The 51,533-nt window shown below is 63.7% G+C and carries 47 protein-coding genes (1 of these 47 cut by a window edge); 37 read left to right on the top strand and 10 right to left on the bottom strand.

The genetic code is table 11. The annotated features are described in order from the left end of the window. The first annotated feature begins 204 nt into the window (after window positions 1–204). On the top strand, window positions 205–1,338 hold the full coding sequence (locus H7C18_RS14115; protein ID WP_185129710.1) for a transglutaminase domain-containing protein: 1,134 nt from the start codon (window positions 205–207) through the stop codon (window positions 1,336–1,338). A 285-nt stretch (window positions 1,339–1,623) separates the two neighbouring features. On the opposite strand, the gene H7C18_RS14110 is transcribed toward H7C18_RS14115, so the two are convergent. The 7 genes from H7C18_RS14110 to H7C18_RS14080 form a co-directional block, all read right to left on the bottom strand. Next, window positions 1,624–2,409 carry an ABC transporter permease gene (locus H7C18_RS14110; protein ID WP_185129709.1) on the bottom strand — a complete coding sequence of 262 codons (786 nt, stop codon included), beginning with the start codon at window positions 2,407–2,409 and terminating at the stop codon, window positions 1,624–1,626. After that, the gene (locus H7C18_RS14105; protein WP_185129708.1) at window positions 2,402–3,343 is read right to left on the bottom strand and encodes an ABC transporter ATP-binding protein; all 942 of its coding nucleotides are present in this window, start codon (window positions 3,341–3,343) and stop codon (window positions 2,402–2,404) included. The genes H7C18_RS14110 and H7C18_RS14105 overlap by 8 nt, the downstream gene beginning before the upstream one ends. 71 nt (window positions 3,344–3,414) lie before the next feature. Continuing rightward, window positions 3,415–4,395 (bottom strand): HAMP domain-containing sensor histidine kinase, encoded by a 981-nt coding sequence (locus tag H7C18_RS14100; protein ID WP_185129707.1) that lies wholly within the window; start codon window positions 4,393–4,395, stop codon window positions 3,415–3,417. Beyond that, entirely contained in the window at window positions 4,392–5,069 is a 678-nt protein-coding gene (locus H7C18_RS14095; protein WP_185129706.1) for a response regulator transcription factor, read from the bottom strand. Before H7C18_RS14095 ends, H7C18_RS14100 begins: the two co-directional genes overlap by 4 nt. A 147-nt stretch (window positions 5,070–5,216) precedes the next feature. Beyond that, a complete protein-coding gene (locus H7C18_RS14090) occupies window positions 5,217–5,759 on the bottom strand; it encodes a chromate efflux transporter ChrA (protein ID WP_185129705.1) in 543 nt (180 codons plus the stop codon). Further along, window positions 5,759–6,385 carry a chromate efflux transporter ChrB gene (locus H7C18_RS14085; RefSeq protein ID WP_238357683.1) on the bottom strand — a complete coding sequence of 209 codons (627 nt, stop codon included), beginning with the start codon at window positions 6,383–6,385 and terminating at the stop codon, window positions 5,759–5,761. The genes H7C18_RS14090 and H7C18_RS14085 overlap by 1 nt, the downstream gene beginning before the upstream one ends. Next, the gene (locus tag H7C18_RS14080; RefSeq protein WP_238357691.1) at window positions 6,373–6,831 is read right to left on the bottom strand and encodes a chromate efflux transcriptional regulator ChrS; all 459 of its coding nucleotides are present in this window, start codon (window positions 6,829–6,831) and stop codon (window positions 6,373–6,375) included. Before H7C18_RS14080 ends, H7C18_RS14085 begins: the two co-directional genes overlap by 13 nt. Before the next feature lie 230 nt (window positions 6,832–7,061). Here H7C18_RS14080 and ggt point away from each other — a divergent pair, with 230 nt between their 5' ends. After that, window positions 7,062–8,648, top strand: a complete 1,587-nt coding sequence (gene ggt, locus H7C18_RS14075; protein ID WP_185129703.1) for a gamma-glutamyltransferase — start codon at window positions 7,062–7,064, stop codon at window positions 8,646–8,648. A 1-nt stretch (window position 8,649) separates the two neighbouring features. Here the strand turns inward: ggt and H7C18_RS14070 are convergent, their stop codons facing one another. After that, window positions 8,650–10,245 carry a PucR family transcriptional regulator gene (locus H7C18_RS14070; protein ID WP_185129702.1) on the bottom strand — a complete coding sequence of 532 codons (1,596 nt, stop codon included), beginning with the start codon at window positions 10,243–10,245 and terminating at the stop codon, window positions 8,650–8,652. A gap of 439 nt (window positions 10,246–10,684) precedes the next feature. On the opposite strand from H7C18_RS14070, the gene H7C18_RS14065 reads away from it, so the two are divergent. From H7C18_RS14065 to H7C18_RS13920, 31 genes are all read left to right on the top strand, one after another. Continuing rightward, entirely contained in the window at window positions 10,685–12,388 is a 1,704-nt protein-coding gene (locus tag H7C18_RS14065) for a CocE/NonD family hydrolase (RefSeq protein WP_185129701.1), read from the top strand. Window positions 12,389–12,444: 56 nt separating this feature from the next. After that, window positions 12,445–13,809, top strand: a complete 1,365-nt coding sequence (locus H7C18_RS14060; RefSeq protein ID WP_185129700.1) for an amidohydrolase family protein — start codon at window positions 12,445–12,447, stop codon at window positions 13,807–13,809. Between the two features lie 7 nt (window positions 13,810–13,816). Next, window positions 13,817–14,518 carry an NAD(P)H:quinone oxidoreductase type IV gene (gene wrbA, locus H7C18_RS14055; RefSeq protein WP_185129699.1) on the top strand — a complete coding sequence of 234 codons (702 nt, stop codon included), beginning with the start codon at window positions 13,817–13,819 and terminating at the stop codon, window positions 14,516–14,518. Window positions 14,519–15,479: 961 nt separating this feature from the next. Next, complete coding sequence (locus tag H7C18_RS14050) at window positions 15,480–16,217, top strand: ABC transporter ATP-binding protein (protein WP_238357690.1); 738 nt, start codon at window positions 15,480–15,482, stop codon at window positions 16,215–16,217. 59 nt (window positions 16,218–16,276) lie between these two features. Beyond that, window positions 16,277–17,188: an ABC transporter permease gene (locus tag H7C18_RS14045; RefSeq protein WP_420481859.1), complete on the top strand. Its 912-nt coding sequence runs from the start codon at window positions 16,277–16,279 to the stop codon at window positions 17,186–17,188. A gap of 30 nt (window positions 17,189–17,218) precedes the next feature. Continuing rightward, the gene (locus H7C18_RS14040; RefSeq protein ID WP_238357682.1) at window positions 17,219–18,286 is read left to right on the top strand and encodes an ABC transporter substrate-binding protein; all 1,068 of its coding nucleotides are present in this window, start codon (window positions 17,219–17,221) and stop codon (window positions 18,284–18,286) included. A gap of 34 nt (window positions 18,287–18,320) precedes the next feature. Then, the gene (locus H7C18_RS14035) at window positions 18,321–19,103 is read left to right on the top strand and encodes a cysteine hydrolase family protein (RefSeq protein WP_185129697.1); all 783 of its coding nucleotides are present in this window, start codon (window positions 18,321–18,323) and stop codon (window positions 19,101–19,103) included. Beyond that, window positions 19,100–19,543, top strand: a complete 444-nt coding sequence (locus tag H7C18_RS14030) for a cupin domain-containing protein (protein WP_185129696.1) — start codon at window positions 19,100–19,102, stop codon at window positions 19,541–19,543. Before H7C18_RS14035 ends, H7C18_RS14030 begins: the two co-directional genes overlap by 4 nt. An 86-nt stretch (window positions 19,544–19,629) precedes the next feature. Then, the gene (locus H7C18_RS14025) at window positions 19,630–20,835 is read left to right on the top strand and encodes an amidase (RefSeq protein WP_202887063.1); all 1,206 of its coding nucleotides are present in this window, start codon (window positions 19,630–19,632) and stop codon (window positions 20,833–20,835) included. Window positions 20,836–20,915: 80 nt separating this feature from the next. Further along, window positions 20,916–21,740 carry a creatininase family protein gene (locus tag H7C18_RS14020; RefSeq protein ID WP_185129695.1) on the top strand — a complete coding sequence of 275 codons (825 nt, stop codon included), beginning with the start codon at window positions 20,916–20,918 and terminating at the stop codon, window positions 21,738–21,740. Then, window positions 21,737–22,642, top strand: coding sequence for a fumarylacetoacetate hydrolase family protein (locus H7C18_RS14015; RefSeq protein ID WP_185129694.1), 906 nt, complete (start codon window positions 21,737–21,739; stop codon window positions 22,640–22,642). Before H7C18_RS14020 ends, H7C18_RS14015 begins: the two co-directional genes overlap by 4 nt. A 15-nt stretch (window positions 22,643–22,657) precedes the next feature. After that, complete coding sequence (locus tag H7C18_RS14010; RefSeq protein WP_185129693.1) at window positions 22,658–23,983, top strand: FAD-binding oxidoreductase; 1,326 nt, start codon at window positions 22,658–22,660, stop codon at window positions 23,981–23,983. A gap of 77 nt (window positions 23,984–24,060) precedes the next feature. After that, window positions 24,061–25,476, top strand: a complete 1,416-nt coding sequence (locus H7C18_RS14005; RefSeq protein WP_185129692.1) for an 8-oxoguanine deaminase — start codon at window positions 24,061–24,063, stop codon at window positions 25,474–25,476. A 133-nt stretch (window positions 25,477–25,609) separates the two neighbouring features. Then, entirely contained in the window at window positions 25,610–26,620 is a 1,011-nt protein-coding gene (locus H7C18_RS14000) for an XdhC family protein (protein ID WP_185129720.1), read from the top strand. Further along, window positions 26,617–27,315 (top strand): nucleotidyltransferase family protein, encoded by a 699-nt coding sequence (locus H7C18_RS13995; RefSeq protein ID WP_185129691.1) that lies wholly within the window; start codon window positions 26,617–26,619, stop codon window positions 27,313–27,315. Before H7C18_RS14000 ends, H7C18_RS13995 begins: the two co-directional genes overlap by 4 nt. Before the next feature lie 158 nt (window positions 27,316–27,473). Then, window positions 27,474–28,448, top strand: a complete 975-nt coding sequence (locus H7C18_RS13990; protein ID WP_185129690.1) for an FAD binding domain-containing protein — start codon at window positions 27,474–27,476, stop codon at window positions 28,446–28,448. Then, window positions 28,387–30,786: a xanthine dehydrogenase subunit D gene (gene pucD, locus H7C18_RS13985; RefSeq protein ID WP_185129689.1), complete on the top strand. Its 2,400-nt coding sequence runs from the start codon at window positions 28,387–28,389 to the stop codon at window positions 30,784–30,786. Before H7C18_RS13990 ends, pucD begins: the two co-directional genes overlap by 62 nt. Then, complete coding sequence (locus H7C18_RS13980) at window positions 30,779–31,288, top strand: (2Fe-2S)-binding protein (RefSeq protein ID WP_185129688.1); 510 nt, start codon at window positions 30,779–30,781, stop codon at window positions 31,286–31,288. Before pucD ends, H7C18_RS13980 begins: the two co-directional genes overlap by 8 nt. Continuing rightward, the gene (locus H7C18_RS13975) at window positions 31,285–31,770 is read left to right on the top strand and encodes a nucleoside deaminase (protein WP_185129687.1); all 486 of its coding nucleotides are present in this window, start codon (window positions 31,285–31,287) and stop codon (window positions 31,768–31,770) included. Before H7C18_RS13980 ends, H7C18_RS13975 begins: the two co-directional genes overlap by 4 nt. Next, window positions 31,767–32,273, top strand: coding sequence for a 2-oxo-4-hydroxy-4-carboxy-5-ureidoimidazoline decarboxylase (uraD, locus tag H7C18_RS35100; RefSeq protein WP_238357681.1), 507 nt, complete (start codon window positions 31,767–31,769; stop codon window positions 32,271–32,273). Before H7C18_RS13975 ends, uraD begins: the two co-directional genes overlap by 4 nt. Window positions 32,274–32,297: 24 nt before the next feature. Further along, the gene (gene pucL, locus H7C18_RS35095) at window positions 32,298–33,260 is read left to right on the top strand and encodes a factor-independent urate hydroxylase (protein WP_238357680.1); all 963 of its coding nucleotides are present in this window, start codon (window positions 32,298–32,300) and stop codon (window positions 33,258–33,260) included. Beyond that, complete coding sequence (gene uraH, locus H7C18_RS13965) at window positions 33,257–33,607, top strand: hydroxyisourate hydrolase (RefSeq protein WP_185129686.1); 351 nt, start codon at window positions 33,257–33,259, stop codon at window positions 33,605–33,607. The genes pucL and uraH overlap by 4 nt, the downstream gene beginning before the upstream one ends. Before the next feature lie 5 nt (window positions 33,608–33,612). Continuing rightward, window positions 33,613–35,013 carry an allantoinase gene (locus H7C18_RS13960; RefSeq protein ID WP_238357679.1) on the top strand — a complete coding sequence of 467 codons (1,401 nt, stop codon included), beginning with the start codon at window positions 33,613–33,615 and terminating at the stop codon, window positions 35,011–35,013. A gap of 95 nt (window positions 35,014–35,108) precedes the next feature. Then, window positions 35,109–36,365, top strand: a complete 1,257-nt coding sequence (locus tag H7C18_RS13955; protein WP_185129685.1) for a Zn-dependent hydrolase — start codon at window positions 35,109–35,111, stop codon at window positions 36,363–36,365. Between the two features lie 56 nt (window positions 36,366–36,421). Beyond that, complete coding sequence (locus H7C18_RS13950; RefSeq protein WP_185129718.1) at window positions 36,422–37,648, top strand: pyridoxal-phosphate-dependent aminotransferase family protein; 1,227 nt, start codon at window positions 36,422–36,424, stop codon at window positions 37,646–37,648. Between the two features lie 102 nt (window positions 37,649–37,750). Then, window positions 37,751–39,136, top strand: coding sequence for an amidohydrolase family protein (locus tag H7C18_RS13945; protein WP_185129684.1), 1,386 nt, complete (start codon window positions 37,751–37,753; stop codon window positions 39,134–39,136). A gap of 37 nt (window positions 39,137–39,173) precedes the next feature. Next, on the top strand, window positions 39,174–40,163 hold the full coding sequence (locus H7C18_RS13940; protein ID WP_185129683.1) for an aromatic ring-hydroxylating dioxygenase subunit alpha: 990 nt from the start codon (window positions 39,174–39,176) through the stop codon (window positions 40,161–40,163). 219 nt (window positions 40,164–40,382) lie between these two features. Next, a complete protein-coding gene (locus tag H7C18_RS13935; protein ID WP_185129682.1) occupies window positions 40,383–41,507 on the top strand; it encodes an ABC transporter substrate-binding protein in 1,125 nt (374 codons plus the stop codon). Window positions 41,508–41,615: 108 nt separating this feature from the next. Beyond that, on the top strand, window positions 41,616–42,581 hold the full coding sequence (locus H7C18_RS13930) for an aromatic ring-hydroxylating dioxygenase subunit alpha (protein ID WP_185129681.1): 966 nt from the start codon (window positions 41,616–41,618) through the stop codon (window positions 42,579–42,581). A gap of 34 nt (window positions 42,582–42,615) precedes the next feature. Continuing rightward, a complete protein-coding gene (locus tag H7C18_RS13925) occupies window positions 42,616–43,674 on the top strand; it encodes an aromatic ring-hydroxylating dioxygenase subunit alpha (protein ID WP_185129680.1) in 1,059 nt (352 codons plus the stop codon). A gap of 109 nt (window positions 43,675–43,783) precedes the next feature. Next, on the top strand, window positions 43,784–44,473 hold the full coding sequence (locus H7C18_RS13920; protein ID WP_185129679.1) for a TVP38/TMEM64 family protein: 690 nt from the start codon (window positions 43,784–43,786) through the stop codon (window positions 44,471–44,473). Window positions 44,474–44,561: 88 nt separating this feature from the next. Here the strand turns inward: H7C18_RS13920 and H7C18_RS13915 are convergent, their stop codons facing one another. Further along, window positions 44,562–45,314: a hypothetical protein gene (locus tag H7C18_RS13915; RefSeq protein ID WP_185129678.1), complete on the bottom strand. Its 753-nt coding sequence runs from the start codon at window positions 45,312–45,314 to the stop codon at window positions 44,562–44,564. 329 nt (window positions 45,315–45,643) lie between these two features. Beyond that, entirely contained in the window at window positions 45,644–46,162 is a 519-nt protein-coding gene (locus H7C18_RS13910) for a DinB family protein (RefSeq protein WP_185129677.1), read from the bottom strand. A 127-nt stretch (window positions 46,163–46,289) separates the two neighbouring features. Between H7C18_RS13910 and H7C18_RS13905 the strand changes: the two genes are divergently transcribed. The 4 genes from H7C18_RS13905 to H7C18_RS13890 all read left to right on the top strand — a co-directional run. Continuing rightward, window positions 46,290–47,237 carry a helix-turn-helix transcriptional regulator gene (locus H7C18_RS13905; RefSeq protein ID WP_238357689.1) on the top strand — a complete coding sequence of 316 codons (948 nt, stop codon included), beginning with the start codon at window positions 46,290–46,292 and terminating at the stop codon, window positions 47,235–47,237. A 186-nt stretch (window positions 47,238–47,423) separates the two neighbouring features. Further along, window positions 47,424–48,434 (top strand): LacI family DNA-binding transcriptional regulator, encoded by a 1,011-nt coding sequence (locus tag H7C18_RS13900; protein WP_185129675.1) that lies wholly within the window; start codon window positions 47,424–47,426, stop codon window positions 48,432–48,434. Window positions 48,435–48,495: 61 nt separating this feature from the next. Then, window positions 48,496–50,289, top strand: coding sequence for an L-fucose isomerase (locus H7C18_RS13895; protein WP_185129674.1), 1,794 nt, complete (start codon window positions 48,496–48,498; stop codon window positions 50,287–50,289). Window positions 50,290–50,307: 18 nt separating this feature from the next. After that, window positions 50,308–51,533, top strand: partial view of a ribulokinase gene (locus tag H7C18_RS13890; protein ID WP_185129673.1) — the 5' portion only. The gene runs 445 nt beyond the window's last position; only the first 1,226 of its 1,671 coding nucleotides appear in the window; it begins with the start codon at window positions 50,308–50,310; its stop codon lies beyond the right edge, outside the window.

The raw sequence follows: 51,533 nt of genomic DNA, 5'->3' as shown, positions 1-51,533 counted from the left end.
ACATTAGCTGGTTTTTTCTTTTGAGGCGGCCTCCGACGAATTCGGAGGTCATCTGAACCCGTCCGTCATCCGGATGACCGTTCGCTCTCCCGGCGAGCGGGAGAAAGGCTTCCGGAATCGTGCGGCCGTTTTTCGGTTGCGAGAATACCGGCGGGCATGTTTCAATATGCTGGAGAGGACAACACCGACGGAAGGAAACTGCTTATGGGGAAAAATCGAGGATACCGGGCCGGCATGGCCGGGGTGCTGTTGTCCGCCGTCCTGATCGGGAGCGAGGCGGCTCCGTTCCCGTTCGCTGCGAGCGCCGCCGCGGAGACCGCGGCCGCATCGGCCGGCCAGTTCAGTTCCGCCATCTTCCAGAAGCTGCAGCAGCGCAGCGAGAGCTTTACGCTTCAAGTGCCGGGCAGCGCCTCCGCTTCGCTGAAGACGGCGGAACAGGCGTTCGAGACGGCCATGAAGCAGGACGATTACGTAAACTACGCCATCAAATCGTACCGATACGCTTCCCAGTCCGACGGCAAAAGGGCGAAGGTTACGATCCAAGTTACTTATTGGGAGAACGCTTCTCAATATGCGTACGTGGAAAGCAAGACGAAGCAGATCGCGGCGTCGATTTTTAAGACGGGCATGAACGACCATCAGAAGGTGAAGGCCGTTCACGACTGGGTGCTACTCCACGTCGCTTACGACCGGACGCTGCGCAAGCATTCCGCGTACGATGCGCTGGCGACGGGGCAGACGGTGTGCCAAGGGTACGCTTCGCTGACCTATCTGCTGTTGAAGAAGGGGGGAGTGACCGTCCGGATCGCCGAAGGAACGGTGCCGACCGGCTCCCATGCCTGGAACCTGGTAAAGCTGGACGGCAAGTGGTACCACCTGGACACGACGTTCGACGACCCGGTCCCGGATGTGAAGGGGCGCACCGAATACGGCTACTATCTGCTCACCGACGCGCAAATTCGCGCCGACCACAAGTGGACCTTGACGTATCCGGCGGCCACGACTTCGTATCGAACGGCGCTGAGCGGCCTGCTGAAAACCGATCCGAAGCGCAAATCGTTCTATAACGGACTCAGCCAGACGCTCGGCTATCCGTACCTTCAGCCCGAGAACACGGCGAAGTCGACGTCGGACATCGCCTCACGGCTGAAGGCGGCCGTCAAGGCGGGAAAATCCGCGCTCACCGTCCGCTACGTGAATGGCTCCAGCGCGAAGGTCGACCTGCAGGCGCTGCTCGACGCCGTCTCGGCGGTCACGTCGATCCGCAGTTCGGCTGCCCGGTTCCCGGCCGGCGGCGCGAACGATGTGCTGCTGACGCTGACCTTCCAAACGGACTGAAAAACTGCGGAGACCCGCCCCCCGAGGGGCATAGCGGCACGCCGTGCCGCAATCGTCGCCGGCGGCCCGCCCCTCAAGGGGCATAGCGGCACGCCGTGCCCCTCGGGCATTCTTCTTTTGAGGCTTCGCGTCGCTTTTTGGGGATTATTCTCGGAGGCTCCCCAATTATCCGAAAGGATTCGGCATGAGCACGAGCAGCAGCGCGGCCGCAACCACGACGGCGCCGATGGCGATCCAGATCCGCCTTTTCATCTTTCCGCCTCTTTTCCGCGGCTCCCGCCGCCGTTATTGGATTTCCTTCTTCCGGAATACGGATATACCCAGCAGCGTAAACACGGCCAGTGCCGCCAGCGGCGCAATCACGCACGTCAGCCATTCGCCGCCGTTCAGATGGAATTCGGCGGTTTGCGCGAGCAGCCTGAACGGCGAGAGGTCGTACAGCTTCTCGAAGATCGCGTACCTCTGCGCGAGCGCCATCAGCACCTGGTCGATGAACAGGAAGAAGAGGAGCGCGATCCCGATCGTTTTGCCGCTGTCGGCCAACGCCACGGCGATGAAGGCGGCGACGGAAGCGAGCGCGGCCGCGAACAGGACGGTGAAGCCGAGCGTCCGCAGCAGGTAAGCAGCGACCGGAACGCTCCCGGGGTGCCCGAATCCGTTCAGCAGGCCGGACGCGGACATGACTCCTCCGGCGGCCGCGGCGATCAGCGGGGCGATGAGGGACGCCAGCACGATCCCGAGCGAGAACATGCCGAGCTTGGACAGGTAAATCTGTCTTCGGTCCCGCCCGACGGATACGGACCGCTTCAGTACGCCGGATGCGTATTCCGCGGAGATGAAGAAGCCGGCCAGAATGCCGAGATGCAGCTTCATCAGGAACGAGTTCAAGGTCAGCGAGTTGACGTACAGCTCGATGGCTGAATGCCCGATCCGGTATCCTTCGATCTTCGGAGAGCTTAAATAGGATACCGTCACAAAAAGAACGGTCATGATCGCAATGCAGCTGCAAATGAGGTTGAAGGCTCCATTTTTCCGCAGCTTGTACCATTCGGCGCTCAGCAGGTTACTCATTGGGGGCAGCACCCCCGATCCGCCGGACGAAATAGCTTTCCAGCGATTCTCCCATCGGACCGAACTGCTCGATACCGAGCCCGGAGGCGGCCAGCGCGGACGAAACCCGGATCGGCTCTTCCGTATACCGGAACAACCGGATGGAACCGTCTTCGGCCGTTTCGAATTCGGTCGTCCCCAGCTCCCGCGCGAGCACTTCCGCCGCCCGCGCCGGGTCGTCCACTTTGATGTGCAGATGCTGCCGGCATTTGTCGCCGAGCTCCTGGGCCGTCAGCTGCTCCAGCAGGCGGCCGCGGTGAATGATGCCGTAATGAGTGGCGAGCAAGTGAAGCTCGCTCAGAATGTGGCTCGAGATGAGAACGGTCATCCCCGACTCTCCGTTCAATCGTCGGAGCAGGTCTCTCATCTCGACCACGCTCATCGGATCGAGCCCGTTCGTCGGCTCGTCGAGAATAAGAAACTCCGGCTCTCCGAGCAGGGCGATCGCCAGATCCAGGCGCTGCCTCATGCCCAGAGAAAATTCTCTGGCCGGCTTCCGGCCGGTGTCTTGAAGGCCGACGATCGCCAGCGTTCGATCGATCGCTGTCCGGTCGCGGATCCCCTTCTGCCGACGCTGCACCTCCATGTTCTCGTAAGCGGTCAGATACGGGAACAAGGCCGGGCTCTCGATCGTCATGCCGATGCGGGCTCTCGCCCGAACGACATCCTCGTCGCCGCTCTTCCCGAACAGCTCGACCGTGCCTGACGTCGGCGAGGCCAAGCCGGCGACGATCTTCATGAGCGTGGATTTTCCCGCCCCGTTCTGTCCGATGAAGCCGTAAATGCTTCCTTTGCGAATCGACAAATCGACATCCCGCAAGGCGGTCTGTTCCTTGTACTGCTTGGTCAACCCTATCGTTCGCAAGACGAACTCCGGCTCGTCCGATTTGTCCATGCCCATCACCCCCGGCAACCATCATAGCTTGCCGAGGGTAACAATCCGTTAGCGCTTCGTTTAAATTTCGTTTACTTTCGAATCTCGACCCGCGTTCCGTCCTCGCCGGAGACGACTTCCCATCGAAGCTTCATTTCCCGGGCCATATACGCGGCGATCTCCAGGCCGATCCCGGCCCCTTTCCCGTCCGAGTCGCCGGTAAGCCCCGGCCCGCGGTCGCGGATCTCGATCCGGTCCGGCTTCACGGCAACGGCGATATACTTGCCCGACCGGGCGTGGCGGTTCACGTTCTGGTAGCAGTTGTCCAGCATCCGCTCAAGCCAGGAGGGATCGACTTCCCAATGCAACGGCGTTTCCGGCAGGTCCAGCTCGATTTGGAACCCCATGCTCTCGAACACCGGATACCAGTCGACGAACGAACGCCGGACCAGACGAGCGATCTCCGTCCGCTCCGGACGATAAGGGTATTTTCCCGACGTCAGCAGCGAGTAAGAGAGAAGATTGTCGACCAGTTGGCCGAGGAAGCTGATTTTATGATCGATCGAAGCGGCCGAATCCCGCGCCGCGGGGGTGAGCGGCTCCTTGTTCAGGCGGCTCGCATGGCCTCGAATGGCGGTCAGCGGCGTTCGCAAATCGTGAGAGAGGCTCGCGATCAACTGCCTGCGCAGCCGTTCTTCCTCCCGTTCCCGCTGCCGGCTCTCCGCCAGTTCCCGGACCATTCGGTTGAACGATTCTTCGAGCTGCCCGATCTCGTCCCGTCTTCCGGTGCGAATCGGAAGCGGAAGGCCGTCGTCGGACGGGCTGGCCATCGTCTCCTGCAGGCTCCGCAGCCTTTTGCGAATCCTGCCGAAAAAGATCCAGGAAATCGCCACGAAGAGGACGAGCACGAAGACGAGCAGGCTTAAAGCATCAGGAGAGGAACCGGAGGATTCCGAAGGAACGCGGGACGGGAAAACGCCGACGGTCGCGAGCAAGAAGCATACGGGAAGAAGCGTAGCGGCCAGGAAGTGAAGGAGCAGGTATTGGTTCAACAAGGATTTTCTCGTCTTCATTGCTTGACCCTGTAGCCGAGTCCGCGAACGGTCTCGATGATTTCCGGGACGGCCGGCTCCTTCTCGATTTTCTCCCTCAACCGGCGAATGTGGACCATGAGCGTTTTGTCGCCTTCGAGGTACGGTTCTCCCCAGACCGCCTCGTAGATCTGCTCTTTCATCAGAATCTGATTGGGGTGGCGCAGGAAATACAAGAGGATCGCATGCTGCTTGCCGGTGAGCGGCACTTCCTCGCCGGTGCGCCCGTCGACGACGGTGTTATCGGTGAAGTTGACGACGATATGGCCCAGTTCGACCGAGTGTCCGCCTCGCCGCCCCCTTCGGAGCAGCACTTCCACCCGCGCGGCCAATTCGTCGGCGTGAAACGGTTTGGTAACGTAATCGTCCGCGAACTTCAGCCCGGTCAGCTTGTCGTCCACGTCCGTTCGGGCGGACAGCATCAGGATGGGAATGTGAGGCGCCGCCCGCTTGAGCCTTTGTCCGACCGTGAAGCCGTCCAAGCCGGGCAGCATGACGTCGAGGATGGCGAGATCGCAGCGGGGCAGCTCCTTGTCCGCTCCTTCTCCGCTTCGAAGCCAGTTCACCTCGTAGCCTCGCTGCCGGAGGTCGTCCGACACCCAGCTTCCGATCTCCGGGTCGTCCTCGATATACAAGATTCGGCGGTTCAACGGCATCACCTTCGTTCCCGGTATTGGCGGCCGGCAAGGTCCGGCAGGGAGCTTGGCCCGGGTCCGCTCGCTATCATCTTACCATCGGAACGGTTCGGGATAGAAGAGCCGTCTTCTTTTGAACGGTCGATCCGGGAAAAGAGGGCGCCGGCGTCACGCGATCGTATGCGACAGCACCAGCCCGCCGTAAGCGAACGCGGCGACGATGACCAAGGCGGGATGCCACTTCTTTACGGCCATCGCCCAGAAGGCGACCGCGGCGATGCCGAGCGTCTGCCAGATGCCGATGGCGCGAAGGGATTCGGCTCCCATCTGCCAAGCGAGGACGAGCATCATGACGGCGATGACCGGCTGGACGAGCAGCGTCATGCCTTTGACCGCTTTCGAGCCGCGGTACTTGTGCAGCAGGCTGATCAGGCCGATCAGCGCGACAGCCGACGGGACGGCGGTGGCGGCGAGGGCGATCAGAAGACCGATCGTGCCGGTAACGTGAAAGCCGACGTAGGCGGCGATCTTGGTGGCGATCGGGCCGGGCAGCGTATTGCCGAGCGCGAGCATATTGGAAAATTGCAGGTCGTTCAGCCAGCCGTAATGGGTGACGATCTCCCGGTACATGAGCGGAATCGACGCGGGGCCCCCGCCGTAGCCAAGCGCATTGGCGAGGAAAAAGCCGAGCAGCAGCTTCCACCACTCCATCAGACATCGCCCTCCTTGCGGCGCTTGCTTCGATCGAGCCGGGCGCGCAGCCGTTCGGCCATCCGGAAATGAACGGCGCCGTAAGCGAGAAACAGCGCGATGACGATCGCCGGATGGATCGGCACGACCTCCAGCAGCAGGAACGTCAGCGCGAACGCGGCCAGCCCCGCCGCCCAGCCCAGTCCCTTGACGGCTTTCTGGCCGAATTCGTAGGCCATCATGCCGATCATGACGGCGATCACCGGCACGACGGCGGCGATCATGCCGGCCACGGCCGCCGATCGGCTCAACCGCTGAACGATCGACATCAGCGCCAGCATGGCGGCCGAGGAGGGCAGAATGTGGGCGATCATCGCCACGGCCGCGCCGGTCCAGCCTTTCTCCCGGTACCCGAGATAAGCGGCGATCTTCGTGGCGATCGGGCCGGGCAGCGCGTTGGCGACGGCCAGCACCTCGCCGAACTCCTCGTCCTTCAGCCAGCCGTAGCGGGAGACGGCTTCATAGCGGATCAGCGGGATGACGGAGGGGCCGCCGCCGTAGCCGAGAACGCCGGTTCGCACCATGGCCGCGACAAGCTGAACGTAGCGGTTGCTTAAGAAAGCGGAGCCCATCGCTACAGCCTCCATCCCATGCGGCTCTTGTAGCGGGTGATGAGCACCTGGCAGTCGACGCTCATGATGCCGGGCAGCGGGTACAGCTTCTCCTTGAGGAACGTCTCCATCGCCGGATTGTCGACGAACAGGCCGTGCATGTGCAGCTTGCTCGGGCCGGTCATATGGTAAAGGCTCGTGACGGAAGGCTCCTCCGCCAGCCGGTCGGCGATCTCCTGCAGGAACTTCGGTTCAACCTCGACGTTGAAAAAGGCGGAGACGCCGATCCCGAGCTTGACCGGATTGACGACGGCCGTGAACCGCTCGATGACGCCTTCCTCGATCATGGCGTTGATGCGGGTTTGCACGGCGACTCGGGACAGGCCGATCTCTTTGGCGAGATCGGTATAAGAGATGCGCGCGTTCGCGAGCAGGGCGGCGATGATTTTGCGGTCGGTTTCGTCGATATGGGCGTCGGGCATTTCGTTTTTCGGTTTGTTTTGCACGGGAATGCCTCCTAGCATGGGGGAATCGCGATGGAACCAGCGTACAGCAATCTTTCGTCCGCTTGCATTGTGTAATAATATATCTGTTTAAAAATACGAATTCAACTAAAAAATTTATTCAGGATTACGAAATAGTCGTTCATGGGATTGATTGCTTTCGTTTCGTCGTGCTATGTTGAGGGTGAAAAGGGACGGGAGGGAACGGGATGGAAGCGAATCGGCCTGCGATAGGGACGGAGACGATGGTGGTCAGCCCGCATCATTTGGCTTCCTTGGCGGGGGCTCGCATTCTCGAGCGGGGCGGCAACGCCTTCGATGCGGCCGTCGCCGTCAGCGCTTGCCTGGCGGTCGTCTATCCCCACATGACGGGGCTCGGGGGCGACTCCTTTTGGCTGACGTATCAAGCGCGGGAAGGGCGGGTGCGGGGCTACAACGGCAGCGGCCGCTCCGGAGCCGGGGCGACCGCGGAGGCGTTCGCGGGGCTCGCGGCGATTCCGACCCGCGGGATTCGCAGCGCGGTAACGGTACCGGGGATGGCCGACGCTTGGGCAGCCGTGCACGAAGCGTATGGCCGGCTCGAATTCGGCGAGACGCTGGAGCCGGCGATCGGTTATGCGGAACGGGGTTTTCCGCTGTCGCCGGACCAGTACGCCAATGCGCGAGAACATGCGGCCATGCTGGCCGCGACAGCGGAGACGGCAGCGATCTACCTGCCGGGAGGGCAAGTTCCCGCCGCGGGTACAAGGTTCGTTCAGGCGCAGACGGCGAGGACGCTTCGAACGCTTGCCGCAGGCGGGCGCGACGCTTTCTATAAGGGGGAGATTGCGGCCGGGATGGCCGGCTTCCTTCAAAAGCGGGGCGGCTTGTTGACGAGGGAGGATTTCGCCGAGCATCGCGGCGATTGGGTCGAACCGCTCGCAACCGGGTACCGGGGCTACGACGTCTACCAGATGCCGCCGAATTCGCAAGGCTTCGTCGGGCTGATGGCGCTGAACGTCCTGGAGACGTTCGATCTCGCTGCCGTCCGGCACGGTTCCGCCGACTATTACCACCTGCTGATCGAAGCGCTGAAGCTAAGTTTTCGAGACCGCGACGAGGTGCTGACCGACCCGGCGTTCCATGACATTCCGCTGGATCGGCTGCTGAGCAAAGAATACGGCGCGGAGCTGGCGTCCGCCATTCGCGCGGACCGTGCCGCGGAGGTCGACGCGAGGCCGATGGGAAGCGACACGGCGTTCGCCGCCGTCGTCGACAAGGAGGGGAACGCCGTCTCCTTCATCCAGAGCCTGTACTTCGAGTTCGGCTCCGGCGTCGTCGCCGGAGACACGGGCATCCTGCTGCAAAACCGCGGCTCTTTCTTCTCGCTCGAACCCGGCCACGTCAACAGTCTGCGGCCCCGCAAGCGGACCTTCCATACGCTGATGCCCGCCATGGCGCTGCAGGGCGGCCGTCCGCGCTTCCTGTACGGCACGCAAGGCGGCGAAGGCCAGCCGCAGACGCAGACGGCGATCTTCACGCGCATGGTCGATTACGGGATGGACCCTCAGCGGGCGGTAAGCGAGCCTCGCTGGGTATGGGGGCGAACGTGGGGAGAACCGACGCGGGAGCTGAAGCTGGAAGCGCGGATCGACCCGGCGGCGGCCGCCGCTCTCGCCGCGGCCGGGCACCAGGTGCGGATCGTCGGCGCCTTCGACGCCGTCATGGGTCACGCGCATGCGATCAAGATCGACGAAGCGGGCTTCCTGCAAGGCGGCGCCGATCCCCGGAGCGACGGAGCCGCCGTCGGCTGGTAAGCTATTGCCGCTGCTGCTTCAGCATGTGCTTGAACAGCAGCACGAGCTTCAGCTTGAGCAGGTCGGAATACGATTTGAACTCGACCTGCAGCAGCTCGCCGATCTTGTCGAGGCGGTAAGCGGCGGTGTTGCGGTGGATGTAGAGCTGCTTCGCCGTCTCGTTGATCTGGCCGTTATTCTCGATGTAGAGCTCCAGCGTGCGAAGCAGGTCCTGCGCGGAATCGGGCGCTTTGTCGATGATCGGTGAGAGCGTCATATCGAGAAAACGGCGCATTTTCTCCTCCGGCACCGATTGGAAGATGTAAGCCATCTCCACCGTCTCGTATTCCGTCACGAGCGAGTCGATTCCAAGCCGATCGGCCGTATCCCGGGCGTCCGCGCATTCGCGGTACGCCTGATCGAGCTGCTCCGGCTTATGCTTCGTATGGCTGAGCGAGATGCGCAGGCTGCTTCCCGACTCGGCGGCGACGTCGGCGAAAATATTGTTCAGCAGATGGGCCAGCTTCCCTTTGCCGGAAGCGGCCGCCGCCGGCAAAATCGACAGAATCGAGTCCTCGGCCGGAAAATGAAGCGGGCTTAAATCCTTGAGCAGCGGATTGTATTGAAGCTCCTGGCGGATGGTCCGAAGGAGCCGCTCCTTCTTGGGCTCGCTGATCGCCGAGACGTGGAATACCGCGCAGCGATAGGGCTCGCCGCCGAACGGGATGCCGAGCCTCGCGGCGCATTCCAGCAGCGTGTCGATGGAGATGTGGCTTTTCAAATAATTGCGGAGCAGGGAGGCGAATTCGTTCTGCGTCGACTGTTCCATATAATGCCGTTCGACGGCGTTCAGATGGTGCGAGATCATCTCCGCGGCTTGATGATACAGCCCTTCTTCCTCTTTGGGCGACAGGCCGCGCGGGATTTGGAAGACGACGCTTCCGACGACGTCCTGCCCGGCGTCCGTGCTCCTCAGCGGCAGCCGCATCAAGTTCCATCGCTCGGTACGAATCAACTGCACGGCCGGCTTCTGGGGGTGCTTTTTCAGCAGCTCGAGGTCGGAAGGGGCCAGACTCGTATAAAGCACTTGCCCGCGCAGCCCGACGACCGCCAGCGGGACGCCGAGAATGCAGCCGATCGTCTGAAAGATTTCGCCGGCCCCTTTGGGCGCGAGGGCGAAGCGCATCAGCTCCTTCTGCTTGTCGAGCACCCCGTGCAGCAGCTTGGTGCTTCGCTGCAGCTCGGCATTGAACAAGCCTTTCATCTGGTCGGAGAAGGTGAACGGGAACGGCAGCTCGATCAGGGGGAACCCGAGCCGGTCCGCTTCGGCGAGCATGTCGTCGGGCACGTTGGCCCAGAAGCGTCCCAGCTTGATGCCGATCCCGGCCGCGCCTTTTCGAGCGAGCTTCCGAAGCAGCTGAACTCCTTCGGAAGGGGCGTCCTTCATCAGGTAGGCGGTCGTAAACAGGATGTCTCCTTCCCGCACCCAATCGGATATATCCGGCGCGTCCATCACGTTGACGGACTTGACGATGCGGCTCACTCCGCTCTGCCCGGCCGTAAGCTTTCCCTCGGACAGCGGATATATTTTCAGTGCGTCTTCCACGGTCAGATACATGGCGGAACCATCCTCCTTTGCGGAAATCCTGAAGCATTCATACATCGTCGTTGAAGCGGCTGCGGCATGACCGGTGGATGCGGATGCGTTGAACGGGTCAACCAGTCGAAAAATTCGGACGGTAAAACGGTGCTGCGGGAGATAAGGTGACGCGGAGAGGGGGCGAGCTGCCCTTAACGGTTGAACGAAAGGTTTTGACTCCATATTAAGCCCGTTTGCTCCGGATGGCAACAGATCAGGCGTGAATTATCGCAAATTACCTTCCGAAAACATGACATAAATGTTACCTTTTCGAACTTTAGACAACAAATTAATTACAAAAAGACTGCATTCCCTTTGTGCGGAGTTACAAAAAGGCGGGCGATCGCCTTGTGGATTTGGAGGTTTGCGTTATAAAATCTAACGCAAAAGATTCCGCCAACCGCAAAGGAGAATCGATATGGAATTCGGCAACGTGGCGATTCGCCGGAAAGTCCCTTGCGTTCTCCGCGACGGGGTAACGCTCTATGCCGATATTTACGGGCCGCCGCCGGGCGGCGGAGATTGCCCGGTGCTGCTCATGAGACAGCCTTACGGAAGGATGATCGCCTCCACGGTCAGCCATGCCCACCCGGTGTGGTACGCTTCGCGCGGCTATATGGTCGTCGTTCAGGATGTGCGCGGCAGAGGGGATTCCGAAGGAGAGTTCGTGCCGTTCGCGCATGAGGCGGAGGACGGCTTCGATGCGGTGGAGTGGGCCGCCGGGCTGCCGGGTTCGAACGGACGGGTCGGCATGTACGGCTTTTCCTATCAGGGAGCGACGCAGTGGGCGGCGGCTTCCTTGCGCCCTGCGCCCTTGAGGGCAATCGCTCCCAGCATGACGGCCGCGGATCTGTATCATGGCTGGATGTATCCGTACGGAAGCTTCGATGTTCAGGGCTGCCTGCCTTGGGCGTACCAGCTCGCAAGGGACGGCGCCCGCCGGGCCGGGGATGCGGAGGCGGAAGCGATCTGTTCGCGCGCGATGGCGGATCCCGGCGGCATCCTGCGCCGGCTGCCTTACGACAGAGGGCATCCGCTGCTGGAGAAATATTTGCCCGCATTCTTCGATTGGGCGGGACGTCCCGAATACGACGAATATTGGGCGCGGCTGAACTGGCTTGAGCCGTTCCGAAAGCGGCCGATTCCCGCGCTCCATATCGGCGGGTGGTACGACTTTCTGCTACCTGGCACGATTCAATCGTATGCGGCGCTTCAGGGGGACGCGGAGCGGTCGCGCGATCTGTTCCACCGGCTGGAGATCGGGCCGTGGACGCACATTCCGTGGGGGCGCAAAGCCGGCGGCATCGATCATGGGCCAGGCGCGGACGGCGGCGTCCATCTCCTTCAGGTCCGCTGGTTCGATTATTGGCTGAAGGGCGAGCGCGAGAACGGTCTGTTCGAGGAGCCGCCGGTTCGCTACTTCGAGCCGACGGCCCGCAAGTGGGAGGAGGCGGAGAATTACCCCCAAGGCGAAGGGGGCGGACGGCGGGTTTATTTGTCCGGTTCGGAGCTGCCGGCGAACGGGGCGCTTGGCGGCGGCCGGTTGAAGGAACGGCGGGAGTCGGTGGACGGCGCCGCCGCGCCGGACGTGTTCGTCTACGACGCGCGGCTGCCGATGCCGCTCGCTTCCGCGCTGCCTGCGGATCAGAGCGCCCGGCAGGATCGCTATGAAATTCTCGTCTATACCGGCGAGCCGCTGGAAAAGGAACTGCCTTTGTTCGGTTCCCCGAAGCTGAGCGTGCGCTGCCAGGTCATGGACGGCCCGACCGACCTGGTCGCGACGCTGACGCTTATGCTGCCTGGCGGCGAGGCGAGGCTGCTGTCCGTAGGGCGGGCCGAGATCGGCGCCGCGCCGCCGGAAGATGGGGTCTGCGGCTGGGAGACGGCCGAGATCGCGCTGCGGCCGCTCGCGATTCGCTGTCCGGCCGGCTCCGCGCTGCGGCTGGAGTTGACCGGCAGCGGATTTCCGCTGCTGCTGCGCCATCCGAACGGCCGGCCGATCTCGACCGCCATGCAGGCCGGGCCCGGCGACCTCAAGATTGCGGCCGTCGCGGTAGCCAGCCGGCCGGAGCTCGCTTCCTGGCTGGAATTGCCGGTCGTCGATCGAATGGCGACGGAGTAAAAGGGCGGGACGCCGGTTTGCGCGGCCCGATCATCAGGAATGAGGAGAGTGCGACCATGCCTACCGTTCTCAAAATCGTCAATGCCGCGCTGCCGCTTCGGGACGAGTCGCGGCTGTATTCGTTGACTGCCGAGGATGGCGTCTGGACGTCCGTCGAACCGCAAGAGGTCGAAGCTCCGCAGGTTCCGGGGCGGGTGCCGATCGACCGATGGAACGGAGAAGAGGCGGAGCCGGGCCGTGCGCTCTGCCTTGATGCCCGAGGCCAAGTTGCGCTTCCCGGTCTGGCGGATGCCCATATGCATCTGGATAAAGCTTTCTCGCTGCCCCAGGTCGGGAACGTCTCGGGGACGCTGGAGGAGGCGGTGAACAATTACGCCTCGGCCGCCCCTGCTTTTACCAAGGAAGAGCTGAGGGCGAGGATCATGCGCTCGGCGCTGCAGGCCGTCTCCTGCGGCACGACGGCCATCCGGACCCATCTGGATTTCCACGTCCGGCACGGCCGGGAGGTGGCGCTTCGTACTGTCGAGGCGGCGCTGGAAGTGAAGGAGGAGCTTGCGCCCTACGTATCCATTCAACTGTTCCCGATGCTGCCTTGCTACGATTTGACCGAAGAGGCGGTGGAGACGGCGGCGGAAGCGCTGCGGATGGGCGCGACGGGCGTGGGCGGAGCTCCCCATATCTCGCCTCGGCCGGAGCCGGAGATCGACCGGCTGTTCGCGCTGGCGGAACGGATGGCTTGTCCCGTCGACCTTCATGCGGACGAGAGCGACAATCCGAACGTTCGTACCGTCGCCCACATTGCCCGGAGGACGATCGAATACGGCTGGACGGGAAAGGTGACGGTCGGGCATCTTTGCTCGCTTGCGGCGATGACGGATAAGGATGCGGGCGAGCTGATCGGCCTGATCGCGAAAGCGGGGCTCGGCGCCGTGACGCTTCCGGGCGCGAACCTGTACCTGCAGGGCCGCCGGGATCGCTTTCCGGTCCGTCGCGGCGTGACGCGCGTCCGCGAGCTGCTGGACGCGGGAGTGACGCTCGCGACGGCGTCGGACAACATACACGACCCGTTTCATCCGTTCGGCAAAGGGGATTTGCTGCAGATCGGCTTGATTACCGCCTACGCCGCGCATATGGGCAGCCCGGCCGACATGAGGACGGTGCTGCGGATGATGACCGAGCATCCGGCTGCGGTCATGGGGCTGCCGGACCGGGGGATCGAGCCGGGCAATGACGCCGATTTTGTCCTGTTCGACGCTTCCTCGCCGGAAGAGCTGTTCGCGATGGTGCCGGAGCGGCGTTGGGTGTGGCGGAAGGGGCGCTGCCTGAAAGCGGCGGGCGGCCGGGCGGAGTGGAAGGTGCCTGCGTTGTCGCAACGATGGGAAGACGCCTGCGAAAGAATCTCGTTCCGAAAAAGGGGGTAAGGCGGCGATGGGCAACCTTCTCGTTGTCTATTACAGCGCCTATGGCCACGTGTTCGACATGGCCCGGGCGGCGGCCGACGGAGCGTCTGCGTTCGGGAGCGAGGTCAGGCTGCGGCGCATCGCGGAGATGGAGGCCGAGGCGAACCGGACGCCGTACCAGGACAAGTTCAAGAAGCGGGAGTCGGAGTCCGGGCTGGCCAAGCATTTCAAGACGGTCGGCCGGTTCGAGAAGTATGAGCGCTCGCTGGAGCGGCAGAAGGACATTCCGTTCGCGAGTCATGACGATCTGCGTTGGGCCGACGGAATCGTCTGGGGCTTCCCAACCTATTTCGGCTTTATGCCGGCGCAGGTGAAGCTGTTCCTGGAGTTCGCCTCCGACCTTTGCGCGGACGGCAGTCTGGAGGGCAAGCCGGCGGGGCTGATCACGAGTTCGGGATCCATCCACACCGGCCAGGAAGCGACGATTCTCACCTCCATGGTCCCGCTGTTTCACTTCGGCATGATCATGGTCGGCTTGCCGTATTCGGAAAATCCGGAATACTTGACCGCGGACGCCATCGGCTGCTCGCCTTACGGGGCGTCTACCGTCGCCGGCCCGGACAGCTCGCGCTCGCCGGACGATCGGGAGCTGCTCATGGCCGGGCGGCTCGGCAAACGCGTGGCCGCCGTCGCTTCCGCGCTCCGCAGCTCCGGGTTTTTGGCTCGCTAGGTTTTGGCGAAGCCGCAACAGCCCGCCGCTTGTTCCGCCTAACAGGGCGGGGCGGCGGGCTGTCGCCCGTTCCCCCGCCCCACGCTAACGAAACTACGCGTTCTTATTCGGCGAAAAAGCGGAACTTCGCATTTCTAACGAATCTGAGCGATCTTATTTGCCTTGATTGGTTCGCCTGAAGATGATTTTCCGTCAAATAACGTTTCTCAGTTTCGTTACATTTTGGAAACCGTTGATTCTGCACGAATAACGTCGCTCAGATTCGTTAAAGCAATACGGACATTCGTTGCCCCACCCCAAATGTCGCTTGTCGCGTAATTGGTGACTCCGACTAGTCGGGGCTCTTTCGCTGAATCCGCCGAAGTTGCGCCCATGTGAGTAATCTGATGACTCTCTTCCGCTGAATTCTCCTAAAACTCGCCAGTGTAAGTGATCTGATGACTCTCTTCCGCTGGATTCTCCTAAATCTCGCCCGTGTGAGTAATCGGCTTGCCCTCTTTCGCCGGATTCTCCAAAGTTCCACCCATGTAAGTAACCTGGTTACTCACTTCCGCCGGATTCGCCGAAGTCTCGCCAAAGTGAGCAAGCTGGTTGCTCTCTTTCGCTCGGTCCGCCGAAGTCGCGCGCATGTGAGTGGCTGGCTTAACTCTGCCGCAACCTTAATGTCAAATAAAATAACATAAAAATTCCACTTAGATCGTAAGATCAACCAATCCGAGAACCTTTTCATTGTAAATCCGCACATATCTCTATCCGAATCGTTGAACATTCAGATTTTCGCGTAATATAATGTGACACAAATAGGCGCCTGCATTCCGGGCGGCCGTTGAGGCACCGCCTGACGAGAGCGGAACGCCGATGCCATATCCAATCGGGAGGGATCAAGATGAGCTCATCTTTGGCGGCGATACCGAGCGCGGGAGAGGAGGCCGGCAGCGGCGCTTCCGGACTGCTGGTCGGCATGGAGCAGATCGGGAAAATTTATCCGAACGGCACGGTGGCGGTTCAGAACGTGAATCTGCGGGTGGGAGAAGGCGAATTCCTCTGTTTCGTCGGGCCGTCGGGGTGCGGCAAATCGACCATTTTCAATATGATCGCGGGATTGACGGGCCATACGTCCGGGCGCTTGTCCGTGCTGGGCACGACGCCGAAGGAAGCGCGCAAGATGAACGAGATCGCGTTCGTGTTCCAGGAGCATACGCTGCTGCCTTGGTCGAAGCTGATCGACAACGTGACGATGCCGCTGACGCTGCGGGGCGTTCCCAAGAAGGAGCGGATCCGGGAAGGGGAGCGGGTACTGGAGCTGGTCGGCCTGAAGGATTACCTGAAGGTGCTTCCCCGCCAGCTCTCGGGCGGGATGAAAATGAGGGTGTCGATCGCGAGGGCGCTCATCTCCCGGCCGAAGCTGCTGCTCATGGACGAACCGTTCGGCGCGTTGGACGAAATTACCCGCCAATCGCTTCAAGACGAGCTGCTGAACATCTGGCGGCAGGACCGGAAGATGACGGTACTGTTCATTACCCATAACGTTTTCGAAGCGGCGTTCCTATCCACCCGGGTTGTCGTCATGACGCCGCGCCCTGGAAAGATCGCCGACATTCTCGAGATTCCGACGCCGTTCCCGAGGTCGGACGACTACCGGTCTTCGCCGGAGTTCGGGCGGCACGTCCATGCGGTATCGGAAACTCTCAAGCACTAGAGATCGCGGTCCGGACGATCGGCAAGCCGGACAATCTCGCATCCGAAAGGAGAAGGAGCATGGAAAAGTTGGTTGCAAGCGTCAACGTGTTGCCGGAGCAAGAGAGCGGCGCGTCGCCTTCCGTGCCGGCCGCCGCCTCGGTGCCGGACGGGAGAATGGGGCGGAAAAACGCTTCGTCCTCCGGTTCGCTGTCCCGGAAGATCGTCTCGCTCGCGGTGCCTCCCCTTGTCGTCTTCGTCTTGTTCGTCGCCCTTTGGGAGATCGTGATCCGAATGTCCGGAGTTCAGCCGTACTTGTTCCCGAAGCCTTCCGATATCGTGACCGCCGCTTCGGAGAACTGGCATAACCTGCTCGTCTCCGTCCGAACGACGATCGCGGAAGCGGTGCTCGGCTTCGCGCTCAGCGTCGTGCTCGGCGTCGCGTTCGCGGTCTTGCTGGCCCTTTCCAAAACGGTGGAGCGAAGCGTCTACCCGTACGCGATCATCCTGCAGACGATCCCGATCGTCGCCGTGGCCCCGATCATCGTCATCTGGTTCGGCGCCGGGATGAACGCCATCGTCATCATCGCTTTTCTGATCGCCTTCTTCCCCATCCTCTCCAACACGCTCATCGGCCTCAATTCCACCGAGATGAATATGAAAAATCTGTTCTACCTGTACAACGCGACCAAGTGGCAGACGATCTGGAGGCTGCGCATCCCGGCGGCTCTGCCGTACATTCTGGCCGGGATGAAAATCTCCTGCTCCCTGTCGGTCGTAGGCGCCATCGTCGGCGAATATATCGCGGGCATCGGCGGACTGCAGGGCGGCCTCGGCTATGCGATCACGGTGGCGTCGACGCGTCTCCAGACCGCCTACCTGTTCGCATGCGGCCTGACCGCCGCCGTCATGGGGATCGTTTTCTTCCTGCTGATCAACGCTTTGTCGAATCGCTTGCTCCGTTCCTGGCACGATTCCGCCATCAACAGTTAAATCCGCAACCGGCAGAAAGAAGGGGTTCGCATGAATCGAAATCGCAAAAGAAGCTTATCCGTCATCATGGCCGCGTCGCTCGTCGCGGCGGCGGGCTGTTCCTCGGCAGGCGGCGATTCCGCTCCTTCCGCTTCCCCGAGCGATACCGGAACGTCTACGGCTCCTTCCGCGAGCCCTGCCTCCGCCGCCGCGTCGTCCGAACCGCAGGAACTGCAAAAAGCGCGCCTGATCGAGGGGTGGTACGCCAAAGGAGAGGACGGGGGCTATTTCGCGGCCCTTCAGCAGGGCTATTACAAGGACGCCGGCGTCGACATGACGATACAGCCCGGCGGACCGCAAATTTCCGGTCTTCAGCTCGTCGCTTCGGGCAAGGCCGACTTCGGAATCTCCTACGCCGACGATATTTTACGGGCGCGGGAGCAGGGCATTCCGGTCGTCGGACTGCTGGCCGGCTTCCAGTATACGCCGCAGGTGCTGATCTATCACAAGGACGACGACGTGAAAGGGTTCGAGGATTTGAAAGGGCGAACCGTCTTTATTCAGCCGGGCGTGCTGTATTGGGAGTATATCAAGTACAAGTACAAGCTGACCGACGTGAACGAGCTCAATTACACCGGGCAGCTCGTCAACTTCATCAAGACCAAAGGTTCGCTCAATCAGGGCTATATCACGAACGAGCCGTACGCCCTCGGCCAGCAAGGCATCGATGTGAACGTGCTGAAGATCGCCGATTCCGGCTATGCGAACTATTGCGACGTTCTGTTTACGACCGAAGACTATTTGCGCAAGCATCCGGATATTGTCCAGGCGGTCGTTCAGGCAAGCCAGAAAGGCTGGTCGTACTATCTCGACAATTACAAAAGCGTCAATCCGTTTATCCAGACGTTCAACAAAGATATGACGGTAGAGGCGATGAACTACGAGGCGGAGCAGGAGACGCCGTTCATTCTGAACGATGAGACGAAAGCCAACGGCATCGGCTACATGACGTTGGACCGCTGGAAAACCGTTCAGCAGCAGCTGCTGCAAATCGGCGGATTGAAGGCGGAGCAGGACGTCTCCAAGGCGTTCACGACGGAATACCTGACCAAACCGTAAAGCCCGTAAAGCGGATCGCGAAAGGAGGGCGGCCATGCGGCGATTGGGCAATGAGAGAAACTATTGGCTGGTGGATCGGGAACGGGTCGACATGCGCAGGGGCGCGCACCCGCCGATCCCGGTCTCGTTCGCGGCGCAGCCGCAGCGGTTGACGCTCGATCTGGCCCGCAGCGCGATCGTCGTCGTCGATATGCAGAACGATTTTTGCGCGCCGGGAGGATGGCTGTCCTCCATCGGAGTCGACACGTCTCCGCTGCTCGCTCCGGTGGAGCCCCTCGGACGGCTGCTTCCCGCGCTGAGGCGGACCGGCGTCCCGGTGATCTGGCTGAACTGGGGCAACCGGGAGGATCGGATGAACCTCAGTCCGTCCGTGCTTCATGTATACGACCCGGACGGCGAAGGTCGCGGCATCGGCAGCCCGTTGCCGGCGAGCGGCTCCCGCGTGTTGGAGAAGGGGAGCTGGGGCGCGGCGCTGGCGAGCGGGCTCGTCCCCGGGGCGGAGGACATTCAGGTGGACAAATACCGGATGAGCGGATTCTGGGATACGCCGTTGGACAGCATCCTGCGCAATCTCGGCGCGATGACGCTTCTATTCGCGGGCGTCAATCTGGACCAATGCGTCATGCACACCCTGCAGGACGCGGTCTGCCTCGGCTACGACGCGGTGCTGCTCGAAGATTGCTGCGCCACCAGCTCGCCTTCGTTCTGCGCGGATGCGGCTCTCTACAATATCAAACAATGCTACGGCTTCGTCGCCGGTTCCGGGGATCTGCTCGGAGCGATGACGGACGCGGCGGGAAAGGAAGAGGCAAAATGACGATGCCGACCTTGGTGCTGGGCAGCTTCGAAACGTGCCCGGTTCGCCAAATCTCCGCGGGAGATTCGAACAAGTTCGTCCTGTTATGCGACGGGACGCAAGTCCCTTTCGTTTCCGTCGTCGAAATTTTCGACGCAGGCGGGCAGACGCCTCCGAACGAGCATGCGGAAGCTTACGAATATTTCTATGTGCTGGATGGGGAGGGGGTAGCCGTCGTCGGCGAATCGGAAGCGCCGATCGGCACGGGTTCTTTCTTCGTCGTTCCTCCCGGGAACAATCACCAAGTTCGCAATACCGGCCTGGGGCGCTTATACGTACTGACGACGATGGTGCCGGACGAGAAGTTTTCCGATTTGATCAAGTCGGGTCCCGAAGCGACTCTGGACGAAGAGGATTTGCGCGTGTTGAAGGGCATTCGTTCCGCGGGGGCCGGCGTCTGATGCCGGCCGCGCACGGAAGCCGCAAGGCGCTGCCGCTTGATTAGCTCCGGCTCGCCGCCGAACTTACGGAGAAAGAGGGAGGAAGGATGATACGGAGCGGATGGAACGCTTATATCAAGGAGGATTTGACCGTCGAGCCGACGGGCGGCGGAGGGTTGGACCGGCTGGAATTCGCGGTCAAGGACGTGTTCGCGATCGCCGGCCATACGAATTCGGCCGGCAACCCGGACTGGCTGGATAGCCACGGACCCGCCGAGGAGCATGCCGAGGCCGTGAGCCGGCTGCTCGGGAACGGCGCCCGCTTGAGAGGAGCGGCCGTGACCGACGAGCTGATGTTCAGCCTGAACGGAGAAAACCATTACTACGGAACGCCGGTCAATCCGCGCGCTCCCGGCTGCATTCCGGGCGGTTCCTCCAGCGGTTCGGCCGTTGCGGCGGCGGCGGGTCTCGCCGATTTCGCCCTCGGCACCGACACCGGCGGCTCGGTGCGGGTCCCTTCCTCGTATTGCGGCCTGTACGGCATTCGGCCGACGCACGGGCTCGTGCCGCTGGACGGCGTCATTCCGCTGGCCCCCAGCTTCGATACGGTCGGCTGGATGGCGCGGGACTGGGAGACGCTGCTGCGAGTCGGGCAAGCGCTGATCGGCGGCCAAGAGGCGACTTCCGACGGCGCCGAATTCCGGCGCCTGATCGTGGCCGGCGACGCCTGGGAGACGGCCGATCGCGACTGCCGGCAATCGCTGGCCGGCCCGTTGGCCGTTCTGGAAGCGATGATGGATAGCCGGCGCACGACTTTGGCGCCGCAGGGGCTGGCGGCCTGGGCCGCCACGTTCCGGACGCTGCAGGGGTATGAGATCGGACTGGCGCACGGCGAGTGGATCGCCGGCCGCCAGCCGCGGTTCGGACCCGGAATCGCGGAGCGATTCGCTTGGGCGGGCACGCTTCGGCTGGAGGATCGCGACCGCGCCCTGCCCGCCCGCGAGCGGATCCGGGAGGAGCTGATCGCGCTGCTCGGCGACGACGGCTTGCTCGTCATCCCGACGGCTCCGTGCACGGCGCCGCGCATCGGGCTCGCGGGCGCGGAGATCGAACGGACGCGCGCCAAAGTGATGCAGCTGAGCTGCATCGCCGGACTCGGAGGCCTGCCGCAGGTCACGATGCCGTTCCGCAGCCAAGACGGCTTGCCCGTCGGCCTCTCGTTCATCGCCGGCCCCCGCCGGGACCTGCGGCTGCTTCGCTGGGTCGGCGACGTAGCGGTACGCGCGCTTCAAGGGCAATCGGTCACCGGCTGAGCGTTCGGGAGAAGGCGTCTCGGCGGGGCTCCCGCCCGTCGCCGGCCCGGGCGGCAGAACACACGGAAAGGAACGTGCCTATGTTCATTCGATATGAAGGAGCCGCCTGGGAGGAACGCTTCCTGCCCAGGCTGACCAGCAAACAGATCCGGGAACTGCCCAAGGACAACGCGCTCGTCATTCTGCCCATCGGCGCCGTCGAACAGCACGGCCCGCACCTGCCTGTTATGACCGACGCCCTGATCGGCGAAGCGACGCTGACAAGGGCGATGGAACTGCTGTCTCCCGAAGCGCAGGCGTGGCTGCTCCCGCCGATTGCCTACGGCAAGAGCAACGAACATCTCGGTCTTCCGGGGACGGTATCGATCTCCGCGGCCACGCTGCAAGGGCTCGTGATGGACATCGCGGCGAGCCTGAAGCTGAGCGGCTTCGGCAAGCTGCTGCTGTTCAACACGCACGGCGGCAATGTCGACCTGCTGAACGTCGTCTCTCGCGAGATTCGGATCGTCCACGGCATGACCGTGTTCTACCTGTCGCCTTCGAGCCTGGGCGGGGCGGAAGGCGTTATCGATCCGGAAGAGATGGAGTACGGGATTCACGGCGGCGATTACGAGACGTCGATCGTCATGGCGATCAAGCCCGGCTGGGTGCAGAGCGATTGTCTCGTATCCGAGGTGCCGGCGATGGGCGACAAGCGCTTCCTGACGCTGGAGGGCCGCATCCGCTTCGCCTGGCGAATGGCGGACATATCGGCCAGCGGCATCTGCGGGGACGCCACGAAGGCGACGGCGGCCAAAGGAGAGATCATCCAGGGACGGGTCGCCGGCATTCTGGCCGAAGCGCTGACGGAGCTTTGCGAGTTCGATGTCGCGGACGTCAGAGGCGCGCCGGAGGGATCCCGATGAGGCTCGCGACCGTTCGGATCGGAGGGCGGGAGGAGGCGGCCGTCGTCACGGCCGGCGGCCTCGTGACCGTCCGTCTGCTCAATGAAGCGGCGGGAACGGGTTGGAGCCGCGACGTGCAGGGGCTGCTGGAGCGCGGGGAGCTGGAGGTTTTGGACGGCTGGCTCGCGGGTGAAGGCAAGAGCGAACTGGCGCGGCTTGAGGCGCAGGCGATCCCGTCGGTCCGGGCCCTGTACGCGCCGCTTTACCGCCGTCCCCGCAAAATATGGGGCATCGGCGCCAATTACCGGGCCAAGGCCGAGGACATGAACGTCGTTCCGCCCGACGCGGAGCCGATCTGCTTCCTGAAGCCGGACACGAGCCTGATCGGTCCCGGAGACGCGATCGAGCTTCCGCCCGAAGAAGGGCGGTTCACCGCGGAAGCGGAGCTCGGCATCGTCATCGGCCGAACGTGCAAATACGTGAGCGAAGCCGAGGCGCCCGGCGTGATCGCGGGCTTCGCGGCGACGCTCGACATGACGGCGCAGCATATCCACGCCCGCAACCCGCGTTTTCTCGGCCGTTCCAAAAGCTTCGATACGTTCTTCAGCTTCGGTCCGGAATTGATTACGCCGGGCGAGATCGAAGATCTCGGCTCGCTCCGGGTGGAGACCGTTCTGAACGGCCGCATAACGCATTCCGCATCCGTTGCCGACATGATCTATTCCCCCTGGTTCATCGTCTCCTATTTCTCCCGGATGATGACGCTGCTGCCCGGCGACGTCATTATGACCGGCACCCCGGGCTCGACGGACATTCGCGAAGGCGATGCCGCGGAGTGCCGGATCGGCGGTTTCGCTCCGCTGGTCAACCCCGTTCGCCCGGAGGCGGCGAGACCGTCCGTCTCGGGCGCCATTAACGACTAAAGGCAGGTGGCGTGCATGTCTCAAGCGTGGAAAATCGAGGCGGAGGCCGGAGCCGGTCTCGGCGGTCTTCCGGTCTATACGGACGAATCGACGGTCGAGAAGCTCTCAAAAGATTTCTATTGGTATTCGCCGGTGCTGGACCGGAAGCTGAAGCATAAAAAAGCCGACGCCGTCTTCGCGCCTCAGAACGAGGGCGAGGTGGAAGCGGCGCTCGCCTTCGCCTACCGCCATCGCATTCCGGTGACGGTCCGGGGAGCGGGCACGGGCAATTACGGCCAGGCGATCCCGCTGGAGGGCGGAATCGTCTTGGACTTAAGCGGCCTGGACCGCATTCTCGAGATCGGCGAGGATTTCGCGCGGGTTCAGTGCGGCGTCAAGCTGGGCGCGCTGGAGAAGAAGGCGCGGGAGGAAGGGCAGGAGCTGCGCATCTATCCGAGCACGTACGCCAAGGCGACGGCCGGAGGCTTCGTATGCGGCGGCTCCGGCGGGGTCGGCTCGATCACTTGGGGCAATCTGTGGGACGGCAACGTGCGGGGCGCCGTCGTCTATACGATGGAAGAGCGACCGCGCCGGCTGGAGATCGAAGGAGCCGATCTGTTCGACTACATCCACAATTACGGAACGACGGGCATCATGACGGAGGTCGTCCTCGCGCTCGCTCCGAAGAGGGATTGGATGCAGACGGTCGCCGAATTCGGCGACTTGGAGTCGGCCGTTCGGTTCGGAGAGGCGCTCGCGCGCGACGGCGGCATTCCGAAGCGGCTCGTCACGCCGATCGAATGGCCGCTTCCGTCCTTTTTTCTCCCGCTCAAGAAGGCGCTGAGCCCGGACCGGTCGGTCGTGTTCGCGGAGACGGACGAGAGCTCGCTGCCGCGGCTGAAGCGGCTGGCCGCCGAATACGGCGGAGGCATCGGCCACATCATCCCTCCGGAAAAGTACCGCAAATCGATCGGGCTGTCCGATTTTACGTGGAACCATACGACGCTGTGGGCGCTCAAGGCGGACCCCGCCTATACGTACTTGCAAGCGGGCTTCTCCCCCGATCGTTACCTGGAGCAGCTGAGAACGCTGAAAGGGATGTTCGGAGACGAGCTGCTGATGCACTTCGAATGGGTGCTGGGGGGAGGGAGGCTGCTCCCGAACGGGCTGCCGGTCGTCCGGTTTACCACGGAAGAGCGGCTGTACTACATCATCGAGACGTGCCGTTCGATCGGCGTCGAGATTTACGATCCCCATACGTGGCTGCTGGACAACGGGGGCCGCGGCGCGGTTCCGGGCATGCGGCTGCGGAAAAAGCTGAACGATCCGCTCGGCTTGCTCAACCCTGGCAAAATCGGCTAGTTCGCGGAATAAGGCCGGCAACGAACCGTAAAGTAGGAAGGAACGGATTCGGGATTCCGAGGAAAAGAGGCGGTGCCATGCGGACCTTGCTGGTGAAAAACGCGAAGTCGATCGTCACCATGAACGGAGAACGAGAGGTTGTCGAAGGCGGAAGCTTGTACGCGGTCGGACAGGAGATCGTCGCGATCGGCAAAGACTTGCCGTACGAGGATGCCGACACCGTCATCGACGCGGCGGGCAAGATCGTCTACCCGGGACTGATCAATACGCACCACCATCTGTTTCAGACGCTGACCCGCAACCTTCCGCTCGCTCAAGAATGCGGCTTGTTCGATTGGCTCGGCACGTTGTACGGCATCTGGCGGCATCTGCGTCCCGAGGACGTCCATATCGGCGCCGTCGTCGGACTCGGGGAACTGCTCAAATCCGGCTGCACGACGGCGGCGGACCATTTCTACTGCTTTCCGGACGGCATCTCCGGCGAGCTGATCGACGAGGAGATCCGCGCGGCCGCGGAGCTCGGCATCCGCTTCTACCCGACGCGCGGCTCGATGACGCTCGGCCGGTCGAAGGGCGGGCTGCCCCCGGACGTCGTCTGCCAGACCGACGATGTGGCGCTGAAGGATACGATCCGGGTCATCGAACGCTACCATAGCGCCGACCGGTTCGCCATGGTGCGCGTCGGCGTCGCTCCCTGCGCTCCCTTCAACGTGACGTCCGATCTGCTCCGAGAATCGGCGGCGCTGGCCCGAAGCTACAAGGTGCGGCTGCACACGCACCTGGCCGAGACGCTCGACGAGGAAGCGTACTGTCTGGAAAAGTTCGGCGTTCGGCCGCTGGAATACATGGAGAAGCACGGTTGGGTCGGCGACGACGTCTGGTTCGCGCACGGCATTCATTTCGACGACGGGGAAATTTCTCTGCTGGGCAAACACAGCTGCGGCGTCGCCCACTGCCCGTCCAGCAACATGAAGCTGTCGTCCGGCGTTCTGCCGCTGCTCAAAATGCGCGACGCCGGCGTCCGGGTCGGCCTCGGCGTGGACGGCTCGGCCTCCAACGACGGCGGCAACCTGCTGACGGAAGCGAGGATGGCTTATTTGCTGCATAAGCTGTCCCACGGCGCGGCGTCGATCGATGCCGCCGGCGCGCTCGCCTTGGCGACGCGCGGTTCGGCGTCGGTGCTGGGGTGGGAAGACGGCATCGGCTCGCTGGAGGTCGGCAAGGCGGCCGATCTGTTCCTGATCGACACGAGGAGACTGGAGTTTGCCGGCGCGCTGTTCGACGACATGGCGCTTCCGATCGTGACGGGCTTCTCCCGGCCGGTCGATATGACGATCGTGGGCGGAAAGGTCGTCGTCGACGGCGGGCGGCTCGTCGGGGTCGACGAAGAGCTGGCGGCGGAGAAGGCGCAGGCGGCGGCGCTGCGGCTGGTGACGGAAGCGGCGGCGCTGACGGGAAGCGACTACCGCCGCTCGCGGTTGGCGAGAGCGTAGCGCCATCGGGGGGTTTGGAGGTATAAGGGAACCGGCGCTTGCCGCGAAGGCGCGCCGAACGAAAGACCGGAAGCCGGGGGCATGCGCGATGCCGCCCGGCTTTCGCGTACAGGAGGGGAAAGCCGTGGAAGCCATGGATACGGAAACGGTATTCGCCCTGGCCGAACGTTGGCCGACGGCCGCGGCGCTTGCGACTTTGATCGAGGTTCGGGGGCATTCCTACCGCAAAGCGGGAGCTTCCATGCTGCTCGCGGCCAACGGCGAGAAGGCCGGGAGCATCAGTCCCGGCTGCCTGGAAGCGGATCTGGCGGAACGGGCCGGAGGCGTGCTGGCGGGGAACCGGCATGCGGTCGTCGAGTACGACTTGCGTCCCGAAGAAGATATCGTCTGGGGAGAGGAGATCGGCTGCGGCGGGATGCTGCGCGTGCTGGTGGAGCCGTTGACGGACGAACTGCGCCGGGCGCTGGGCGAGGTTGTCCGCCTTATGCGCGGCGGGGAGGGGGCGAGGCTGGAACGCCGGGAGTCGGGCGGCCGGCTCGTTTACGCGGCGGAGCCGGCCGGGCCGTCCCCGGCCCCGGACCCGGGAGGGAACGCGGGGGGCGAAAGCGGGGCGTGGGAAGACGGAACCGGCAAAGGCTGCGCAAGCGGTCTGTTCTATGCGTCGCTCCATCTGCCGCGGGAACGTCTCGTGATTTTCGGGGCGGGCGACGAGGCGATCGCCGTCGACGAACTGGCGCGAAGCATCGGCTTTCGCACGGCCGTCGCCGATTGGCGGCCGGCGCTATGCGGTCCGGAGCGTTTCCCGAAGTCCGCGACGTTCGTCGGCGACGCGGAATCGATCGTCGCGGAGCTGCGTGTCGGCCGAGGGGATTACGTGATGATCGCCGGCCACAACCTGCGAAGGGACCGGGAGATGGTCGCTCGAGTCCTTCCGCTCGGCCCCGCTTATCTCGGCATCGTCGGTTCGGCGAGCCGGGTGCGGAGGCTGCTGGACGGAATGGCTCCGCCTCCGTTCGTGAGGGCGCCGATCGGGCTGCCGCTCGGGGCCGAGGGGGCGCAGGAGATCGCCGTCAGCGTGGCGGCCGAGCTGATCGCCTGGCGCCGCCGGTTGCGGGTATCGTCGGCGGGAAGGAGGGAGGCATGAGGATCGCCGGCGTCTATTTGGCTGCCGGTGCCGGCCGGCGGATGAACGGCGCCAAGCTGACGGCCGAGCTGCTGCCCGGAGTGCCGCTCGGGGCCGTCGCCCTGAAGGCGCTTCTGGCCGTAGGACTGGATGCCGCCTATATCGTCGTCCGTCCCGGCGATCCGCTCGATTGGCTGCCCGAGCCGGTTCGGGTCGGCGCTTTGCGGCGGAAAGGAGCGCGGGAGGCGGGGCGGAGCGAGGGAGAAGCGGCGATCCCGCGGACGAAGGCGGAAGTCGTCGTATGCGCGGACGCCGGGCGGGGGATGGCCCATTCGCTTCGGTGCGGAGTGGGCTGCGCGATGTCGGACGGGTGCGACGCCGCCGTCGTCGTGCTGGCCGATCAGCCGTTCGTCACGGCCGGGATGATGCGCGGCCTGGTCGACTGCTGGCGTTCGGATCCGCGACTGGACTACGTGGCAAGCGGAGACGGCGGCGCGATCATGCCGCCCGTGCTGCTGGCCGGGGCGACGTTCCAAGACGTGGCCCGGCTGGAGGGCGACCGTGGAGCGAAACGGCTGCTGGAGCGCCCCGATTGGGCCGGACGGGTGATTCCCGCCGAAGAACCGGAGCGGTTGATGGATGTGGATACGCCGGACCTCATGGAACGGGCTCGACGCTACTCGCGAGGTCATTGTGTTAGATTGAATGACATATAATTTGAGCAAAACAGGCGCGAAGCACAATCGAACGGAGAAGTTGCTGGAAGGTTGCACAAACAGACGTTAGATTTGTTTACTGGACAGTGACGCCATTCTATAGTGAGAATAACAATCGCAAGAAAAAGGGGCTGATGCGCGTGGCTGGAAATATCGGAATGCCGGCGCCAATCCCGGCGGTATGGCATCCGCAAAACGCGGAAGAAGCCTGCCGCCTCAAACGAAGGTTCGGCGAAGACGCTGTCTACGTCTCCGGGGGAACGCTGCTGCGCACGCAATGGGAAGCGGGCGATCGGCAAGTGCCCGCCGGCCTGATCGACCTGACGGCCGTGAAGGAGCTGCGCGGTCTCGAGGAAGAAGGCGGAGCGCTGGCGATCGGCGCTTTGACGACGCTGACCGCCTGCCGGCGAGAACCTGGCGTGCAGAATCGCTTCCCGCTGCTGGCGGAGGCGGCGCGCGCGATCGCCGCCCCGCCGGTCCGCAACCTGGCGACGATCGGCGGCAACGTTCTGTCGGAAGTCGGGGATTCGCTTCCGGCCCTTCTCGCTTACGAAGCCCGGCTGGAATGGCAACAAGGCGAGGAGGTTCGGACGCAAGCTGCGGCGGAGTGGCTGGAGCGAACGAGAGGCGGGCCGGAAGACGCGAACCGGCTGCTGCTCAGGATCCGTTTGCCGTTGGAAGCGGCGGAACCGGACGGCGGCGATGGCGGCAACGGACGGACATTCGGATTTTACGAGAAAATCGGCAGGCGCGAAACGTTTGTTCCTTCCTCGGTCACGATGGCGATACGAGGGCGAATCGACGGAGGAGGCCGGTTGCGGGATATTCGGCTGGCGGCGGGAGGCGGCCGGACGATCCCGAAGCGCTTCCCGCTGCTCGAGGAGAGGCTCGAAGGCGCCGCGGCCGACGACAACGCCGTGCTGACGCTGCATCGGCTCCTCCTGGAGCAGTACGCCCCGGCTCCGGATCCGTTCGAGTCCGCGGATTACCGGAAGCGGGTCGCGGCGAATGTGGCCGCTTCGCATCTATGGAAGGCCATTCGGAATCAGGAAGGCGAAAGGAGGGCCGGCGATGCGGCTCAATCGCGAGAACAGCGGCGCCCGATGGCGGATGAGGCCGGACGGACCGGATAAAGTGACGGGAAGTCTCGCTTATCTGACGGACCTGACCGCGCCGGGCATGCTGCACGGCCTGGTCCTGCGCAGCCCTCACCCGCATGCGCGCATCGCGGCGGTCCGGACGGACGCGGCCCGGCGTTTGCCCGGGGTGGCGGCGGTGCTGACCGGCAGAGACGTGCCGGGGCTGAACCGGTTCGGCATCGCGAGACAGGACCAGCCGGTGTTCTGCGAGGATCGGGTGCGCTACGTCGGAGACGCCGTCGCGGCGGTGGCGGCGGACTCCCTCGAGAGCGCCCGGCGCGCGCTCGAGCTGATCGAAGTCGAATACGAGCCGCTGCCGCTGCTGGACGATCCGGAGCAAGCGCTCCGTCCCGAGGCCCCGCCGCTTCACCCCGAGGGCAATGTGCTGCATGCGAAGACGTATCGGACGGGCGACGCCGGCCCGGTTTTCGCCTCCTGCGCGCACATCGTGGAAGAGACATACCGGACGCCTCGGCAGATGCACGCCTACATGGAGACGGAGGGCGGGCTGTTCGTGCCCGGACCGGAAGGCGGATTGACCGTTTACGCGCCGACGCAGCACGGCCGGATGGACCGGCTGCAGCTCTCCCGCATCCTCGCGATGCCGGAGGAGCGGATCCGCGTCGTGTCGAGCCCGATCGGCGGCTCGTTCGGGGGCAAGGACGAGCTCAACGTGCAGCCGTACGGAGCGCTCCTGGCGCTGGCTTCCGGCCGCCCGGTCCGCATTCACAACTCGCGCCGGGAATCGGTCCGGGCGGGGCTCAAGCGGCACCCGATGATCATCCGCATGAAGACCGGGACGGACGCGAACGGGCGCATTCTCGCGCACCGGGTAAGCATTGTCGCCGATACCGGACCGTACGCCTCGCTCGGGGCCGAGGTGCTCAACTTCGCGACGGAGCACGCCGTCAGCGCGTACCGGTTCGGCTGCGTCGACGCGGAGAGCGTATCGGTATTCACCAACAACGGAATGTCCGGCGAATTCCGCGGCTTCGGCGGCAACCAGGCCGTGTTCGCCCTGGAAGGGCAAATGGATCGGCTGGCCGACGCGCTCGGCATGGATCCATGGGAATTCCGCCGATTGAACTTGAAGACGGCGGACGAACCGGGACCGTTCGGCCAGCCGATCGCGAGGACGGACGGCGCGGCGAAAGCGTGGGCGGCGCTTGCCGGCAGCCGGCTGTGGCGGGAACGCTCGGCCGTCAGGACGCCTCAAGCCGAAGTCCCGCTCGCCTCAAGCTCCGCCGCGGCCGACGCCCGGGACGCCGGCACGGCCCTGCGGCGCCGCATTGCAGCCGATTCCGCTGCGCCCGTCTCGGCGGGCGGCGAAGCCGACCCTCCATGGCGGAAGATCGGCATCGGGGCGGCGATGGTGATGCACGGCGCGGGGCTCGGGTTCGGCATCCCCGATCCTTCCGGAGGCCGGCTGGCGCTTCGCCAAGACGGGAAAATCGAGGCCGCATTCGGCTTCGAGGAATGCGGCCAGGGGCTGATCGCGACGCTGGAGCAGATGATGATCGAGCGGTTCGGCTTCGCGGCCGACGATATCCGCATCGTCATCGGCGACAGCGACGCCGTGCCGGACAGCGGCTCCAGCACGGCGTCGCGCGCCACGAGCATGATGTGGAGAGCGCTGGGCCTGCTGGAGCGGCCGTTCACGGAGAAGCTGCTTGAAGCCGCGGCGAAAGCTTGCGGTCGTCCCTCCCGGCTGCTCGGCCTGGGGGAGGGCGGCATCCGGGACCTGGAGACCGGCGAGCGAATCGTCGCCTACGAGGCGTTGGCCGGCCGGCAGAAAGAGCCGATCGTCTGCGAGGCGGCCACTCGCTACCCGGCCGCCGATACGGACATCGTCGGCGCCCACTTCTTGTACTCCTACGCGGCCGTGGCGGCCAAGGTGGAGATCGACGGGCTGACCGGGCGGGTGCGCGTGTTGGAGCAGTTCCACGCCGTCGCCGCCGGTCCGGTGATGAATCCCCAGGGCTACCTGGGCCAGATCGAGGGCGGAAGCGCGATGGCGCTCGGCTACGCCTTGCTGGAAGAGGCGGCGATGAGGCGGGGGCAGTACGTGACGAACAACTTCGATACGTATTTGATTCCGACGATCGCCGACGCGGGCGGTCCGGTGGAGGTGGCGGCCATCGAGGATCTGCCGGAGGGCGACGAACACGGGCCGAGAGGCGTCGGCGAGATCGGCTCGGTCGGGCTCGCGGCCGCGATCGCCTCGGCGGTCCGGCACGCCGCGGGAGCCTGGATCGACCGCCTGCCGATCGATCCGGCGCTGCTTCAGGAAGCTCGGCCCTTCGAGAAAGCGGCGGTGATCGGCGATGAATGACGACACGGACCTCGGAGCGCCGGAAGCCGAGCCGCTCTGGGAGAGCACGGTCAACGGCCGGCCGGTTCGGCTGCGGGTGCCGCAAGCGAAGCGGCTGCTGGACATCGTCCGGGAGGATCTCGGCTTGACCGGCACGAAGCGTTCCTGCGAGATCGGGCGCTGCGGCGCTTGCATGGTGCTCCTCGACGGTGCTCCGGTCAACGCCTGCCTGACGATGGCTTATCAATGCGCGGGGCGAGACGTCGTGACGATCGAAGGGATCGCGGGCGAAGAGGAGCTGCATCCGGTCCAGCGCGCTTTTCTCGAAGAAGGCGGCTATCAATGCGGCTACTGCACGCCGGGCATGATCGTCTCGGTCAAGGCGCTGCTGGACGCGATTCCCGATCCTTCGCCGGAAGAGGCGGAAGAGGCGCTGTCGGGTAACTTATGCCGCTGCACCGGGTACGGGGGCATCCTCCGTTCGGTGCTGCGGGCCATCGAGAAAGGGAGGGGAGGATCATGAGCGAGACGGAGCGGCACCATCGCCTGCTCAGGCGCTGCATCGAGATTTCGCGGGCGGCGAGAGACGCGGGAAATACCCCCTTCGGCTGCTTGCTGGCCGACGAGGACGGGACGATTCTTTGGGAGCAGGGGAATGTCGAATTGACCGAATCGATCTGCACGGGTCACGCCGAGACGAGGCTGATGGAAGAAGCGTCGAAGCGTTTTTCCAGGGAGAAGCTCCGGACCTGCGCCCTGTACACGACGGCCGAACCGTGCGCGATGTGCGCGGGGGCGATCTATTGGGGCAACGTCGGCAAGGTCGTGTACGGCATCTCCGAGAAAAGGCTGGCCGAGCTGACGGGCGATCATCCGCGGAACCCGACGCTCGATCTGCCGTGCCGGGAAGTGTTCGCTCGGGGGAGAAGGCCCATCCGGGTGATCGGGCCGTTCCCGGAGCTGGAGCGGGAGACGGTCGCCGTGCACGAGGGGTACTGGTCATGAGCGCGACGATCGGAGAGATCAACGCGATGGACCGGGCAAGCTTCGCGGAGACGCTCGGGGCGGTGTTCGAGCATTCGCCCTGGGTGGCGGAGAAGGCGTGGGACGAGGCGCCGTTCCGTTCGCGGGACGATCTGTACGCGGCCATGAAGCGGCAGGCCGAGAACGCCTCGGACGAGGAGAAGCTCGCCCTTTTCCGCGCCCATCCCGATCTGGCAACCCGGCTGAAGGTGACCGAATACTCGGCGGGAGAGCAGCGGGGAGCCGGGCTCGACCGGCTGTCCCCGGAGGAATTCCGGTTTTTCGAAGAAATGAACCGCTCCTACAAAGCGAAATTCGGGTTTCCTTTTATCCTGGCGGTCGCCGGCAAGACCAAGGAGCGGATCGCGGAGGAGATGGAGCGCAGAATCGCGAACGATGAGGCGGCGGAACGGCTGCGCGCGCTGGCGGAAGTGCTTCGGATCGCCGAGATCCGCCTGAATCGCATCGTCATCGACCATTCCTAGACGGAGAGAAAGGGGCGCACCGCCATGCTGAAGCTGACAACGGGCCGCACGCTTTATTACGGCAAGGGAGACGTGCTTGTCTACCGAACCTACGCCAAGCCGCTGGAAACGACGGCCATTCCCGAATCGCCGTTCGCGGGCGACCGGAATATCATCTTTGCCCATAACGTGAAATTCGCCGTGAGCGGCGAGTCGCTGCTGACTTCCTTCACGGAAGGGGACAACGGAAACGTCGTGGCCACCGATTCGATGAAAAATTTCATTCTGCGCCAGGCCGGATCGTTCGAGGGGAGCGCCACGGAGGAGCTGCTCGCATTCTTAAGCGGCCGCTTTCTGGAGACGTACCCGCATATCTCCGCGATCGGGATCGAGGCCGAGCGGATTCCGTTCCAACCGGCGGTCGTGCCCGGTCCGGGAGGGTTTTACGACAGCAGCCTCGTCTTCCGCCGCTCGCATAACGAGCGCGCCGCCGCCGGCCTGGAGATCGAGCGGGGCGAGTCGGGCCCGAGAATCGTCTCTCATTGGTGCAAGCTTTCGGATCTGCAGCTGATCAAGGTAAGCGGCAGTTCCTTCTACGGTTTCATTCGCGACGAATATACGACGCTTCCCGAAGCGCGGGATCGTCCGCTCTTTATTTTTCTCGATATCTTATGGAAGTACGAAGAGATCGGCGACGCGCTGAAGCCGGAGTCGGGCCGGTACGTGGCGGCGGAGCAGATTCGCGATATCGCCCACAACGTGTTCTACGAGTTCGCGACGCCCTCGATCCAGTATTTGATCTGGCTGATCGGGCAGCGGATCCTGACTCGTTTCCCGCAGCTGGCGGAGGTCCGCTTCGAGTCGAATAACCGGACTTGGGAGACGGTCGTGGAACCGGCGAACGGACAGTCTCCGGGCGTTTTCACGGAGCCGCGCCCTCCATATGGCTTCCAGGGATTCTCGATGACGCGGGACGATCTGACGGCGGCGCCGGAGAATCCGTCATGAAGGGGAGTCTGACGACGCACGTGCTGGACCTGTCCGGGGGCGTCCCGGCCGCAGGGATCAAGGTCCGGTTGTGGCGGCTTGCGGGCGACGACGGGGACGGGCGGCGGGAGCTTGTGGCGGAGGCGGAGACGAACGCGGACGGCCGGCCGGAACGGCCGCTCGCCCGGGACGGGGCGCTGGAGCGCGGGCTTTACGAGCTCGTTTTCGACGTCGGCGCTTATTTCGGGGATTCGGAAGCTATTTTTGAAAAGGTGCCTGTTCGCTTCCGCGTGGCCGATCCGAAGTCGCATTATCATATTCCGCTTCTGGTCGCGCCCGGGGGCTACAGCACTTATCGAGGGAGCTGAGCGGCATGGGCATGAGCGAAAGCTTCGATCTCGTCGTCCGGAACGGTACGGTCGTCCTGCCGGGGGAAGTTGTCCGGGCGGACGTCGGCGTCCGGAACGGGAAAATCGCGGCCGTCGCCGGGGACATCGGCGCCGTCGAGGCCGCCCGGGCGATCGACGCCGAAGGGTGCCTGGTCATGCCCGGCGTCATTGACGCGCACGTCCATTTCAACGAACCGAACTTCGGCCATTGGGAAGGATTCCGGACGGGCTCGGCAGCGCTTGCCGCGGGAGGCTGCACGGCTTACGCCGACATGCCGCTGAACGGCAATCCGCCCACGGTGGACGGGAAAGCGCTGCGGGAGAAGGAGCGGCTCGCCGCCGGCCATTCGGCGGTGGATTACGCCTTCTGGGGCGGGCTCGTGCCGGGGAACCTGGATCGGCTGCGGGAGCTGGCGGACGCCGGAGTTGTCGGCTTCAAGGCGTTCATGTCCAATCCGGGCGGAGAGGGCGAAGGGCGGTTCCGCGAGGCGGATCCGGGGACCTTGCGCGCGGGGATGGAGCGCATCGCCGCGTTCGGCGGCCTGCTCGCCCTGCACGCGGAGAGCGACGCGATGACGGCGCGGCTGGCGGCGCTCGCGCGATCCGAAGGGCGTACGGGCGCGCGCGATTTCGCCCTTTCGCGGCCGGTCGCGGCCGAGCTGGAAGCGGTCGCGGACGCGCTGGCGATGGCCGAGGAGACGGGGTGCCGGCTTCACTTCGTCCATATCAGTTCCCCGGAGGCGGTTCGGCTGGTTGCGGCTGCCCGGGGGCGCGGAATGGACGTCAGCCTGGAGACGTGCCCGCACTACTTGACGCTGACGGAGGAGGATATGGTTCGGCTCGGCCCGGTCGCCAAGTGCGCCCCGCCCTTGCGGGACGCGGCTCGGCGCGAGGGGCTGTGGGCCGGCCTGTTGGCGGGCGACATCGATTGGATCGCCTCCGACCATTCTCCGTGCCCGGAATCGATGAAGATGGCGCCGGGCTTGACGTTTTTCGACGCCTGGGGCGGCATCGCCGGCGCCCAGAACACGCTGGAGCTGATGCTGGAGGAAGGGTGGATCAAGCGCGGCCTTCCGCTTCCGGCTCTGTCGGAGCTGTTGTCGGCCCGGCCGGCGCGCCGGTTCGGCTTTTACCCGCGCAAAGGCGAGATCGCCGTCGGCTTCGACGCCGACCTGGCGATCGTCGACCCGAACCGACCGCGCGAGCTGGCGAAGGAGGAGCTGCTGCACCGCCACCCTCACAGCCCCTATATCGGGAAACGGTTGTCGTGCAAGGTGGTCGCCACGCTTTGCCGGGGAATCGAGGTGTACCGGGAGCGGGAAGGCATCGTGGCGCCGGGAGCCGGCGTGAGGCTCGGGCCGGTTCGGGCGGCGGAAACCTTCTGAAAGGCTGCCGATGCGAGCGGTTCTCCGCAAGCGGGGAGAGTTGGGCGTCAAATCCATTCGATTGCTGCACTTCCATTGCGAAAGGGGGGCGTTACATGGATGGCCTGAGCAAAGAAACGTTCGCCGAGCTGCTTCCGTTGTTGGATCGTCTTGCCTCCTTCGGCGCGGACGCGGCCGGAGGGGTTACGCGCCTGCTTTATACGCCATCCTGGCTGGAAGCCCAGACATTTCTCGCCGGAAGAATGCGTGCCGCCGGTCTGGAGACGCGCTTCGATCGGGCCGGCAACCTGTACGGTCGCCTGGAAGGGTCGCTTCCCGGCGCGCCGGCCGTGCTGACGGGATCGCACATCGATACCGTCCGCTGCGGCGGACGCTACGACGGAGCTTACGGCATCGCGGCGGGATTGCTGGCGCTGGAAGGCCTGAAGCGGGCTTATGGGACGCCGCTTCGGACGCTGGAGGTCGTCTCGCTCTGCGAGGAAGAAGGAAGCCGTTTTCCGCTTGCCTATTGGGGATCGGGCAACATCGCCGGCGTTTATCGGCTGGAGGAGGATGGAGGCGTGGCCGATCCCGCCGGCGTTCCGCTGGCGAAGGCGATGGCTTCGGCCGGCTTCGGCCGGCCGGAGCAGCCGGATTGCCGACGGTCCGATCTGGGAGCTTACGTGGAGCTGCACATTGAGCAGGGAGTCGTCCTGGAGCGTACGGGCCGGAGGATCGGGCTCGTCGAGACGATCGTCGGCCAGAAGCGGTTGGCGCTGACGGTGACGGGCGCGAGCGGCCATGCCGGCACGACGCCGATGGGAATGCGGGCGGACGCGCTCGCAGGCGTAGCCGAGATGATCGCCGCCCTGGAGGCGTCGGCGCTCGCGGCGGGAGAACCGCTGGTCGCGACCGTGGGCCGGCTGAAGACGAAGCCCAACACGCCGAACGTCATCCCGGGCGAGGCAAGGTTCACGCTGGACGTCCGGCATGATCGGAGCGCGGAGCTGAACCGGTTCTGCGAGGAGACGCTGGCGCGGTTCGCGGAGATTGCGGCAAGGCGGGGCCTTGCTTTGGAGGTTCGCTCTTGGCTGGACACCGAGCCGGCTCCCATGCATGCGGGGCTGACCGGACTGCTCGAGAACGTATGCCGCGGCATGAATCTGCCGACGCGGAGAATGGCGAGCGGGGCCGGGCATGACGCCCAGCTGTTCGCGCCGCTCTGTCCGTCCGCGATGCTGTTCGTTCCGAGCAGGAACGGCGTCAGCCACTCGCCGGAGGAATATACCGCTCCCGAGCATCTGGCCGAAGGGGCGGCGGCGCTCGGCGCCTGTCTCTATGAATTGGCTTACCGAGAGGAGTGGCCCTTGTGAGCGCCTTGTTCGATCCGTCTTCCTATTCGGAGCTGTCTCCCTCTCCGAGGATCATCATGACCCCCGGACCGGTCGAGGTCGATCCTCGCGTGCTGCGGGCGCTGTCCTACCCGATTCTCGGCCAGTTCGACCCGGAGTTCACCGTTTTGATGAACGAGACGTCGGAGCTGCTCCGCCATCTGTTCCGGACGGAGAATCGCCGGGCTTACCCGGTGGACGGCACTTCGCGATCCGGCATCGAGGCGGCGCTCGTCAGTCTGATCGAGCCCGGAGACCGCGTCCTCGTTCCGATCTTCGGCCGCTTCGGCCATCTGCTCTACGAGATCACGGAGCGCTGCGGCGCGACGGTGATCGCGATCGAGCGGGAGTGGGGAGGCGTCTTTTCGCCGGAGGAACTGGCGGAGGCGGTCCGAAGGGAGCGGCCCGATCTGGTCGCCGTCGTCCACGGGGAGACGTCAACGGGCCGAATGCAGCCGCTGGACGGCGTTGGCGATGCTTGCCGCGAGGTAGGCGCGCTGCTCGTCGTCGACGCGGTCGCCACGATCGGCGGCGTGCCGGTCGAGACCGACGCGTGGCAGCTCGATGCGGTCGTCGGCGGCACGCAGAAGTGCCTGTCGATCCCTTCCGGCATGGCGCCTCTGACTTATAACGACCGGGCCGAGCGCAAGCTGCTGGCCCGCAAGCGGATCGAGCGGGGGCTCCGGACGGCGGGCGGCCCCGAAGGCGGTCCCGAAGCTTGGGAACGGCAAGCGGCCGCCGTTATTCGAAGCAACTATCTGGACCTTAGCCAATTGCAGGATTACTGGAGCCCGGCCCGCCTGAACCATCATACGGAGATGACGTCGATGCTGTACGCGCTTCGGGAAGGCGTACGGATCGCCCTCTCGGAAGGGCTGGAAGCGCGCTTCGCCCGCCACGAGCTGCACGGCTCGGCGCTGGCGGCCGGGCTGGCGGCGATGGGGCTCGAGCTGTACGGCGATCCGGCCAGCAAGCTGCCGGTGGTTGCCTGCGTCACCATCCCCGACGGGATCGACGGCGAGCGGGTGCGCGCCATGCTGCTGCACGGCTTCGGCGTGGAAATCGCCGGCTCGTTCGGCCCGCTGAAAGGGAAGATCTGGCGCATCGGGACGATGGGCTTCAGCTGCAGGCGCACGAACGTGCTGCATACGCTCGGCGCCCTGGAGGCGACGCTGCTGCGCTGCGGCTATCGGCTGCCGCCGGGCGAAGCCGTACAGGCGGCGCTCGACGTTTACGAGCGGTCCGGCGCCGGGGCCGGAGTCTGATTCGAGGCAGCGGTCGTCGCGATAACGGCACGCGGTGCCGCAAAGGCCGCCCGCGAAGGCTCAGCCGGGCGATACGCGACTTGGAAAAAGGAGGGCGCGGGGATGGCGGACAAACTGTTTTACAACGGAGCCGTGCTCACGATGGACGACTCGGGGCGCGTGCTGAAGCCCGGATACGTGTACGTGACGGACGACACGATCCGGGAAGTGGGGGAGTGGCGGCCGGACGATCGGTTGGACCGGCTTCGCGCTTCGTGTTCCTTCACGTACGACGCGGAAGGCAAGGCGATCGTCCCCGGGCTGATCAACGCCCATACGCATCTGTTCCAGACCTACATGCGCGGCGTATCCGACGATTTTCCGCTGGCCGACTGGCTCCGCGAGATTGTCTGGCCGCTCAGCCTGGCGATGGAGCCGGACGATTTTTACTTGGCGGCGCTCGTCGGCTGCATCGAGAATTTGAAGTCCGGCGCCACCTACTTGATGGACCATCATTACATCCACACATCCGCCGAAAATACGGCCGGCGTCCTCCGGGCGTTCGTCGACTCCGGCATCCGCGGCCATCTGGCGCGAGGCGGCTCGGATCTGGCAGGCGAGCCGAGGCTGCGCGAGCCGGAGGAGCGAGTGTTCGCGGCAACGGACGAATTGCTGGACCGCTGGGAGGGAGCGGCGTCGGGGAGGGTGAGCATCGCTCTCGGACCGCTTAATCTGTACGGCTGCTCGCGTCCGTTCCTGGAGAGCGCGGCCCGTTACGGCAGGGAGCGCGGCTTGATCTCCCACGTTCATGTCGCGGAGACGCGCGGTCAGATCGACAACACGCTGGAACGGTTCGGGCTGCGGAATCTGGAGCTGCTGGACGAGGTCGGCCTGCTCGGCGAGCGGACCCAGGTGGTGCACGGCGTCTGGCTCGACGACGGCGAGCTGGAGACGATCCGGGACCGGCGAGCGTCGGTCGTCCATTGTCCGGTATCCAACATGTACCTAGCGTCCGGCGTCGCGAGGGTGCCGGAAATGCGCAGGCTCGGCATCAACGTGGCGCTAGGAACCGACGGCCCGGGAAGCAACAACTGCCAGGACAATCTGGAGGTGCTCAAATTCACGGCCTGCCTGCACAAGGTGCATGCGCTCGACTCGACCCTGCTGCCCCCGGCGGACGTGCTCGGCATGGCCACGAGGGGAGGGGCGCGGGCGATGGGACGGGAGCGCGATCTGGGGAGTCTGGAGCCGGGCAAAAAAGCGGACGTCGTCGTCGTCGATCTGCTGAAGCCTCACATCAGTCCGGTTCACCGCGTCTCCTCCGCCCTCGTCTACAACGCCAACGGGAACGACGTCGAATTGGTAATGGTAGGCGGGCGCATTGTCGTGGAAGGGGGCCGATGCACGCTGGTGGACGAGCGGGAAGTTCTGCTCCGCGCCCAGGCGCGCGTAAACGCGCTGCGGGCGAAGCTGGCGCCGGCTTATCCGATTTTCGCTGTGGAAAGTTAATTCCGGATTTCAAGAGAGGAAGGGTGAGAGGAAGCCGATGGAACGTTTGCGCGATCCCGTGCTGGAGAACGATTGGCATGCCGTTTGTTTGTCTTCCGAAGTGAAGGAGAAGCCGGTCGGCGTTACGCTGCTCGGCGAGAGAGCGGTTCTGTTCCGGACGGAGCGGGGCATTTATGCGCTTCGAGATCTGTGCGTCCATCGGGGGGCGATGCTCTCCAAGGGGCGGATCAAGGACGGGGCGATCGTCTGCCCCTATCACGGCTGGCAGTACGACGGCGAAGGCCGCTGCGTCTGCATCCCGGCCCAGCCCCGCGGGGAACGCATTCCGCCGAGAGCCAAGGCTGAGTCTTACGCCTGCGAGGAGAAGTATGGCTTCGTCTGGGTTTGCCTAGGGAAGCCGAACGGCGGCGTTCCGCACTTCGAAGAGTTCGCCGATCCGGCGTACCGGCCGCTTCCGTGCGGACCCTACCCGGTCAAGGCGGCCGCCACGCGCGTGATCGAGAATTTTACCGACTTCGCCCATCTGATGTTCGTGCACGAGGATCTGCTCGGTCACCCGGACCATGCCGAGTTGCCCGAAATCAAGGTCATCAAGGAAAAAGACCGCATTTATATCGAGAACATTCCGATCTTCCAGCCGATGGCGCACTCGGGCTCGGACAAGAAGGAGGGGACGACCTACGTTTACCGCAAGGAGGTCTATCGCGCGCTGTCCGGGCGGCTGTCCAAGACCGATCCCGGAAACGGCCAGACGCTGTGGATTCTGATCACGGCCACGCCCGTGGCGGACGACGAATGCCTGGTATTCATGATCGTCTCCCGCAATTACGGATTCGACGTCGACGACGGGAACTTCATTCGCTTCCAGGACATCGTGTTCGATCAGGATGCCCGCGTCATCGAGACGCAGAAGCCGGAGCTGCTGCCCCTCGATCTTCAGGCGGAGTTGAATCACCGGGTCGATATTTTCTCCGTCGCGTATCGGCGTTGGCTGAACGAGATGGGAGTCGTCGTCGGAACGGCGTAAAAAAATTTCGAATTTTAATGTCATTTTTCGTGACATAAAAATCTCCGACATCGTCGTCGAGTGCCTCGATTGCAGCCGGTTGAACAAACGAAACGCCTGCAATTGTGCCTCGTTACAATTCGAATGTCATTAATATTGACCTTCCTATTACATGCCCATAAGATGTACCTAGCAACACCATCCAAACAAAGAAGCTTGTTACGGAGGGGAGCAGAAGCCATGAGACCAGTTTCTGCAAGACGGGGTATCGCCTACACGCTGATTGTCGCTTTAACAGCCTTAACGGCAGCTTGCGGCTCGAACGGGAACGGGGCTTCGGAAAGCGCGAGCTCGCCGGCCGCGTCCGCCGGCGGGGCGAGCTCGAGTCCGCCGGCAGCGACCGCCAGCGGCGCCGGCCCAAGCGCAAGTGCCAGCGCCAGTACCGGCGCGGCGTCCGAGACGCCCAAGGAGACCGTGAAGTCCACGCTCGTGCTGAACTGGTTCGCGGAACCGGAGCACGGCGGCAACTTCGCCGCCGTCGCCAAAGGGTTCTACAAGGACGCCGGGTTGGACCTGACCATTCAGAACGGCGGTCCTTCGGTTTCCTCGTCGCAGATCGTCGCGGCCGGCAAAGCGGACTTCGGCATGGTCAATGCCGACGACGTTCTCGTCGCCCGTCAGGAAGGCATTCCGATCGTGGCGATCGCCACCGCGTTCCAGAAGAGCCCGCAGGCGCTGTTCTATCACAAGGAGTCCGGAATCAAGGACTTTTCCGATCTGAACGGGCACAAAGTGTACGTCGCCGCGACGGCAAGCTTCTGGCAGTATATGAAAAGCAAATACAAGCTGGACAAAGTGCAGGAGATGAAGTACACGGGCTCGCTCGTCAACTTCGTCAACGATCCGAATGCGGTCACGCAGGGCTACGTCACTTCCGAGACGTACACGCTTCAGCAGCAGGGCGTCGACTTCGGCACGCTGCTGAACGCCGATTCCGGCTATAACATCTATGCGGGCGTATACATTACGACCGAGAAGATGATCAAGGAGCATCCGGACCGGGTCAAGGCGTTCGTCGAAGCGACGGTCAAGGGCTGGGACTATTACAAGGATCATTCCGACGAGATCAACCCCGAGATTCAGAAGATGGACCCGGACATGACGCTCGATATGATGAAGTTCAGCGCCGAGAAGGAGATGGAGTTCGCGTTCGGCGGCGACGCCGCTACGAACGGCACCGGCACGATGAGCGAGGCGCGGTGGACGGAACTCCAGAAGCAGATGCTGGACGCCGGCGTGCTGAAGAAGGCCGATCCGATCCAGGAAGCGTTCACGCTCGAGTTCCTTCCCGGAGCCAAATCGTAAGGGGAAGGGAAGCGAGGCTGTCCGCCGGTTGCCGCCGCGGGCAGCCTTCGTTGTCGGGCGCCGATGCAGGCGGGCGGCCGAGACGGAAAGCGAAGGAGGTCGAACGGAATGAAAGACGACGTTCTGGCGCAAAGCTGGATCCCCGTCTGCGAGACGAAGGAGCTGTCCGACAAACCGCTCAAGGCGGAAGTGCTGGGGGAGCGCATCGCCCTGTTCCGCGCCTCGTCGGGCGTCAAAGCGCTGAAGGATTTGTGCGTTCACCGGGGCGTCGCGCTCTCGCTCGGAGCGGTCAAGAACGATTGCCTCGTTTGTCCCTATCACGGCTGGGAATACGGCGGCGACGGCCGGTGCGTGCACATCCCGCAGCTGCCGGACAACCAGGCGATTCCGCTCAAGGCGCGCGTACCCGCCTACGGCTGTCTGGAGAAGTACGGGCTGATCTGGGTCAACCTCGGCAACAACCGGCCGCCCGAACCGGCGTTCCGCTACCTGGACGAGGAAAACTTTCAATCCATTCTGTTCGGCCCGGAGACGGTCCGCTGCGCGGCGCCGCGTTTTATCGAGAACGTACTGGACGTCGCCCACTTCGCCTTTACCCACGACGGTTATTTGGGCGATTCGTCCCGCCCTCTCATTCCCGATTATCGGGTACGCGAAGAAGGGAGCGGCGTGCTCGTCTCCGACGATATCGCCTGTTATCAGCCGAACGCGGACGCCCGGGGCGGGCTCGTCAACCATTACCGGTACGAGATTCCCGGCCCGCTTGCGATGACGGCCGTCAAGCTGGACAAGGAAACGGGCGACATCGTGTACATCGTCACCGCCGTCTGTCCTATTGACGAGCGAACGACGAAGGTATTCATGCTTTTCGCGGCCAACTTCGGGATGGATTGGGGGGAGTTCTACGACTATCAGCGGATCTTGTTCGAGCAGGATCGCCTCATCGTAGAGAACCAGAAGCCGGAAGAGCTGCCGCTCGACCTGCAGGCCGAGCTTCATCTGAATCCGGACCGCTTGAGCATCGCCTACCGCAAAATGCTGCGGGGTCTCGGCGTCAGCTTCGGGACGGCGTGACTCGGGCCCCCAACCGAAAGGAGAGAGAGGGAACATGCTTCAGACGAAACAACCGGCGCTGCGCAAGTTTTATTACCCGGTCCTGCCGGCGTCGATGCTGGATGAAGGGCCGCAGAGCGTTACTTTGTTCGGCGAGCCCGTCGTCCTGTGGCTGGATGCCGACGGCAAGCCGTCGGCGGCGGTCGACCGCTGCTGCCATCGCACCGCCAAGCTGTCCAAAGGGTGGACCGAGAGCGGCTGCATCGTTTGTCCGTATCACGGCTGGCAGTTCAACCGCGACGGCAAGTGCACCTACTTCCCGCAGTCGGAGCTGGAAGATCCGCCGAAAGTGTACAAAATCAAAGCGTATCGCTGCGAGGAGCGCTACGGCCACGTCTGGGTCGCCCTGGATGAACCGCTGGCCGGCATTCCCGAATTCAAGCGGTACGGAGAGCCCGGGTTCCGCCAGATCGAGGAGTTCTACCATCCGATTCGCTGCTCGGCTTTGCGGCTGATGGAGAATTCGTTCGACAACGCCCATATCGCGTTCGTTCACCACAACACGTTCGGCGACAACAAGGACCCCGTTCCGGCGGCCATGCGCATCGAGAAGAACGAGACCGGCTTCGACATGTATTCCGAAGTATCCGTCACCAACAAGCTGAACTCGGTCGTCAAGGTAATCGACGTGGAGGAGGCGGCGACGGTGCGCAAGACGCATTCCCGCTGGTTCCTGCCGTTTATCCGCCAGACCGACATCACGTACCCGACGGGGCTGGTCCATTCCATCGTCACGTGCGCGACGCCGATCGACGACGCCGGCTGCATGCTGACGCAGTTCGTTTTCCGCAACGATACGGAGGAAGACGTGCCGGCCGAGAAGGTGATCGCCTTCGACCGGGCGGTCGTCGCCGAAGACATGGAGGTGCTCGAGTCGACGGAACCGAACGTTCCTCTCGATCTGAAGCTGCGGATGGAGACGCATATGTTCTCCGATAAGCCAGGCATCCTGATGCGGGAAATGCTGTCGGACCTGTTGAAGCAGCAGGGCGAGGAGGAACAGCTTCCTCGGTTCGGCACGCCGCAGGTGTACAAAATCGAGCTCAAAAGGTGACGGTCTTCTATGATTCGAACCGGTCCTGCCTGCTTTGAGCGAAGTTTGGGAATCCTGCATGATAGAGTCGATTCGCCTCGGCCATCGTTCTATCGGAAGGAGCTCTCTCTTGCGTCGTTCGAATCTCATGAAGATCGCCGGCGCGGCAGCCGCCGTCTGCCTGCTGCTCTGGGTCGATTTTCGTTATTTAAAAGTTACGCCGGAGACGATCCGGGGCTGGATTCTGTCGTTCGGATGGATCGCGCCCGCCGTCTACGTCGGATTGTACGTCATTCGGCCGTTTACGCTGTTCCCGTCTTCGGTTCTGTCGCTCGCGGGAGGACTCGCCTTCGGCACGTGGAAAGGAATGTTCTTGACCGTCGTGGGGGAAATTCCCGGAGCGGTCCTGTCGTTCTGGCTGGCGCGCCGAATCGGGGCGGGCCTGTTCCGCGGCGCGGAGACCGATCCCCGGCTGCGAAAGCTGGAGTCGGCGATGGCGCGGCGGGGATTCCCGATCGTGCTGGCGCTCCGGCTCGCCCCGTTCGTTCCGTTCGATCTGGTCAGCTATGCGGCGGGAGTCGCCCGCGTTCCGATGCGCGCCTATTTCATGGCGACGCTGATCGGCTCGCTGCCCGGCACGTTCGCCTACTGCTTCCTGGGGGCGAGCCTGACGCACGGCAATTGGAAGGAGATCGCGGTTGCGGCGTTCGTTTTCGCCATCGCCGTGGCGGTTCCGTTCCTGTTCCGCTCGAGAGTGGAGAAGCAGGTCGAGGAGGAAGGGCCGTCCATCCGGCGGAAAACGGGACAGGGGGCAAGTTGAAGGAATTGTGTTAAGAGGTCGGGAAAAGCGGGAAAACGAAGGAGCAGGCGCGGGGCGCGTCTGCTCCTTGTTTCATTTTGGCGTCCGCTCAGAACACAAACAGCTCCAGCACGATCGAACTGTTCGGTTCGGCGGGGAAGTTCAGCAGCGTTTCGGGGATGAGCCTTCCGTTATAGCGGATTCTCAGGCCGACCCGGCCGCCGATGCGGATGCCGGAGACGGCGATGATGCCGCCGCGGGGGCCGAACACCACCAGGCCGGACGACCACAGCGCCTGCCCGATCGTGATGCCGGGGAAGAAAGGCACGTAAGTCGCCGTCGACGCGCCCGGAAAAGCGAAACCGCCGGCGACGCGGACGGAGATGAACGCTTGGGGCGGAAACGGAAACGGCGGCCGCGGCGGCGGGCCCGGCGGGAAGGGTCCGAGACCGGGCGGGAAGGGTCCGGGACCGGGCGGAAACGGCCCTGGTCCGGGCGGAAACGGTCCCGGTCCGGGCGGGAAAGGCCCTGGTCCGGGCGGGAACAGCCCCGGACCGGGGCCAGGCCCGAATCCCGGCCCGAATCCCGGGCCGATCTGCTGCGCCGGGCCCGAAGGGGTGCCGCCCGGGCCCGGCATCATCCGCTCGTTCTCCGGGAATACCCACCACGGGACTTGCCTTGCCGGCGCCTGCGCAGGCTCGGCGGCCTCGCTCCGGTGCAATTTAACCTTGCGGCCGGACGCTTTTTTTCCGGCGGCTTGGGCTGATTTGCCTTTCGGCGCATGAGCGGCCAGTTTGACCTTCGAAGTGCCGGATGAAGCTTTGGCGATCGGTCGCTTAGGCTGCGACCGTGTTTTCGACATGGCGTATTCCTCCTTGCGCTAGAAAGCCGACCCGTAAGGCGAGTTTCTCGTTCGCGGTTTCTAGGCTGATGTACGGTTAATGCAGGATATGCGCCTAGCCGCCGAGCGGTGAAAGACTAACGAACGCAAGCGAAGAACGATCATCGGGGGAAGAGAACAAAAAAAGGAGCCTGCGGCAGCAGCCGCAGGCCCAAACGTTATATAAATGAAAAGGGGGGTCATGTAAGTATTGTATCCGCCGAATGTGAAGGGATCATGAAAGCCTCATTACGGTTTCGTTACAATCCGATTGGACATCCGTAACAAACAGGTCCTTTTTTCCTACGCGGTCACAGCGTCCACGAATTCGAAGCCGGGCCGTACAGATCGCGCATGGATACCGGAATTCCCAGCTGCTTCATGTAAGTGAACATTTGACCCCGGTGGTGATAAAGATGCGTCGTAATCTCCATCAGCCATTTGAACTGGACGACGGGCTGATGCTTGGCGAAGAACGGGGCGGTCGAGCGATAAAGCAGCTCCTTTTCGTCCAAAGAATTCATATATTCTTTTAACGCAAGAACTCCGTCGCGCATGACCTCCGACAAAGCTTCGGCGTCTCTGAGGCGAGAGATCGACATGACCAGCTTGCCCACCTGCTCTTTGGATTGTTCCTGCAGGATGGCCAGCTCTTGGGCGGGCACATGGGCGAGATGGCGGGCAAGCTCGATCAGGCTTCTCATGTCATCGCGGGGACGGTAATCCCATTGATCCTCCCGGATCATGGGCAGCAAGGAACAGGTCGTAGCGAGCGCCAGCTCCATTTCCTCAAAAAGAAGATCTTTGACGCGGGAGATTTCGGGATTCATTTGCACTCATCCTTTCCATGGTTAGGGGGTTGCCACGAACTTGACGATAGCACGCAAATAAGTCAGATCCCGGCTTATTTGAAAGGTATAATGGAGGAAAATGCGGCGGGGAGCGGGGCTTGCCTTGATGAAGTCACAGCGTCTCATTCGATTGATGATGGTGATCAACGCCAAAAAGGCGTTTACCGTTCGGGAGCTTGCCGACGAGTTCGGTTTGTCTCCGCGTACGATTACCAGGGATTTGCGGGAGCTTAGCGAAGTCGGTTTCCCCATCTATACGGTGCAGGGTCGCGGCGGCGGTTACCGGCTGCTGCGGGAGAGAATGCTGCCGCCGATCGCTTTCTCGGAGAACGAGGCGGTCGCCGTCTTTTTCGCCTGCCGGTCGCTGCAGTATTTCGGATCGGTTCCGTTCGACGAGAGCGCGGCTTCCGCGGTTCATAAGTTCTATCATTACTTGCCGGACGATGCGAAGGGGCAGATCGACCGGCTCCGCAACCGGGTCGTGATCTGGAATCCCCGCCGTACCATGTCTGCGGAATGCCTGCAGACTTTGCTGCAAGCGGTCATGAACGACAGCGTGGTAACCATCGATTACAAATCCGACAGCGGAACGACGCGCAGAGAGATTCAACCGGTCGGCCTCTACGCGAACGAAGGCTATTGGTACTGTCCGGCTTACTGCTTCCTGCGGCGGACCTACCGGCTTTTTCGCGCGGATCGTATCGTCTCCGCCCGTTTGAACGAAGCGTTTCCCGACCGGCAGGATCTGAGCGGCCGATCGGTATTCGAGTGGATCGCGCCGGATTTGGCGCGCTTCGATCCCCAATGCGATTTGATCGTCGACCTGACGGAGGAAGGCGTGCGTTCGCTTGAGACCAACGTCTGGTTCGGACCTCATCTACATGTTCGCGAGGATGGGGGAGGGACTGTCCGGATGAGGATTCCCGTTCGCAAAGCGGCCTTTTTTGCGGATTTGATCTGGCAATTGGGCAAGGAAGCCCGGATCGTGGAGCCCGCGGAAGCCGTGGATTACTTGAAGCAAAAGATCGAAGAGGTCAGACGGCGCTATCTTTGAGCCGGATCGGACAAGCCGTCTTTAACATTCGAAAATGTGGTTGACAGACGAGCCCGGCATCCGTTATGCTAGGCCTGTAAACGATTACGTAAACGATTACACAACGCATGGCGCAAGGACGGAATCGGCGACGGAAATTCGGAAGGCGCGCGAATGGCGCGAAGAAATTTAGAGGTGAGCAAGCAGTTGGCTAAGGCAACAATCAAGGAAGTGGCGGCGGAAGCGGACGTTTCCACGGCAACGGTATCCAGGGTGCTGAACGAGAGCGGTTATGTCAGCGAGGAGATCAAGGAGCGCGTGCTGGAGGCCGTGACGAAGCTGAACTATCAGCCGAGCGCGATCGCCCGAAGCCTGAAGCAGGATAAGACGTTTACGATCGGCGTCGTCGTGCCCGACATCTCGAACCCTTACTTCATGGGCATCTCCCGGGGCATCGAGGACGTGGTCGGGGTGGAAGGCTTCCAGCTCACGTTCTGCAGCTCGGATGAGTCGCCCGAGAAGGAGAGCCGGCTCATTCAACTGCTGCGGGAGAAAAGGGTGGACGCGATCGTGCTCGCCACTTCCGGAGGAAACGACGAAGCGGTTCGGGCGCTGGCGGATTCCGGCGTGCCGGTCGTGCTCATCGACCGCAAGCTGGATTCGGAAGACGCCGGCCGAGAGCTGGACCTGGTCGCGGAGGACAACGAGGACGGCGCCAGCCGTTTGACCGCGAAGCTGCTGCGGGACGGGCACGTCAGGATCGGCGTCGTCAACGGTCCGGTGCGGGTCAGCACCGGCCGCGAACGTTATGACGGAGTGCTGCGGGCGATGAAGGAGTTCGGGCTCGATCCGAACCCGCTGGTGTTCAACGGAGGCTTTACGACGGAGGACGGCATCCGGGCGGTGCGCAAATTCCTGCAGGCCGATCCCCGGCCGACGGCGATCGTGTCGCTGAACAACCGGATGAGCCTCGGCGTGCTGCTGGAGATCGTTCGAAGCGGGCTGCGCATTCCCGACGACATCGCCGTCGCTTCGTTCGGAGAAGTGGAGGCGGGGTCGCTGCTCAAAAATCCGGGCCTCTATTATATCGATCAGCACCCGTACGACATGGGCACGAAGGCGGGCGAGATTCTTCTGAAGCGGATCCGCAAGGAAGATTCGCCGCAAGCCGAGCCCGTTGTCGAACTGTTCCGCAACGAGGTGAACCGAATCGGCTGAATCCGCTGCGGCGGCCGGCCGGTTCCTTAACCGGAGGAAGACGAAGGAGAGGAAAATGTTGATGACGACACCGATGATCTGCAATCGATTGCAGGGCGAGATGCCCAAGATCGGCATTCGCCCGATCGTCGACGGCCGCCGAGGCGGCATTCGCGAGTCGCTGGAAGACGTGACGATGGAGATGGCGCGGCGGGCGGCGGAGTTCCTGACGGCCAACTTGAGGCACAGCAACGGCTTGCCGGTCGAATGCGTCATCGCCGACACCTGCATCGGAGGCGTGGCGGAAGCGGCGCGAACCGAGGAGAAGTTCGCCCGGGAGAACGTCGGGCTGACGATCTCGGTGACGCCGTCCTGGTGCTATCCGACGGAGACGATGGATCAGCATCCGACCCGCCCGAAGGCAATCTGGGGCTTCAACGGCACGGAGCGTCCGGGTGCGGTGTACCTGGCGGCGGCGCTGAGCGCGCACAACCAGAAAGGGCTTCCGGCCTTCGCGATCTACGGGCGCGACGTGCAGGACATCGGCGACACGGAGATTACGCCGGACGTGCAGGAGAAGCTGCTGCGGTTCGCCAAGGCAGGTTTGGCCATGGCGACGATGCAGGGCAAATCGTACCTCTCGATGGGATCCGTGTCGATGGGGATTGCCGGATGCGTGGCGGACGAGAGCTTTTTCCGGCAGTATCTGGGGATGCGCAACGAGTATGTGGACATGACCGAGTTCGTGAGACGCATGGAGCTCGGCATCTATGATCGGGCGGAATTCGAGAAAGCGCTTGCATGGGTGAAGATGAGCTGCCGGCCCGGCGAGGACGTCAATCCGCCGCATCTGAAGCGCACCGACGGGCAGAAGGAGAAAGACTGGGAGACGGTCGTGAAAATGGCTTTGATCGCCCGCGATCTGATGATCGGCAACCCGAAGCTCGCGGAGATGGGATACGGGGAGGAAGCGCTCGGGCATAACGCGATCGCGGCCGGATTCCAGGGGCAGCGGGCGTGGACGGACTATTTCCCGACCGGCGATTTCATGGAGGCCATCCTCAATTCTTCTTTCGACTGGAACGGCGTTCGCGAGCCGTTCATGCTCGCGACCGAGAACGATACGCTGAACGGCGTGACGATGCTGCTCGGTCATCTGCTGACGGACGCCGCGCAGATTTTCGCCGACGTGCGCACCTATTGGAGCCCGGAAGCGGTGCGGCGCGTCACCGGGCATACGCTGGAAGGTCCGGCGGCCGGAGGCATTATCCACCTGATCAATTCCGGCCCTGCCGCGCTGGACGGCACCGGCAGGCAGACGAAGGACGGACGCCCGGCGATGAAGCCGTTCTGGGAGATCGCGCCGGAGGAGGCGCAGGCTTGCCTCGATGCGGTGCAATGGTGTCCGGCGGTCGATTTTTTCCGCGGCGGCGGCTTCTCGACCGACTTCACGACCCGTGCGGGAATGCCGGTCACGATGGCGCGCGTCAACCTGATCGCGGGCGTCGGGCCGGTGCTGCAGCTGGCCGAAGGGTATACGGTCGAACTGCCGGACGACGTGCACGACAAGCTGGACCGGCGCAGCAACCCGACCTGGCCGACCACGTGGTTCGTGCCGAACCTGACGGGCGAAGGGCTGTTCCGCGACGTCTACTCCGTCATGAGCGGCTGGGGCTCCAATCATGCCTCGGTCAGCTACGGCCATGTCGGCGACAAGCTGATCACGCTGGCCGCGATGCTGCGCATTCCGGTGAGCATGCACAACGTGCCCGAGGAGCGAATCTTCCGTCCGAGCGTCTGGACGGGGTTCGGCGGCCTGGAGCCGGTCGGGGCGGACTACCGGGCCTGCGCGGCGTTCGGTCCGCTGTACAAATAGCGGAAGGAGGCGGGGACAATGGCGCTCGAACGGCGATATGCGATCGGGGTCGACTACGGTACGGAGTCGGGCAGGGCGCTGCTCGTCGACATCGCCACGGGAGAAGAGACGGCGACGCACGTAACCCCGTATCCCCATGGCGTCATCGACGAGAAGCTGCCCGATTCGGGAGTCAAGCTCGGGCACGATTGGGCCCTGCAGCACCCGGACGACTATCTGGAAGTGCTGCGGCGTTCGGTGCCGGCCGTGCTCCGGGAAGCCGGCGTTCGTCCGGAACAGGTGATCGGCATCGGCATCGACTTTACGGCCTGCACGATGATGCCTCTGGATGCGGAGGGAACGCCGCTTTGCTTGAAGGAGCGATGGCGGGATGACCCGCACAGCTGGGTGAAGCTGTGGAAGCACCATGCGGCACAGGACGAAGCGAACCGGATCAACGAGCTGGCACGCGAGCGGGGAGAACCGTTCCTGGCGAGGTACGGGGGCAAGCTGTCTTCGGAGTGGATGCTGGCCAAGGCGTGGCAGATTCTGAACGAAGCTCCGGAGCTCTACGAGCGGACGGACCTGTTCATGGAAGCGGCGGATTGGGTCGTCATGCGAATGACCGGCCGGCTCGTCCGCAACAGCTGCACGGCGGGCTACAAAGCCGTCTGGCACAAGCGCGAAGGCTATCCGTCGGACGCGTTCCTCAGCGCGCTCGATCCCCGGCTCGAGACGCTGGTTCGCGACCAGCTGCGAGGACCGATCGAGCCGCTCGGATCGAAGGCCGGCGGGCTTACCGACGAGATGGCGCGGCTGACGGGACTTCGTCCCGGCACGGCGGTGGCCGTCGGCAACATCGACGCGCACGCCATGGTGCCCGCCGTCGGCGTCGTAACGCCTGGCAAGCTCGTCCTGGCGATGGGCACGTCGACGTGCCACCTGCTGCTGAGCGAGCGGGAGGTGCTCGCCGAAGGCGTCTGCGGCGTAGTGGAAGACGGCATCGTGCCGGGCTATTACGGCTACGAGGCCGGGCAGTCTGCGGTCGGCGACATTTTCGCATGGTATGTGGAGGAAGCGGTTCCGGAATACATCAAGCGGCTTGCGGCAGAGGAAGGAACAAGCGTTCACGAATGGCTGGAGCGGCGAGCCGCCGCGGCCAGACCGGGAGAGAGCGGCCTTCTGGCGCTCGACTGGTGGAACGGCAACCGATCCGTGCTGATGGACGCGGACCTGACCGGACTGATCGTCGGGCTGACGCTGCA

The organism is Cohnella zeiphila (assembly GCF_014212055.1).
Lineage (GTDB): Bacteria > Bacillota > Bacilli > Paenibacillales > Paenibacillaceae > Cohnella > Cohnella zeiphila.
The sequence above is the reverse complement of the archived record's forward strand: the minus strand, read 5'-3'. Positions and strand labels throughout refer to the sequence as shown.

Excerpts from the sequence above, each read along its gene's own strand:
- H7C18_RS14115 (WP_185129710.1), top strand. The coding sequence starts at position 205 with ATGGGGAAAAATCGAGGATACCGGGCCGGCATGGCCGGGGTGCTGTTG.
- H7C18_RS14110 (WP_185129709.1), bottom strand. The coding sequence starts at position 2,409 with ATGAGTAACCTGCTGAGCGCCGAATGGTACAAGCTGCGGAAAAATGGA.
- H7C18_RS14105 (WP_185129708.1), bottom strand. The coding sequence starts at position 3,343 with ATGGACAAATCGGACGAGCCGGAGTTCGTCTTGCGAACGATAGGGTTG.
- H7C18_RS14100 (WP_185129707.1), bottom strand. The coding sequence starts at position 4,395 with ATGAAGACGAGAAAATCCTTGTTGAACCAATACCTGCTCCTTCACTTC.
- H7C18_RS14095 (WP_185129706.1), bottom strand. The coding sequence starts at position 5,069 with ATGCCGTTGAACCGCCGAATCTTGTATATCGAGGACGACCCGGAGATC.
- H7C18_RS14090 (WP_185129705.1), bottom strand. The coding sequence starts at position 5,759 with ATGGAGTGGTGGAAGCTGCTGCTCGGCTTTTTCCTCGCCAATGCGCTT.
- H7C18_RS14085 (WP_238357683.1), bottom strand. The coding sequence starts at position 6,385 with ATGGAGGCTGTAGCGATGGGCTCCGCTTTCTTAAGCAACCGCTACGTT.
- H7C18_RS14080 (WP_238357691.1), bottom strand. The coding sequence starts at position 6,831 with ATGCCCGACGCCCATATCGACGAAACCGACCGCAAAATCATCGCCGCC.
- ggt (WP_185129703.1), top strand. The coding sequence starts at position 7,062 with ATGGAAGCGAATCGGCCTGCGATAGGGACGGAGACGATGGTGGTCAGC.
- H7C18_RS14070 (WP_185129702.1), bottom strand. The coding sequence starts at position 10,245 with ATGTATCTGACCGTGGAAGACGCACTGAAAATATATCCGCTGTCCGAG.
- H7C18_RS14065 (WP_185129701.1), top strand. The coding sequence starts at position 10,685 with ATGGAATTCGGCAACGTGGCGATTCGCCGGAAAGTCCCTTGCGTTCTC.
- H7C18_RS14060 (WP_185129700.1), top strand. The coding sequence starts at position 12,445 with ATGCCTACCGTTCTCAAAATCGTCAATGCCGCGCTGCCGCTTCGGGAC.
- wrbA (WP_185129699.1), top strand. The coding sequence starts at position 13,817 with ATGGGCAACCTTCTCGTTGTCTATTACAGCGCCTATGGCCACGTGTTC.
- H7C18_RS14050 (WP_238357690.1), top strand. The coding sequence starts at position 15,480 with ATGGAGCAGATCGGGAAAATTTATCCGAACGGCACGGTGGCGGTTCAG.
- H7C18_RS14045 (WP_420481859.1), top strand. The coding sequence starts at position 16,277 with ATGGAAAAGTTGGTTGCAAGCGTCAACGTGTTGCCGGAGCAAGAGAGC.
- H7C18_RS14040 (WP_238357682.1), top strand. The coding sequence starts at position 17,219 with ATGAATCGAAATCGCAAAAGAAGCTTATCCGTCATCATGGCCGCGTCG.
- H7C18_RS14035 (WP_185129697.1), top strand. The coding sequence starts at position 18,321 with ATGCGGCGATTGGGCAATGAGAGAAACTATTGGCTGGTGGATCGGGAA.
- H7C18_RS14030 (WP_185129696.1), top strand. The coding sequence starts at position 19,100 with ATGACGATGCCGACCTTGGTGCTGGGCAGCTTCGAAACGTGCCCGGTT.
- H7C18_RS14025 (WP_202887063.1), top strand. The coding sequence starts at position 19,630 with ATGATACGGAGCGGATGGAACGCTTATATCAAGGAGGATTTGACCGTC.
- H7C18_RS14020 (WP_185129695.1), top strand. The coding sequence starts at position 20,916 with ATGTTCATTCGATATGAAGGAGCCGCCTGGGAGGAACGCTTCCTGCCC.
- H7C18_RS14015 (WP_185129694.1), top strand. The coding sequence starts at position 21,737 with ATGAGGCTCGCGACCGTTCGGATCGGAGGGCGGGAGGAGGCGGCCGTC.
- H7C18_RS14010 (WP_185129693.1), top strand. The coding sequence starts at position 22,658 with ATGTCTCAAGCGTGGAAAATCGAGGCGGAGGCCGGAGCCGGTCTCGGC.
- H7C18_RS14005 (WP_185129692.1), top strand. The coding sequence starts at position 24,061 with ATGCGGACCTTGCTGGTGAAAAACGCGAAGTCGATCGTCACCATGAAC.
- H7C18_RS14000 (WP_185129720.1), top strand. The coding sequence starts at position 25,610 with ATGGATACGGAAACGGTATTCGCCCTGGCCGAACGTTGGCCGACGGCC.
- H7C18_RS13995 (WP_185129691.1), top strand. The coding sequence starts at position 26,617 with ATGAGGATCGCCGGCGTCTATTTGGCTGCCGGTGCCGGCCGGCGGATG.
- H7C18_RS13990 (WP_185129690.1), top strand. The coding sequence starts at position 27,474 with ATGCCGGCGCCAATCCCGGCGGTATGGCATCCGCAAAACGCGGAAGAA.
- pucD (WP_185129689.1), top strand. The coding sequence starts at position 28,387 with ATGCGGCTCAATCGCGAGAACAGCGGCGCCCGATGGCGGATGAGGCCG.
- H7C18_RS13980 (WP_185129688.1), top strand. The coding sequence starts at position 30,779 with ATGAATGACGACACGGACCTCGGAGCGCCGGAAGCCGAGCCGCTCTGG.
- H7C18_RS13975 (WP_185129687.1), top strand. The coding sequence starts at position 31,285 with ATGAGCGAGACGGAGCGGCACCATCGCCTGCTCAGGCGCTGCATCGAG.
- uraD (WP_238357681.1), top strand. The coding sequence starts at position 31,767 with ATGAGCGCGACGATCGGAGAGATCAACGCGATGGACCGGGCAAGCTTC.
- pucL (WP_238357680.1), top strand. The coding sequence starts at position 32,298 with ATGCTGAAGCTGACAACGGGCCGCACGCTTTATTACGGCAAGGGAGAC.
- uraH (WP_185129686.1), top strand. The coding sequence starts at position 33,257 with ATGAAGGGGAGTCTGACGACGCACGTGCTGGACCTGTCCGGGGGCGTC.
- H7C18_RS13960 (WP_238357679.1), top strand. The coding sequence starts at position 33,613 with ATGGGCATGAGCGAAAGCTTCGATCTCGTCGTCCGGAACGGTACGGTC.
- H7C18_RS13955 (WP_185129685.1), top strand. The coding sequence starts at position 35,109 with ATGGATGGCCTGAGCAAAGAAACGTTCGCCGAGCTGCTTCCGTTGTTG.
- H7C18_RS13950 (WP_185129718.1), top strand. The coding sequence starts at position 36,422 with ATGACCCCCGGACCGGTCGAGGTCGATCCTCGCGTGCTGCGGGCGCTG.
- H7C18_RS13945 (WP_185129684.1), top strand. The coding sequence starts at position 37,751 with ATGGCGGACAAACTGTTTTACAACGGAGCCGTGCTCACGATGGACGAC.
- H7C18_RS13940 (WP_185129683.1), top strand. The coding sequence starts at position 39,174 with ATGGAACGTTTGCGCGATCCCGTGCTGGAGAACGATTGGCATGCCGTT.
- H7C18_RS13935 (WP_185129682.1), top strand. The coding sequence starts at position 40,383 with ATGAGACCAGTTTCTGCAAGACGGGGTATCGCCTACACGCTGATTGTC.
- H7C18_RS13930 (WP_185129681.1), top strand. The coding sequence starts at position 41,616 with ATGAAAGACGACGTTCTGGCGCAAAGCTGGATCCCCGTCTGCGAGACG.
- H7C18_RS13925 (WP_185129680.1), top strand. The coding sequence starts at position 42,616 with ATGCTTCAGACGAAACAACCGGCGCTGCGCAAGTTTTATTACCCGGTC.
- H7C18_RS13915 (WP_185129678.1), bottom strand. The coding sequence starts at position 45,314 with ATGTCGAAAACACGGTCGCAGCCTAAGCGACCGATCGCCAAAGCTTCA.
- H7C18_RS13910 (WP_185129677.1), bottom strand. The coding sequence starts at position 46,162 with ATGAATCCCGAAATCTCCCGCGTCAAAGATCTTCTTTTTGAGGAAATG.
- H7C18_RS13905 (WP_238357689.1), top strand. The coding sequence starts at position 46,290 with ATGAAGTCACAGCGTCTCATTCGATTGATGATGGTGATCAACGCCAAA.
- H7C18_RS13895 (WP_185129674.1), top strand. The coding sequence starts at position 48,496 with ATGACGACACCGATGATCTGCAATCGATTGCAGGGCGAGATGCCCAAG.